Consider the following 54,097-nt stretch of genomic DNA (forward strand, 5'->3'; position numbering starts at 1 on the left):
CCTGCCGATCTCGCAGTTGGCGGCTCGGGCACGCCGTTTGAAGCGGACACATGGTTTGGACCTGCTCGTTATCGACTACCTGCAGCTGTGCCGGGGTATGGCCGAAAACCGCGTCAACGAAATTGCCGAGATTTCGATGGGCATGAAAGCCATCGCCAAGGAATTGCAAATTCCGGTGATCGCCCTGTCCCAGCTTTCGCGTCAGGTTGAAAACCGCGACGACAAACGCCCACAACTGTCCGACCTGCGGGAATCAGGCTCGATCGAACAGGACGCCGACGTGGTGATGTTCGTGTACCGCGAGGAGTACTACAAGGAACGCGAAAAGCCCGGCGATCACGAACTGGAAAAGATGGAAGAGTGGAAGCAGGCCATGGAACGTCTGCACGGCAAGGCCGAAGTCATTGTCGGCAAACAGCGCCACGGTCCCATCGGCACGGTCGACCTTTCGTTCGAAGCACAATTCACCCGTTTTGGAAATCTGGTCAAACCCTGGCAACAGGACGGGCAGATTGAGGGGTATTAACCCTTACCATAGCTCGGGTTTGTTGAATGCACTGACACAGTGGGATGGCCCCTTGAACGGCGCCATCTCAGCCCCAATCAATGATTGCCCCAACCACCCGTGCGGATGGCTTAACGGCAGAGGAGCTTGGGCGACTTTTTCTGAAATCGGAAAAAACCCGGTTTTGCCGTAGTAGTTCGGATCGCCGTAAGTCACCACAAAATCCACTTTGTCACGGCGCAGCTCGTCCAACCCAAACGCGATCAGTCGCTGCCCTATCCCCGCTTTCTGGCGATCCGTACGCACGGCAACCGGCGACATCAGGAACACCTGTCGCGGATCTTGGTCAAAGAGCAGCCGCGAAAACAGGATGCAACCCAGCACTTGGGGGCCATCATGGGCAATGGCTGCACTCAAATCGCCGTCAGGCGTTGTGGTCAACAGATCCGAAACCAACGCGCCGATCGCGGTCCCTTCTTCATCGCTTTCTGAAGCCGTGAACACCCTCCTGAACAAGCCGGGCAGCGCGGCCTCCCATTCATCTTTCCCTGTCGTGAATTCCATGGTGAACTCTCTCCAATCGTCCGTGGGTCTGTTTCTGGTTCAACGATTACACGCCGATGCACTCGGTTGAACATAGGACGGATACAATGGCGATGCAGAGGCGAGCCGAACATGTTTTTACGCCAATGCCTTGCACCGTTGGCCAATAGTTGCCCATGAACGCGGACAAGTTTGCATTAATCGCCGCCTACCCCCTTGACCTGCCGTGATCCAATGTCATGAACGGTTCCATGAGTACCGCACGTTTGACGATTAATCTTCAGGCGCTGGCCAGCAACTGGCGCGCGCTCGATGCAAAAACGGATGTCGAAACCGGCGCCGTGGTCAAAGCTGACGCCTACGGCCTGGGGGCCGAGCCTGTGTCCGCGACCCTGGCAGAGGAAGGCGTTCGCAAATTCTTTGTTGCAGTTGCCGAAGAAGGGGTTGCCGTGCGTAAGGCCATCGGCCCCGGACCGATGATCGCTGTATTCTCGGGTCATATGGAAGGTGACACCGATCTGCTGCGCGATCATGATCTGACGCCGCTGATCAATGCGCCCGAGCAATTCATGCGCCATCAACAGGCGCTTCCGGATCATCCCTTTGGTATTCAGCTGGACAGCGGCATGAACCGCCTGGGTCTGGAACCTGCTGACTGGGCTGAACTGCGCCCAAAGGCCGAGGCACTGAACCCCGTCGTAATGATGTCGCACCTGGCCTGTTCGGACGAACCCGATCATCCAATGAATCGCCAGCAACTAAAGACCTTCCGCGAGATGACTGATGGCACTGCATCACCAAGGTCGCTGGCGGCCACAGGCGGTACGTTTCTTGGACCCGAATTCCACTTTGATTTCTGCCGCCCCGGCGTCGGCCTGTACGGCGGCATGCCTTTTGCCGAAGCGAAACCGGTGGTGACGGTTGACCTGCCGGTGATCCAAGTTCGCCCGGTCGAGGTCGGTGAATCGGTCGGATACGGCAACAGCTGGATCGCGCGCCGTCCTTCTCGTATTGCCACCGTTGCCGCTGGTTACGCTGACGGTTTGCACCGTGCCATCGGCGGTGGGATCGACGCGTTTTCCGGCAGCCAGCCCTGCCCCGTTGTCGGGCGCATTTCGATGGATCTGATCACGGTCGACGTCACCGATCTGCCCGAAGATCCTGAACGCCTACGCATCCTGAACGGACATCAAACAGTCGACGACCTGGCCGAAGCCGCCGGCACCATCGGATATGAAATCCTGACGTCGCTGGGCGCGCGTTTTTCCCGGGGATACGTCGAATGAACCCTTTGGCCGTGCTGGGTGGGCTGGGCCGTGCTGTCCTGTCCATGCTTGCCAACTTTGGCAAGGTGGGAATTTTCGCGCTGGACGCGATCTCACACATCTTTCGGCCGCCCTATTATCCGCGCGAGTTTGCCGTAGCCCTGATGAATGTGGGCTGGCTGTCGCTGCCGGTTGTTGGCCTGACCGCAATCTTCACTGGTGGTGCGCTGGCCTTGCAAATCTATGCGGGCGGTGCGCGTTTCAACGCCGAGGCCGTGGTGCCCCAGATCGTCGCCATCGGCATGGTGCGCGAGCTTGGGCCGGTGCTGGTTGGCCTTATGATCGCCGCGCGCGTGACCTCATCCATTGCAGCAGAAATCGCTACGATGAAAGTGACCGAGCAGATTGACGCGCTGGTCACCCTGTCGACCCACCCGATGAAATACCTGACGGCGCCGCGGGTTCTGGCCGCACTCATCACCGTGCCGTTGCTGGTCGGTATCGGTGATATCATCGGCATCGCAGGCGGCTATGTGGTTGCGACCCAAAATCTGGGCTTCAACGCGGCGACGTACCTGCAAAACACGGTCAATTTCCTTGAAACCAAGGACATCGTGTCATCGCTGGTCAAAGGCGCAGCCTTCGGCCTGATCGCAGCCATCATGGGCTGTTATTACGGCATGAACTCGGGTCGGGGTGCGCAAGGCGTTGGCCGAGCGACCAAGTCATCGGTCGAATCCGCCGCGATCATGATCCTGGCTGCCAACTTCATTCTCACAGGGGTTTTCTTCTCGGTATGATCAGGATGGAGAACGTAGCAAAAGCCTTTGGCGACAATCAGGTTCTGCAGAGCATGAGCCTTGAGATCCCCAAGGGCACCTCGATGGTCATCATCGGTGGTTCAGGCACCGGTAAGTCCGTGGCGCTGAAGTGCATTCTGGGCCTGATCAAACCCGACAGCGGCATGATCTACGTGAACGGCAAAGACGCGACCAAGGGCGATCGTGATAAATTTCTGGCCCGCTTCGGAATGCTATTTCAGGGCGCGGCGCTGTTCGATTCCCTGCCCGTCTGGCAGAACGTTTCCTTCCGCCTGCTGCGCGGTCCGTTGAAGCGCCCCGCCGAATACGCGCGTGAGATCGCCATCGAAAAACTGCGCCGCGTGGGCCTGAAATCCGACGTGGCCGACCGCTTTCCGTCCGAACTGTCGGGTGGCATGCAGAAACGCGTGGGCCTTGCCCGCGCCATCGCGGCCGAGCCCGAAATCATTTTCTTTGATGAACCCACCACCGGCCTGGATCCGATCATGTCCGGCGTCATCAACGATCTGATCCGCGAGATCGTGACCGAGATGGGCGCCACCGCGATGACCATCACTCACGACATGAGCTCGGTCCGCGCGATTGCCGACAACGTGGCCATGCTGCACGGAGGGGTCATCCAATGGACCGGCCCGGTCAGCCAGATGGATGCCTCGGGCGATCCTTATGTCGAGCAGTTTATCAGCGGGAGTGCGGAAGGGCCGATTGAGGCGGTGCGGTGATGCCTCCCTTACAGTTGTTTTTATTGTCGCTACCCGGCGTGTATTTCAATTCTGTGCTGTTGGTTTGGTTTTTTGTACAATTCTCTAAACACGGCTTGATATTCTCAATTGCTCGGTCTTTTTCGGTTTTAAAACCGCTTTTGAGATGCATGCTGTACGGCATAGTCCCGGGGCTGATCGTTTCAAACGTCATTGTTTTTTTTGGCACAAACTCCATCTTGCTAATTAGCATCCCGGGTATGGTTGGTGTGGCCATTTCTGCTTGGCTTTTACATAAAGAAATACTTGGAAACGTCCAAAACAAGAAAACAGGTAACATTGCGATTGCCGTTGTTTTCCTTGCCATGGCAGCATTGGTGCTATGGGCAATCCTACAAACTGAACCAATACATTAGATATGCCTCTCCGCCTCGCCACCCTTTCCCTCCTGATCCTCTACCCCATCGCGTGGTTCGCCCCGCTGATGCGCGCAGGGTTCCTGCCGATCTTCGGCCTCAGCGAGATCAGCGTCATCACCGGCCTGCAGTCGCTGTGGAAATCAGACGTCTTTCTGGCACTGATCGTCACCATCTTCGCCCTGTTTGCGCCCTATATCAAAACAATCGGTACCGCCCTGATCCAATGGGACATGCTGGACCCACGCGTCCAACCCGCACTCAACATCCTCGGGAAACTGGCCATGGCCGACATTTTCCTCATCGCGCTTTACATCACGCTGGCCAAGGGAATCTCTTACGCCACCATCGAAACTGCGTGGGGTCTTTACCTGTTTACGGCGTGCATTCTGGCCTCGCTCGCATTGGGCCACATTACCGAAATGACACGCAGATCACGAAATCCTCAGACGTAATTGATTGAAAACGCTTATCTGAGTATCATCTTTATATTTCGAGCAGAAAATTTTTGTAGTTTCGGTCCTGAGCGGATCATTCTGTGTGTGTTAGATGTTTCCCGCTTTGGGCTGGTGTGTTCCGGTTTCAAAAGGAGTTCGTCTAAGATGACCGCCCTCCACAACATCACATTGCAATTTCAGAATGCCTTTTTAAGATTGACTTTTTTCCTCATTTGCACCGCAGCCTTTTTCTCGGTCGGTGCCTGTCTTTTATCTGCCTTGGGGGTTCTGCCCTGGCTGTCCATGCAGGCCGGTTTCGGCAACGATCCGGCTATGGACGCGGGCATGTATATCCAGATCGGCCTGACCGTGCTGATTCTCATGCTGGCGTTCTATCTGCCCGCTAATGCCCGGATGATGGCGCTTGAAACGTCACATCGTAAGTTCTCATTGAACATGTATGACGTGGCTCAGGCCTACCACTTGGCCCATTCAGCGGATCGCGGCGAAACGTTTCTGATGTCCTCAGAATTCGACGCAGTTAAGGAAAGGATGGCCTTCCTGCGCCACCACCCCGACCTGCAATCGCTCGAACCCGAAATCCTGGAGCTGGCCGCACAGATGAGCCATATCAGCCAAGAGCTGGCAGAAACCTACGGCGATGCCCGCGTCAGCCGCGCCCGCACGTTTCTGCAGCAACGTCAGGAAGAGATCGAAACGTTCCAGAAGCGGATCGAAGAAGCGCAGGTCATCCAGCATGAGCTGCGCCAATGGACCCACGATATCGAGATGGAAGAATCCATTGCCAAATCGCAGCTGGCGCGTTTGCGGGACGAACTGTTTGAGCTGCTGCCCGAATTGTCGGCACAGCTTCAATCGCCCGTCGACGACCGCGATCCCAAGAAATCGAGCGTCATAGCAATGTCGCCGCCCCGCGCCGCCGAATAGGCGCGACAGCGCCCGCCGGGAACGATGGCCCATCGGGCCTGAGGACGCGGCGCGCCATCGGCAGAGATGAAAGCCCTGCTAGGGCTTGAAGAACCGCCCGCGCTCGGGCACCAAGGCCGAATGGCAAAGACAACTTTCTCCTGCTCGGCCTGCGGCGCAACGCATTCCCGGTGGTCCGGTCGGTGCGACGGCTGCGGTGAATGGAACACAATCACGCAAGACGTGCCTCTTTCGGCTGGCCCTGCAAAGAAATCCCTCGGCGGCAAACGTGGCCAGTCCATTACACTCACGGACCTGTCGACCGAGGAAACACCGCCGCCGCGCACCTTGTGCGGCGTAGAAGAACTGGACCGCGTTTTGGGTGGCGGTCTGGTCCCGGCCTCGGCCCTGCTGGTTGGGGGCGATCCAGGTATCGGCAAGTCGACGTTGCTGTTACAGGCCGCAGCGCGGTTTGCACGTGCTGGCGTCAAGACGATTTACGTGTCTGGCGAAGAAGCCAGCGCTCAGGTGCGCATGCGCGCGCGCCGTCTGGGTCTAGAAGACGCACCGGTTCAACTAGCCGCCGAAACCAACCTGCGGAACATTCTGACGACGCTTAAGGCTGAGAAACCCGGTCTGGCCATCATCGACTCGATTCAGACCATGTGGGCCGACAATGTAGACAGCGCACCGGGTTCGGTGTCACAAGTCCGGGCCGCAGCACATGAATTGACCACGTTTGCGAAACGACACGGTGTTTCAATCATCATGGTCGGCCACGTCACCAAGGAAGGCCAAATTGCAGGTCCTCGCGTCGTCGAACATATGGTCGACACCGTTCTTTACTTCGAAGGCGAGCGCGGCCATCAGTTCCGCATCCTACGTGCGGTCAAGAACCGCTTTGGCCCTGCGGATGAGATTGGCGTGTTCGAAATGACAGGCAAAGGCCTGGCACAGGTGACCAACCCATCGGCCTTGTTTCTGTCCGAGCGCGGCACACCCAGCCCTGGGTCAGCCGTATTTGCCGGGATCGAAGGCACACGCCCCGTTTTGGTTGAATTACAAGCGCTTGTAGCTCCGTCCCCGCATTCACAACCGCGCCGGACCGTTGTCGGTTGGGACAGTGGCAGGTTGGCGATGATCCTCGCCGTGCTCGAAGCACGCTGTGGCATCCCTTTTGCAGGTCTCGATGTGTACCTCAACGTCGCCGGCGGATTGAAAATCGGTGAACCCGCCGCAGATCTGGCCGTTGCCGCAGCCCTGCTGAGTGCCCGAGAAGACACAGCCCTGCCCGCAGATACCGTTGTTTTCGGAGAAATCTCGTTATCTGGGGCACTTAGACCGGCCCCACAGACCGAAAACAGGTTGAAAGAAGCCCAAAAACTTGGTTTCACATCGGCAATCGCTCCGGCGGGCGGCAAAACCGGTACTGTGGCAGGTCTGACACTCACCCGACCCTCTGATTTGGTTGGGTTTGTTGGCGAAACCTTCGGAGCAGGTTAAAGTCGCCCCCTGAGGGGCAGAAAAAAACAGGCGAGGGCCATGGAAGGTTTTACAATAATTGACGGGGTCGTTGCCCTGATCGTCGTCGTTTCAGGCATTCTTGCCTATTCGCGCGGCTTCTTACGTGAGGTTCTGGCCATCGCAGGCTGGGTCGCAGCCGCAGTGCTGGCCTTTATCTTTGCACCCCAAGCGGTGCCACTGGTCAAAGAGATCCCGGTTGTTGGGGATTTCCTGCGCGACAGCTGTGAATTGTCCGTCATTACGGGCTTTGCTGCGGTGTTTGCAGTTGCACTTATTATTGTCAGCATCTTTACGCCCTTGTTTTCGTCGATCGTCCAGCGATCTGCGTTGGGCGGTCTGGATCAGGCACTTGGCTTTTTCTTCGGCATCGCCCGCGGCATCCTGTTGGTTGCCATCGCGTTCTTTGTCTATGACACGGTGATGACGGGTCAGTCCTATACGATCGTTGACGAAAGCCGCTCGGCCAAAGTGTTCGAACAGTTCAGCGACAAGATCGAAGAACAGAACCCCGAAGCGGCTCTTGGCTGGGTCACCCGCCAATATGAAGAACTGGTCGCCAGCTGTGCGGAAGGTTCCGCACCGGCCGAAGATCTGACGGCCCCCACGACTACGGAATAAATAGACTCGGAATAAAACCAAAGCCCGGCTAATGCCGGGCTTTTTTCGATGGTGCAGGATGAAGACGCTCCGCGAAGAACGTCTGGTTCGAGCCCAAACTAACCGATGCTGCATGCAGCACCAATGTCCGCTTCAATCTGAGTGGATTTAGCAGCACACCCAAAGGGTGATTGTCTTGCAAGGCAATATTACTTAGGCATGAAAACAAGTACATTTTAGTGGTTTTTTATGTTCGTAAAATATTCGGTTTCGATCTCAGTCTTAATTTGTGTCGTTGGGCTTATTCTTACGTTGGTTCTATTCTTCGATCCCATTCGTGCGAATTGGATGAGCACTGAAAATTCCAGAACTGCAACTATCGCAAATACAGTTATCGAGCTTGGAGCCCAGCCAGTTGCTGGGAAGGTTGACCCACATCTAACCGCATATGTCCGTTACCGGACGAGTCACAATGGGACTCGGGAGTTTTCATACCAGCTACGGATGCTTGAAGACTTCAGGTTTGCAGGTGAGAACCCCCAGAACCTCTGGCTCGAAACAATGCGTCCTGACTGGCCCCAGCATCCAGATGTTTCACCCGTCATAGGAAATTCGTGCTTAGAACCGCATCTTGGCGAAGCACTGACGAACGATAAAGACCTCGCGCTCGCTTACTCAAATTATGTGGTCTGCCGTGTTGTTGCCCAGAAACCTGATGGGTTTGACGGCGTCTATGACCAAGATGCGTATCCAAAAGCAGTGATTGGTTTCCTCTGGGGCGCACCTAATCATCAACCAGTTTCGTTGTCGCGAGAACGTTGTAATGCTGAAGCACGCGTTTGGGCAACAACGATTGCGCAACCAGATGACCGGTTTGTTTTATGTGTCATGGTTGTGGATGCCTCAGAAGGTGTCGTTGAGAGTTATGCCTACGAACTGTCATCCGACAACGTTTTTGCCTTGCCTCAAAATGGGTCCGAGACAACATCGCGGTGGCGGCGCAATCCGACCAAGCGGCGCACTTCGACCAACCTGCAAACGTATCTCCAGATTCAGGATTGGATCAAAAACGATGGTAGCCGAGAACATGCATTAAAGGAATCTGGTCCAAGCATCTTGACTGCGGTCTCAGAAACGCGACCGTCGCAAGATTTTAGCTTTGTCGAAGGCACCATCTCAGATCAGATAATCACACTGACGATTGAAGTTCGAAGACCAAACGAGTTTCGGACTTGGACAGGCAACATGGCGGCTCGCAAAGCAGCAAGCTGGCTTCGTAAACCATTGTGTAATTCGGAACATGGCGCGGCTCTAGTGGCGTACCAGCAGAATGTAACGAGCTTCCGCGTGACTTTTGTAAAACCGGACCAGTCTCTGCTAAGGGAAACATGGCTACCGCCAATACCCTGTATCTGAGGCTCGATGTCATTACCAGACCTTGAGGTGTTTTAAGCGGACGGCAACTTCGTCCGCATAACGGTCCTTGAATCAGGAATTTCAGTCGTTTCACCTACGGTCACACAAACCCTTCGCCTGCACAAACCGTGCATCTGATCGTCTTCAAACCGAAACAGCCGTCGCAGCGATTGAAAATCGGCTTTCCGTGAATGTCGCGACTTTTGATAACCTCTCCCGATCCGTTACAGATCTGGCAAGGTGCCCGCCCCATACCCCTGCATCGGTGACACCGGCGCTTTACCGGTTCTTCTTTTTTGTTTCCTTGTTTGTGCTGCCACATGGCGGGTATCCGATCGAACCTTTATCATTGCCGAAAACTCACTATGTCGACCATGACACCACATGCCTGCGGTCCCTGTCACCTTTTCATGTTGTTTTTGACAAAATCCGCATGCGTCAAATCGCGAATGTGATCCTTTGATGACACAGGCGCGCTTAGGCATTATGTGAGTGGCGAACTGACATGGAATCGGAGCTGCCGATCTTGCTGTATCTGTTTTCTTACGCGCTTGCCCTTGCGACGCTGGCGTGTTTGCGCCGCCAATCGGTCGGGCGACAATGCGTACAGATACCGCTGTCCAGACGGCCCGACCCGCACACCTAATCAACATAAACACGTCATGGAAATTGGAGCCCGTATATGTGTGGCATTTTAGGGATCGCAAGCAGGACACATGATGTCTTTGCGGAAATCTATGACGGGCTGCTGATGTTGCAGCACCGGGGTCAGGATGCCTCGGGGATCGTGACCTATACCGGTGAGTTCTTCCGTGAGAAGAAAGCCAACGGGTTGGTCAAAGACGTCTTTAACGCCAGTGACGCCGAGACCCTGCTGGGACAGGTCGGTATGGGACATGTGCGCTATCCTACAGCCGGATCGCTCAGCGCGGCCGAGGCGCAGCCGTTTTTCGTCAACGCGCCCTATGGCATCTATCTAGTCCATAACGGCAATATCACCAACACCGCCGAGCAGCGCGAGAAAGTCACCGCCAAATACAGCCGCCATCTGCGCACCACTTCGGATTCAGAGATTCTGCTGAATGTTCTGGCTGACAAAGTGGCCGACGCAATCAAGGTCAATGGCAATGCCGAACCCATCCGCAATATCTTTGCCGGTGTAAAGATGACAATGGAACGCGTTCAGGGTGCTTATTCAGTGATCTGTCTGGTGGCCGGCGTTGGTATGCTGGCGTTCCGCGATCCCTACGGCATTCGCCCCCTGTCGGTTGCCAAGCGCGATGTGGATGGGGACGGCGACGATTATGCCTTTGCGTCCGAGGATGTCGCCTTCGGTATCAACGGGTTTGAAAAGCTGCGCGATGTGAAACCGGGTGAGGCCATCCTGATTGACCTCGACGGCAACATGCACACGTTCCAGGCAGTCGATGGTCAGCTGACCCCTTGTATCTTTGAGTACGTCTACCTGGCCCGTCCGGATTCGCTGTTGGATGGTGTTTCGGTCTACAAAACCCAGATGCGTATGGGTCAGACGCTGGCGCGCCAGATTGAGGCTGCAGGGCTAGAGATCGACCGCATCATCCCGGTACCCGATAGCGCACGCCCAGTGGCGCTTGAGGTCGCGAAAGCCACGGGCATTCCTTACCGTGAGGGTCTGGTCAAGAACCGCTATGTAGGCCGCACATTCATCATGCCCGGTCAGGAAGAGCGGCAGAAATCCGTGCGCCGCAAGCTGAACGCCGTTCCGTTGGAGTTCAAAGGCCACAACGTATTGCTGATCGACGACTCCATCGTGCGCGGCAACACGATCAAAAAAATCGTTCAGATGTGCCGCGAAGCCGGGGCCAAGAAGGTGTTCATCGCCAGCGCCTCGCCACCGGTAAAGTTCCCCAACGTTTATGGTATCGACATGCCCACAAAGCATGAGTTGATCGCAAACGGTAAGAACATTGAGGATATCCGTCAGGAGCTGGGCGCAGACGCCCTGTTCTATCAGGATCTCGATGACCTGATTTGGTCCGCCAAGGAAGGTAACCCGGATATCGAATCCTTCGATTGCTCGTGCTTTGACGGGAATTACATTACCGGCAGCGTCAGCGAAGACTATCTGGACAGCCTCGAAAACAGCAGCCGGGTCAGCAAGAAAAAGCAGGACATGCAGGTGCCCGGCGGGTCCTGGAATGCGGCCAAACTGGCGTCCGGCTAAGAATACGCCCCCGAATCAGATTGCAGTGATGGCCCGTTTCGCAATTGCTATGCGGGCCTTTTCACGTATTGGCTGCGCCTGATCGGTTGGTTTTCGCGCACAACTTTTCGATGAAGAAACCGCAATTGCAGGAACTTCGGCGACGCAGCTATTCAGCCGCGCTATCGCGCAATCCCCGCCTCTTTAGTTCCTGTCCTTCGTTTGATAGCGCATTTGCCGAACCACTTATAAAACAAGGGGTCAGGCCAACGTGGCCAGGCCGAAAATTATGTCAAACGCCAACGTCAAAAACGCGGCCACACAGACGGGCGCGCTAAAGAAGAACTCAGTCTCTGTGCTGGGCGTCTTTGGTCCAAAAGCTGACATGCGTGCGTTGGTGCGCCTGTCGTCAGGCCGGGTCAAAGAGGTCAAGCCCGGCAGCCGGGTGTCGTCGGGCACTGTGATTGCCATTGATGACGAAGGCGTCATGCTGCGACAAAGCGGCCAGACCAAGCGGATCGTCATCCCCGGAAGTTAATCTGTCTTGACGCCCTGCGCGCATGGGTTCAAACCGCCCTTATGACCGATCAGACTAAAATTGCCCTCATCACCGGGGCTTCGCGCGGATTGGGTGCTGCCCTGGCCGAAGCTCTGGCACCCGAGTATCACATCGTCGCCGTTGCCCGCACCACTGGTGGGCTGGAAGAGTTAGACGACCGGATCAAAGCCAAAGGTGGCGCGGCCACGCTTGCGCCGATGGACATCGCGGACCCGAACGCCATGGCGACCCTGTGCCGGGGAATCCATGACCGATGGGGCAAAGTTGATCTGTGGATGCACACTGCAGTCCACACCTCGGCCCTGACGCCTGTGCATTTCGTGGACCCCAAGGAATGGACGAAGGCGGTCAACATCAACGCAACAGCCACGTCGGTTCTGATCCCGTATATTGCGCCCCTGTTGGGCGACAGCGGCCATGCGGTGTTTTTTGACGATCCCAAAGCGGGTGAGAAGTTCTATGGCATCTATGGAGCAACCAAGGCCGCGCAACTGGCGCTTGCCCGCAGCTGGGCGGTGGAGACAGAACGCACGGGTCCGCGTGTGTCGATCGTGGAACCCGCGCCGATGCCCACGGCTGTGCGCGCTCGGTTCCACCCCGGCGAAGACCGCGATGTGTTGACCAGCCCTGCGGATGAGGCAGCCCGAATTCTGACGCTATTGTAGGAATAGCCCTTAAGGCCATGCCTCCGGTGGGGATATTTTGGCCAGATGTAGCGGGCGGTCTACGCGATATGTACGCCGTTGCGCCCAGCCAGATCGACAAAGAACTGCCATGCCACGCGACCCGAGCGTCCGCCCCGGGTGGCTTGCCATTCGATGGCCTCGGCGCGCAGGATATCGGCGTCGATGGACACACCATGAGCCGCGCAATACCGGTCAATCATCGCAAGGTATTCATCCTGATCGCAGGGATGGAAACCCAGCCACAGGCCGAACCGGTCAGAGAGCGAGACTTTTTCCTCGACCGCCTCTGACGGGTTGATTGCGCTGGAGCGTTCGTTTTCGATCATGTCCCGCGGCATCAGGTGACGGCGGTTCGACGTCGCGTAGAAAACAACGTTTTCAGGACGGCCCTCGATGCCTCCGTCCAGCACCGCCTTGAGTGATTTGTAGTGCTGGTCATCGTGGCTGAACGACAAATCATCACAGAATAGGATGAACCGGTGTGGGGCTGCGCGCAGATGGTTGAGAAGACGCGCGACCGAGCCCATGTCTTCACGCTGAAGTTCGACCAGTTTGAGGTCCGGAAAATCCTCCTGCAACGTACCGTGGACGGCTTTGACGAGGCTGGATTTACCCATGCCCCGTGCACCCCACAACAGCGCGTTGTTGGCCTTGTATCCGGCCGCAAAGCGGCGCGTGTTGTCCAACAGCGTATCACGTGAACGATTAATGCCCACTAACAGGTCCAGATCGACACGGTTGACCTGTTTGACCGGCTCCAGCCGGTCCGGCTCAACTTGCCAGACAAAAGCTGGGGCAGCTTCGAAGTCGGGCGCGGCCAATGGGGCCGGTGCCATGCGTTCCAAGGCGTCAGCGATACGGTTCAGGGCTTGGTCGTTCATGGGCGCCTCCGGTCAGTTTTGCTGGTTTCAAACCATGTTCCGCCGGGCGCAACAAGAGCCGCGTACAAAAAAGGCGCGCCCTGACGGACGCGCCTGATTGTTACCGATCATCAGGATTACTTGCCTTCTTCTTCCTGAATGATCTCTTCGTCGGCTTCTTCCTCGTCGTCGTAGTAGCCGTCAGCGCGCAGTTGTTCCTCGCGCTTCTTCTCAACACGTGCGACCAGGAAGATCGAAACCTCGTACAGCCCATAGACGACCACGAACAGGATGACCTGCGTGATCACGTCAGGCGGTGTCACCAGCGCGGCCAGAACCAGAATGGCAACCACAGCGTATTTGCGCACGCCCCCCAGACCTTCGGCAGTTACCAACCCGGCTTTGCCCATCAGGGTCAATAGAACCGGCAGCTGGAAACACAGCCCAAAAGCCACGATGAATTTGATCGTCAGGTTCAGGTATTCCTGTGCCGAACCCTGGAAGACTACGCTCAGCGGCGCTGTGGCGGTGCCGTCAACCACTGCCTCGCCTTCAGCTCCAAACTGCTGGAAACCCAGGAAAAAGTCGTAAGCTAGTGGCGTGACCACGTAAAACGCAAAGCTTGCCCCCAACAGGAACATGAAAGGCGACGCCAGCATGAACGGCAGGAACGCATTCTTTTCTGTCCGGTAAAGGCCTGGTGCCACGAACCGCCACATCTGCATCCCGATATAGGGGAACGCCAGTATGAAGCCGCCCAGCAGCGAAACCTTGATAGCAACGAAGAAACCTTCCTGCGGTGAGATGAAGATCAGCCCACAATCCTGTCCGCGATCAGCTAGAACCTGACACAAGGGATTCGTCAGGAAGTTAAACAGCGGCGTAGCGACCGTGAAACAGATTATCATCCCGATCAGGAACGCCACGACGCAGTGAATCAACCGCGTGCGCAGTTCTGCCAGATGCTCGATCAATGGGGCCGAGCTGTCTTCGATCTCGTCGGTATTGCTCATGTCTTGCTTTCAGTATTCAGCGCGGCTTCGGCCTCTTCAGCCTTGGCTAGCGCATCCGCAGCTTCTTTGGCCTTACGCTCGGCAGCGGCACGCGCGGTCGAGGCCTGGATCTTCTTGGCCTGCTCGGCACGTTCAGCAGCCAGCTTGCCGGTTTCGCTGTCGGGGTCGAACTTGGTCGGGTCCATGCTCTTGGCCATTTCCTGTGCAGCTTCTTTGACGCCGTCCATGGCAGTGTTCACAGGATTGGTAGCCGCATTCAGACCCTTCTTGATCTCGTTCACGCCCGCCTGATCCGCTGCCTCGTTCATGGCGCTGCTGAACTCGCGCGCCATGCCACGGGCCTTGCCAACCCAGCGGCCGACATTGCGGAACAATACCGGCAGATCCTTTGGCCCCACAACGATCAGGGCAACAACGCCGATGACCAGAAGCTCGGTCCAGCCCAGATCAAACATCTGCGCTTAGACCTTGTCTTTGTCTGTCTCGGGCGTGACGTCTTTGGCCACCTCGGACGCGTCCTGCTCCAGCTCGTCCGCACCTTCTTTGACGCCTTTCTTGAACGAGGTGATGCCTTTGCCCACTTCGCCCATAAGCGAGCTGATTTTGCCGCGGCCAAACAGCACCAGCACCACAACGGCAATCAGCAGAAGACCGGGAAGTCCGATATTGTTAAGCATGTCTCTTCTCCTTTGAAGTCGGCGCAAGCGCGCCGGGAATATGATCTGGCACTGTGTTTACGCGCGGGCGGTCCATCGCAAAAGCGTGTCGGCCCGGTTCTGTGCCCAAAAATGAACGGATCACGCGATTTTTGAGGACTCGCAATTCTCAACTGACAGGTTTATGTCAGTTGAGAGCACGTAGAAAGGCCCTGTCTCATCAAAACAGGAGCATGACGTGACACAAATCGCAGAAACCGTAACCTTCAAACTCGCGGCCGATGTAACAAAAGAGGAATTCGTGAACATCATGAAAGGCACCGAATCCTTTGTTCGGAACGCAGATGGCTTTGTCTTTCGGCGCCTTAGCGCAGGGGATGACGGGCTTTGGACTGACACGGTCATCTGGGCCGACATGGATTGCGCTCAATCCGCCGCCGCTGCCTTCCCCAAGCAGGATTTTGCCCCTGCGGTGATGGCTGCAATCGCGCCGGACACGGTGACTATGCGCCACGATGCAATCCACTGGACCATCGGAGCGTCATGACAAGCAGGACGTCCCATGCGCCGCTCTGACCGGCTGTTCGATATCATCCAGATCCTGCGCGACGGTAAACTGCACCGTGCGCAGGACATCGCGGACCGGCTTGAGGTGTCGGTCCGTACGATCTATCGCGACATGGATACGCTGGTTGCCTCGGGCGTCCCGGTCGAAGGCGAGCGCGGCGTAGGCTACATGGTGCGCGAGCAGATCACCCTGCCCCCGCTGAACCTGACCCCTGCCGAGCTTGAGGCGTTGAACCTTGGTATGGCCATCGTGGCGGAAGCCGCAGACCCCGACCTCAAGGCCGCAGCCACGTCGCTGGCCGACAAGATCGATGCCGTGTTGCCCACGCAGGTAGTGGCCGAGGCTGACAGTTGGAAATTTGCAGTCTATCCCTTTGCCGATGCGGCGCGTGGGCTGGCGCATATGGCCCCGATCCGCGCCGCCATCAAATCCCGCCAGAAACTCCGTCTGTCTTACCGCCGGATCGACGGCGTTCTGACCGATCGGGTCATACGCCCCCTGCACATGGAATACTGGGGGCGCGTCTGGACCCTGACGGCATGGTGCGAGCTACGCCAGGGGTTCCGCGTTTTCCGCATCGACCTGATCGAAGCAATCTCGCCCCTGCCCGAGGTCTTCGCAAACGAGCCCGGCAAGCGCCTAAGCGATTACGATCCGCACGCCTAAAGGGCTTCATCTTTTCTCAAATACTCTGGCCGAAGGCATGGCCCGCTCAGGGCCATGACCATCACCGCAGATAGGGTTCCGGATCGACGGATTCGAACCCTTTACGCACCTCAAAATGCACATAGGCATTGTCGCCACCGCGCAGGGACGCGATCTTTTGGCCGCGCTTGACGCGAGCCCCTTTTTTCACGGTGATGTTTTCGACATTCGCGTAGACGGTCAGCAGGTCGCTGTTGTGTTTGACCACAATGATCGGCACCTGATCTGCGTCGGCCGTGATTGCGGCAACAGTACCCGCAGCGGCAGCGTTAACCGGGCTACCCGGCGAGGCCGCTATGTCGATTCCTTCGTTCGAGCCCTTTTTATAGGTGCGGATGATCGTTCCTGTGACCGGCAGTCCAAGCGCAGAATTGCTTTGCGTAGTCGGCGCTTCGGCGGTCACGTCAGGTGCGGGCTCGGCGGGCTTGATGACTTCATCCGGCAGAGGTTGCGCCGCGCTGGGCGGCGTCGGTGTCGGCGATCCCTGCCCAGGTTGGGTGATCGTTGTCGCAGGGACTGTTGTTACGGCGGCCGCCTCCTGACGGGGCGCAGGCTGGTTCTTGATGGGAATCAGCAGAAACTGTCCTTCGCGCACGGTAAAGTCGGACCCCAGCCCGTTCCACTCGGCCAAAGCGTCGACCGGCACGTTATACAGGCGCGCGATCGTATACGCGGTTTCGCCGCGTTTGACCTTGTGACGAATGGGCTCGGGTCCCACCGGCGCAGGGGCTGGTGCAGGCGCGGCGGTTGGTTGTGCCGGTTCCAGCGTCGATGTGCGCACCGACCCATCCGCCGGAGCTGCGTCAATCGCAGTGCCTGCAATTGTCGCGATATCGACAGAGCTGGCCGCGCTGACGGTACGGGGCAAGGCGACCACCTCGCCATCACGCAGCTGGTCCGCAGCTTGCAATCCGTTAAAACGCGCGACTTCCGCTGCCGGTAATCCGACCCGGGCGGCGACATCGCCAACCGTGTCGCCCCGGCGCGCAACGGCCACTTGATAATTGGGATAGGTGATCACGCCACGCGCATCCGGTGCCGGCCGGTTGGCAGTGGCCGCCTGCGCCGCATCGGCCGTGGAAAATCCGCCGACATTGCCACGCAGGTCATAATCTATAGGGCCTTCGCATCCCGCGAGGAACGCCAAAGACGCAACACCTGCTGCGACTGCTGATTTGGAAACTGCTCTCATTTTACTGTCCTCACCGCCTGCCCCTGTTGTCCGGGGTTCCAGCGCTTATCGCGAAATATTTCTTTACGCTCCGTCTTTGCCAAGCCCTTCTAGCAGGGGCACGAACCGAACGGGCAACAATTCATCATAGTCCAGGCCGGTCTCGGTGCGTCTGACCCGGATCAGGGTCTGAACCGCATCCGACTGTCCCACCGGCAAAACCATGATACCGCCGATTTTGAGCTGCGCCAAGAGCGGCCCAGGCGGGTCCTCGGCGGCGGCTGTCACAATGATACGATCAAACGGGGCTTGTTCCGACAAACCGAACGACCCATCCGACAGCATCGCCGTCACATTGGTCATTCCCAATTCACGAAACAGCTCGCCGGTTTCGCGCACCAGACGTTTATGACGTTCGACCGTATAGACCCGGCGCGCCAGCTTGGACAGAACCGCCGCCTGATAGCCCGAGCCTGTACCAACCTCCAGCACCGTGTCACGAGGGCGCACATCCAGCGCCTGCGTCATCAGCCCCACCACCGAAGGCTGGCTGATCGTCTGACCGCAGGCAATCGGCAGCGGTGTATCCTCATAAGCTCGCTCGGCGAACAGACCCTTGACGAAACGGCCTCGGTCGACCTGTTCCATCGCGGCCAGAACGCGCGCATCCGTTACGCCGCGGGACCGCAGAGCAAAAAGGAACTGCATGGTTGTTTCTGGATCAAGCCCGCTCATTCGACCGACTTCAGTTGTTCCAGAACGTCATGGGCCGTCAGGTCCGCACGCATCGGTGTGACCGAGATGTAGCCCCCAAGATTAACCGCCGCATCCGTGCCGGGTGCGGTCGGGTTGTGCTGATAGCCGCCCTTGATCCACAGGAACCGCCGACCCGAGGGCGAGCTGTGCGGTTCAACCGAGAAATTGGTATCACGACGAAAACCCTGCGGCGCGATGCGCGTCCCCAGAACCTCATCCGCCGGCACAGGTGGGAAATTCACGTTGTAAAACAGGCGGTAATCGCCCTGCTCTTCAGGCGTTGCTTTCAGAATTCGCCGCACGAGGTCGGCCCCGTAACGCGTTGCAGCCTCAAAAGGATCATTCAGACCCAGGTTGCGCGGCCCGAAATACTGCGACAAGGCAATTGCAGGAATACCCTGCAGGGCGGCTTCCATCGCCCCACCCACCGTGCCGGAATACAGCGTGTTCTCGGCCGAGTTGTTGCCGCGGTTCACACCGGACAACACCAGATCGGGCGGCGTGTCTTTCATGACGTCGTGCAGCCCGGCCAACACACAGTCAGCGGGTGAGCCTTCGGCGGCATAGCGGCGTTCGCCCAGCTTGGCGACCATCATCGGGTGGGTATAGCTGATGCAGTGGCCGACACCCGATTGTTCGAACGCGGGTGCCACGACCCAAACCTCGCCATCCGGGCCTGCCAGATCGGCGGCAATCGCCTCAAGTGCGATCAGCCCTGGGGCATTGATCCCGTCATCATTGGTCAGAAGTATACGCATAAGCCCCATCCACCCGGCGTTTTGCCCTTGATAGACCCGCCCCCGCGTCGCGGCAAGCAAAGCGCGCGTCCAATCTGATGCTTTCGCGCACCACTTGGCGCTAAACTGTGGCTTTCCAGCCTAAACCGGGAAAACGAAACACCTGTCACGTCGGATGGTCAGCCACATGACCCGTCCCGGACTGGGAACAAAGACATTGGGCACCGTCGCCCTCAGGATCGAGCCGTCATGGTCCATCCGAAATTCAACAAGGCTTTCGTTGCCCAAAAACCGTGCCCGCTCGACTACGCCCCGCGCGGCAACGCCGTCGGTCGGTGTCGGCAGCGGCCCCTTGCCGTTACGGTCAAAGTCCAGCCGCACGTGCTGAGGGCGGAATACGATTTCGACATCTGTATTGTCCGGAACGCCGGGTGCCAGAAATTGCCCGAATGGCGTTTCGGCCAAGGCTCCATTCACTTTGGATTGCAAAACATTGATATCACTAAAAAACGCCACCGCCGCCTTGTCCGCCGGGCGGGTAAAGACGTTGTAGGGCGCGCCTTGTTGCACGACTTTACCCCGCCGCATCAGGGCGATTTCATCCGCCATGCGCATCGCTTCTTCCGGCTCATGCGTGACTAGAACAACTGCGGCGTCCTCTTCCTTGAGGATCGCAAGCGTTTCATCGCGAATGCCGTCCCGCAACCGGTTGTCGAGGCCCGAGAAAGGTTCATCCATCAGCATGATCCGCGGACGCGGGGCCAATGCGCGGGCCAGTGCCACACGTTGCTGCTCGCCACCTGACAGATGATGCGGGTAGTCATCGACGAAACGCATCAGGTCGACTTTGCGCAGCAGCGCTTCGACGCGGGCGCGCTTTTCGTCCCTATGCCCCTTCAGGCCAAAGGCCACATTGTCGGCAACGCTGAGATGCGGAAACAGGGCAAAATCCTGAAACATCAGCCCTATTTCACGCCGTTCGGGCGGCACACGAAACACCGTGTCACAGATCAACTTGCCATCGACATAGATTTCACCGGATTCCTGCATCTCGACCCCGGCGATCATGCGCAGGGTTGTCGACTTGCCGCAGCCCGAAGGCCCCAACAGACAGGTCACCTGCCCCGCCCGCACCGTCAGCGAGACGTCATCCACAACAACCCGCCCTTCATACCGGGCGATCAGATTTCGGATTTCCAACCGAGGAGGAGTAGCGTTTTCTGTCACCGATGGGCCCCGTTGCCTTTCCCGATCAATTCCATCGGGCTTAGGCGGGGATAACAACCCCGCCCCTCAGGTGCAAGAGATCAGCAACAGCCGCCGGATGGGGCCTCGCCTATGGCTTCAAACGGGCTTTCACCACCGCAGCCTTCGAATATCCCGTGGTGGGTCGAGAAATCACCGATGAAGTCGAAATGCCGGGCAAAACGGGTGTCTTTCAACATCATCCACGTGTTGCCGCAGACAGGAAAGACCTTGCCTGCCTCGATCGCGTGGTGATCATCCAGTTCGAACAGATGCGGGGCGTTCGGGATGGTGCCCTTGTAGATCACGGCCTGGCCATAATCCTCGCAGTCTGTTTCCAACTCGGGCAGCTTGAACAGACGGTAAGTGGCGGACAGGAATTTAAGAGGCGCAACACGCTCTTCGAGCACCGCGTTTTCGATGGTCAGCGGACGATGCGTGACCCGGCGCGGATCGCCAAAGCCCGCTTTGCGCGACATCGACAGGAAATCGTTCCAATACAGGGCGCCGGACAGGCATTCACCGTACAAAACCTCATCCTCGGCCATCTCTTTAGGCACTCGGCGGTCGGCGTAGACGTCCGAGAAATACATCTCGCCCCCGTCTTTCAGCAACCGATGCGCACCACGCAAAACAGCCTCTTTATCGGTGGCCAGATTGATCACGCAGTTCGAGACGATGATGTCAAAAGAACCGGGTTCCAGGTCAAGCTCATCCAGCTTTTCGATATAGCCATGGTGGAATTCCACATTGCTGGCAGAATGCCCAAAGGCTTGCGCGTGATAGTCCTGATGCGCCCGCGCGACGTCCAGCTGTTCCGGTGTCATATCCACACCCACAACACGCCCCTTTTCACCTACCATTGCGGACAAGGCATAAACATCACGTCCCGCACCACAGCCGAGATCCAGAATGCTCATCCCCTCAAGGTCGTGCGGAGCGATCAGACCGCAGCCATAGTAGCGCGTCAGAACTTCGTCATGAATTTTCGACAGGATCTTTTTGACATGATCCGGCATGTCATCAGGCGTACAACACGCGTTTGTCTGCAAGTCCGAGCTGCCCTGCAGGACCTCGCTATAGTAATTCTGCACTGACTCATGCTTCATCGCGGTTATCCTTTTGTCTGATGGCTGCATAGCAGCTAATGCAGCGCGGGGCTTGGCGCAATCCGGGCCTTTAGAATCTGACGAAAGCGTGAGGGCGTGTAGGGGTTATGCCAACAGTTCGAAATCAACACCCGCGCGCAGTTTGCCGTTAACCTGTATCTCAAGCCGATGCGCACCGGGGATAAGTTTGAACGTGGTCGCGTCACCTTTGAGCTTGTGCTTTTTGGTCAGGGTAAGAGCACCATCTACCAAAGCGGACTGTTTCAGCTTGTGTACTTTGGCTGAGGTTTTGCCCCCAGGCCTTTGAAAATGAACAATGTAATCCACCAGAACAGGTTGGTCGCCGTTACCACTCAGCATTACATCAAATTCCAACGCGTCGCCGATCCGGGCATCACCCTTGATGGTGACATCGGCCGAAACCTTCGCATCCGGGTCAAAGCCCAGCATTTTCATCGCGCGCGGATGGCCTGCTTTCACAAGCCCGCGCAAGGTGTGCGAGGTCATCCAGTCCATCTCGGCCTGATCCTGCCGCCCGTTCCTGCCCCAACCCTGCAACCGGTCCAAAACCAGATCGGGGTCTTTTTTGGTGATGTCGTTCAGGTGGTTGGCCACCGACCGCGTGACATATCGCGTCCCATCGGCATGCAGCCGATCCAATAGAGGCAGCGGATCGGTCAGGTCCAACCCCACCGCCTGCCCCCAAGGCAAACGCGGTCTTGTGCCTTCGCTGACCAGCCGGCGCACGTGATAGCTGTCATGCGCGCACCATTCCTGCATCCGCGCCAGCACCTGTTCCTGATGGGTATTGAGAAACGGACGTATGGCCCATTCCATTGAAAATCTTTGGGTCAGTTCCTCAAGCACATCCAATGACTGCCTCGGATGATCCAGCCCCACTGCAACAACCCAGTCACCCAGCGGAGCAAAGATGAAATCACCAAAATCATCATCGGTTTTGCCGGGATCCAAAGGCGGCGGCAAGGCGCGCAGCAGCGTAGGTGCGATCTGAGGCAAGTCGCCCGGCACCGCCTGTTGCAGACATTCGGCGATCCAGGCCATCCTCTCTTTCAGCTCCAGATCCAGCAGACGCGACATGACCTGCGCCTCAAACGCCTCGGCATCAAAGGACGGGTCCGCGCCCGCGAAAAGCCCCGCCAAATAGCGGGTCTTTTCGACATTAAACAGTTGATCTTTAAGTGAGAAGTTTTGAGCCATGATCACATCGTCAGATTGGTGGCGCCACCGTCCAGCAGTATGTTCTGCCCGACAATGAAACCGGCATTCTGCGAACACAGGAACGCACAGGCTGCGCCAAACTCTTCACGCGTTCCATACCGGCGCGCCGGGATGGTTGCCGCGCGTTCAGCGCGCGCCTCGTCCATCGAAATTCCTTTTTGCGCCGCGACACCACCATCCAATGAGTCCGCCCGGTCAGTGGCGTGAATGCCCGGCAGCAAGTTGTTGATCGTCACACCTTTTGGTGCAACCTGACGCGCAGTTCCGGCAACATAACCTGTCAGTCCGGTGCGGGCTGCATTCGACAGACCCAGCGCAGGGATCGGTGCGCGCACAGATTGCGAGGTGATATTCACCACCCGGCCCCAGCCTTTGTCCATCATCCCAGGCAACAAAGCCTTCATGAACGCAATTGGCGTCAGCATGTTGGAGTCCAGCGCTTTGATAAAATCATCGCGATCCCAGTCCGACCACAAACCCGGGGGCGGGCCTCCGGCATTTGTCACAAGGATATCAACACCCTGCGCGGCTTCGACTACCTGCACCTGTCCTTCAATCGAAGTCACATCGCAGGCAATAGTCTGAACCTGTACGCCATGTTCAGCGCGAATGCGGTCAGCCGATGCCTCCAAAGCCTCGGGCCCGCGCGCGTTCATCACCAGATTAACACCCGCTGCGGCCAGTGCCTCGGCACAACCCAGACCCAGACCTTTGCTGCTGGCACAAACCAGCGCGCGCTTTCCTCTAATTCCCAGATCCATCTGATCCTCCCTGTCTTTGCCGCACATCTAGCACCAGCCTTTCAGGGAAGACCAGAAACCAAAACACGCTAGTAAAAGAACTCTTCGCGCACGATCTTGCCATCCGCGACGTGGTAAATGGCGACTTCGCGCATATCAAAGCTGTCACCGCTTTCCAGCACAGTACCCTTCACTTCGAAAATTACGGCAAAGCGGTCCTCACCATGCACAAATGGGTCACTTACCGAAGCTTCGGTTACATCATGTGCGCCTTCCCACCATTCGTGTTTGCCGCGGATCGCGTCGCGCCCGGCGACTTCGCGCCCCATACCCGAGTAATCCACAGCTTCGACAGAAACGGCATTGTCTGCATAGAGCTTATCCAAATTCGCTTTGGCCCGGCCCTCGCGGCAACCAGCGACCAGTTCGTTTGCGATTTCTTTTAAATTCATCACACCTCTCCATCATTTGTTCACTATATGTTCTTTTTGCCACTATCAGGCGATTCTGAACACCCCCTTTGTCTTGCCTCGGCAGAATTCCCCGCATATACGCGCGTTCATGCTTGATATCGCCTCGAACCAACCCGTTTTGCCGCCCGAGATCGCCCGGCGCCGGACATTCGCCATCATCTCGCACCCGGATGCGGGCAAAACGACGCTGACTGAAAAGTTCCTGTTGTACGGGGGCGCTATTCAGATGGCCGGTCAGGTGCGCGCCAAGGGCGAAGCCCGGCGGACCCGTTCGGACTTTATGCAGATGGAAAAGGATCGCGGTATCTCGGTTTCCGCATCGGCGATGTCTTTTGACTATGACACCTTCAGGTTCAATCTGGTGGATACGCCCGGCCACAGTGATTTCTCTGAAGACACCTATCGCACGCTGACCGCTGTGGACGCCGCCGTGATGGTCATCGACGGCGCGAAAGGTGTGGAAAGCCAGACGCAGAAACTGTTCGAGGTCTGTCGCCTGCGTGATCTGCCGATCCTGACCTTCTGTAACAAGATGGACCGCGAAAGCCGCGATACGTTCGAGATCATCGACGAAATTCAGGAAATGCTGGCCATTGACGTCACGCCTGCCGCGTGGCCCATCGGCGTCGGCCGCGATTTCATCGGCTGCTACGACATGCTGCGCGACCGGTTGGAGCTGATGGACCGCGCCGACCGTAACAAAGTGGCCGAAAGCATCGAGATCAACGGTCTTGATGACCCCAAGCTCGCGGAACACGTACCCGAGCACCTGCTGGAGAAGTTCCTGGAAGAGGTTGAGATGGCGCGCGAGCTGCTGCCCGCTATGGACCCGCAGGCGGTGCTTGAGGGGCATATGACCCCGATCTGGTTCGGTTCGGCGATCAACTCGTTCGGTGTCAAGGAACTGATGGAGGGCATCGGCGCTTATGGCCCGCAGCCGCAAATCCAGTCTGCCGAACCGCGTCAAATCGCACCGGATGAAAAGAAGGTCGCCGGTTTTGTCTTCAAGGTTCAGGCAAATATGGACCCAAAGCACCGCGACCGCGTCGCCTTTGTTCGCATGGCATCGGGCCATTTCAAGCGTGGTATGAAGCTGACCCACGTGCGATCGAAAAAGCCGATGGCGATTTCGAACCCTGTGCTGTTTCTGGCGTCCGACCGCGAATTGGCCGAAGAGGCCTGGGCCGGAGACATCATCGGCATCCCTAACCACGGCCAATTGCGCATCGGCGACACGCTGACCGAAGGCGAAGCGATCCGGGTTACTGGCATCCCCTCATTCGCGCCTGAACTGCTGCAGACAGTGCGCCCGGGCGATCCGATGAAGGCCAAGCATCTGGAAAAGGCGCTTATGCAATTTGCCGAAGAAGGTGCGGCCAAGGTGTTCAAACCCTCAATCGGTTCGGGCTTTATCGTGGGCGTCGTTGGTGCGTTGCAATTCGAAGTGCTCGCCAGCCGGATTGAGATGGAATACGGCCTGCCCGTGCGCTTTGAGGCGTCGCAATTCACCTCGGCCCGCTGGGTCAGCGGCGACAAGGCCGAAGTCGAAAAATTCGTCGAAGCCAACAAGCAGCACATCGCCCATGATCATGACGGCGATATCGTTTATCTGACGCGCCTGCAGTGGGACATCGACCGGGTCGTCCGCGACTACCCCGAACTGAACCTGACGGCCACGAAAGAGATGATGGCGTGATGGCACGGGCCGAAAGCACGAATGGATGATGATCTAACGTATTCGGGTGGCTTGCCCGCCCTGCAAGACAGGTTCGAAAGGCGACGAGCGCCTTTCGACTTCTCGGACGAGGTACTACCGGCAGAAGATATCGATCTGACCCATTTGACCCGTCAGATTGTTCCTCAAAGCGCGACGCAGTCGCAACCCGGTGAAGCCGACACATCCTGGACGCGCAAACGCCGACACATCGCGCAGGAATTCGTCGGAAAATCTGAACTGGCGTTTCTGAACGCGCAGCTTATTTCGAACTTGCGGAAACGATCCTGGCCGAACCACGCCCCCGCCTTGTTTTGCCGGTTGTGGGCCGAGCATTCGGATCATCTGTTCAAGGCTTTGAATCGCGATCCCGGGACAGTGTTCCGGCGCCTGGCCAAAATGCGTGAGACTCGTGCAGCGCGTAGGGAAGCGCGCCAATGACGACCTGGGGTATCGTCTCAATGGTTCGCGGATCGACCCGCGACATACTCAGGTTCGCGGCCCATCACCTCGATCTGGGTGCGGATTATCTGTACATTTACCTGGACGAACCTAACCGTGAGGCGCACCGGGCCCTCAGGAAACACCCGAAAATCAGGGCGCGAATCTGTGATGATGTCTTTTGGGATAAACGCAAACGCGACCGCCCGGACCGCCATCAGGTTCGTCAGACACTTCATGCCACATTCGCCTATCGCAACACCGATCTGGACTGGCTGGCCCATATCGACCTGGATGAGTTCCTTTGGTCTTCAAAACCCATCCGGGAGCAGTTGCAATCCGTCCCCGCGGAAATCCCTGCCGTCCGCGTCCGGCCAATGGAGGCAATGGCAGGCGGCGAGGATCTGTTCAAGGCGCATATCCCCAGCGGCCCGGACCGCTCAGCTATGGTACAGTCCATCTATCCCAACTATGGCAGCTTTGTACTCGGCGGGTTCCTCAGCCACGTTCAGGGTAAGCTGTTCGTCCGCACAGGCATGGAAAAGCTGAACTTTCGCATCCACAACCTGTTTCAAAACAAAAAACTTCTGCCCTGCAAATTCGAACTTCCGGGGTTGGAGCTGTGTCATCGCCACGCCCCTGACTGGGACCACTGGGCCGCGCACTATCAGTTCCGGATGGCGCGTGGGTCCTATCAACCCGGCATGTCCCCGAACGTTCCGCGCGAACTGGGCGGTCTGAACAAGAATGAGTTGTTCAACTGGATCGAGACAGAACAGGGCCAGGACGGTTTGCGCGCGTTCTATGACGAAATTAGCGGTGCCGATCCCGGCGTACGCGTACGTCTCGAAGAATATGGGTTGATCCGGCACAGACCGCTGGATCTGGACGCTAAGGTTGCGAAACACTTTCCCGGAAGCTGCTGAATTGTTGCGGAAAACCAGCAGTGGGCGTTAGCGACGTCAGGTTAAGGGCTCTTCATTTGACCCTGCCCCATGATTTTGTTATGTCCGCGCAAAGCCGAAATGCGCGTGACAGCGTATGGCCATCCGGGCCCGGCATTCCTTTGACGCGCGGGCTAGGTCTAGTGTCCGCATGAACCGGACATACATGACAAAATTCAACGAACTGAACCTGAACCCGAAGGTCCTCAAAGCCATTGAGGAAGCCGGATACGAAACGCCCACGCCAATTCAGGAAGGCGCGATACCCGCTGCCCTTGAAGGTCGGGATGTTCTGGGCATTGCTCAGACCGGTACCGGCAAGACGGCCAGCTTTACGCTGCCGATGATCACCTTGCTGGCCCGTGGGCGCGCCCGTGCACGGATGCCGCGCTCGCTGGTGCTGTGCCCGACCCGGGAACTGGCCGCGCAAGTGGCCGAGAATTTCGACACCTACGCCAAACACCTGAAACTGACCAAAGCGCTGCTGATCGGCGGCGTCAGCTTCAAAGAGCAGGACGCGTTGATCGACCGGGGCGTTGACGTCCTGATCGCCACGCCGGGTCGCCTGCTGGACCATTTCGAACGCGGCAAGCTTCTTTTGACCGGTGTTCAGATCATGGTTGTCGACGAAGCTGACCGGATGCTGGACATGGGGTTCATCCCCGATATCGAACGCATCTTCTCGCTGACGCCGTTCACGCGCCAGACCTTGTTCTTCTCGGCCACTATGGCGCCCGAGATTGAGCGGATCACCGACACCTTTCTGTCCGCACCCACGCGGGTCGAGGTTGCGCGTCAGGCCACTGCTTCGGAAACTATTGAACAGGGCGTTGTCATGTTCAAAGGCGGTCGTCGGGATCGTGAGGCCAGCCAGAAACGCAATGTCCTGCGGGCGCTGATCGACGCTGAAGGCGAGAAGTGCACCAACGCCATCATCTTCTGCAACCGCAAGACCGATGTGGATATCTGCGCCAAATCTCTCAAGAAATACGGCTATGACGCCGCCGCGATCCACGGCGATCTGGATCAATCCCAGCGCACGAAAACACTCGACGGCTTCCGGGATGGGTCTTTGCGCCTACTCGTGGCCTCGGACGTGGCCGCGCGCGGATTGGATGTGCCATCCGTCAGCCATGTGATCAATTTCGACGTCCCCGGCCACCCCGAGGATTACGTCCACCGCATTGGCCGCACCGGTCGCGCCGGGCGTGAGGGCAAGGCGATCACGATCTGCTCTTCCCGCGATGAAAAGGCGCTGGCGGCGGTGGAGAAGTTGATTCAGAAAGAAATTCCCCGTCTGAACAACCCGATTGAGGCGGATGACTCCAAAGCCGATACCCCAAAAACCGAGAATCAGCCCAAAGCGGCGGACACCAAAAAGTCCGATCGGCGCAAAAGCGAGCCCCGTGCGGAAAGAGAGCCTCGTAAGGATAGAGAACCGCGCAAGGATAGAGAGCCCCGTAAGGACAAAGAGTCCAAAGGCCGCGGTCGCAGAGACGACAGGGGCCCTGCAGTTGTCGGCATGGGCGATCACTTGCCCAGCTTCATCGCCCTCAGCTTTGACGAACGCCGTGCAGGCTAAATCGTAAGCACCAGTGCCAGTATCGAGGCACCAAGCAACGTCATCCCGGCGATCTCGCGCCGGGTGATTCTTTCGCGGAAAAACAATAGCGAGGCGAACAGGCTGAAGATCAGTTCGACCTGCCCGAGAGCTTTGACATAGGCCGCGTTTTGCAGCGTGAAGGCAAAAAACCAGCAGAACGATCCACATAGACTGGTGAGCCCGACAAAAACGCTCGTTCGGCGTGTGTCCCAAACCGCGCGCAGCTCGGCACGGTCGCGCCACAGCAGCCACAGCCCCATGCTGAGGAATTGGAACGAAACCACCACGGCCAAGGTGACCAGTGCCCGAAACCAGGCGTCTAAATCCCCCAGTTCCAACGAGGCACCGCGATAGCTGACGGATGAGAAAGCAAACAGCACGCCCGAACCCAGCCCAAGGCGCGATGCACGGTTGGTGAGGTGTGCCCACCAAGCCCCTTCTCCACCAGGACTTTTCGACAACAGCAAGACAGCCACCAGTCCCAGAACAATCGCAAACAACGCACCCGAGGATACCTGATCGCCCAGGACCAAAAATCCGACGATGGCGGTTTGGATAACTTCGGTCTTCTTGAATGTAATACCGACGGCAAAATTGCGTTGTTTGAACAGGGCCACCACGCAGATGGTCGCCAAAATCTGCGTTGTCCCGCCGATCACTGCAAACAACCAGAAACGCCCGGTCAGGGCCGGTAGGCTGAATCCGGTCAATTGCATTGCCACGATCAGCGCAAGGACTGCCAACGGCATGGAATAGGCGAACCGCGCAAAAGTCGCGCCGGCTGCCGAAAGTTTCACAGTGCTCAGCGACTTTTGCAGCATGAACCGCACGGTTTGAAATGCCGCGGCGGCGATGGTGATGGGGATCCACAAACTCATGGATTCCCTTGTGTCGTCAAATCATCCCTTTGGCCAGAGCGGATGCTCGACCGGGTCCTTGGTACGCCAGAAATAGGACCGGAAAATCTGCCCATAAGACCGATAGACATAAGCGTGGTTGCTGGCCAGATAGCCGTCTTTTCCGGCACGATAAAGCGCAGGCAATCGGTACCACGGAGCACCGGGATTCATGTGATGAACGACGTGCAGATTGTTGTTCAGAAACAAAAAAGCCAACAATCCACGATCTTCGACGATGACGGTTCGGGCGCTGGAGTTTTCGTGCGCTCGGTGTTCAAGAAAGGTCCGGATCTTGACCAGGCCCAAACCAATGTAAGCAGACAGAACAAAGGCCCATTCAGGCATTGGAGACCCAGCAACCACCCACAAAACCGCGGCCACCCCAACCAGGTGCAGCCCCCATGCCAACAGTACGGCTCTGTCTCCGCGTTTGGCGCCACGCAACTCATCCCGGAAGAAGATATACTGACCAATCGTCGGGCCCAACACCATGCGCCCGAGCAGTGTGTTGTTCGCCCTCAGGAGCCGCTTTTGCCAGCTTTTGAGCGTATTCCAAACCTTCGGGTCCAGATAGTTCGACTCGGGGTCGTCATAGGGGTCGGTCAGCGTCGAATCCCTGTGATGCGCCAGATGCAGATCGCGGAACCGGTTGTACGGAATGAACAAGGTCAGAGGCAGGGCCATCAGCGCCTCGTTCAGCCAACGCGTGCGGAACGGGTGCCCGTGCAGCGCCTCGTGCGTCAGTGATGAATGCAACGCTGCGACCAAGCCCATGGCCGGGATAGCCAGCCAGATGGGAAGTGTGAATATCACCGCCAGCCACGCTGCATAACACGCAATGATCAGGGCAAAGGTGCCCCACTCGGGACCCGGCCACTCAGACATTTCGGCCCCATGTGATGCCTGCCCAGACACGCTCATAGATCACGTACATCGTCAGGCCGATGCCCGTGTTCACAATCGCCAACGTCCCACCAACTGCGGCAGAACCTGTCGCGATCAGACCCACCAGCGTCATCATGACCAGGCCCATCGCATTCCACACCACAGCCTTCACGACCGATCTTCGTCGCGTTTCCATTCCGTCACCCATATTATTGTTATGCTTTAAGAATTACGGATCGTGGCCGAGTTGAAAATTCTGAATATGATTAACAAAATTCATCATCCATGATATAAATCACCATATGACGGATAAATTAGACAAACGAGACCGCGCTGCACAGTTTCGCCAACGCCTTGCCCGCGCGATGGAAGAACGTGACATCAGCCAAAGCGCGCTGGCCCGGGATATCGGTGTCGACCGATCGACCGTATCCCAACTTTTGACTGGCGAAGGTGCGCGCCTGCCGAACGCGCATGTCGTTGGCAGCTGCGCCACAGCGCTAGGTGTTTCGGCTGACTGGCTGCTGAGCTTATCGGATCGGCCAGAAAGCGCTGCAGAGCTCCTGGCGCTTTCTCTGAGTATGACCAAAGCGCCACGCGCGCTGGTCGATGAACGCATTTTCGAATGGCACAAAGAGGCGGCTGGCTACAAGGTTCGCTATGTACCCGCCACCCTGCCCGACATGCTGAAAACCCGCGCCGTGCTAGAGTGGGAATACGCCCCGCATCTGGGGCGAACGGCGGATCAGGCCATCGGCGCGTCAGAAGACCGGCTGACGTGGATGCGCAGCGCGCAATCAGATTATGAGATCGCCATGCCGCTGTATGAGATCGACAGCTTTGCCCGCGCGACCGGATACTACGAAGGCCTGTGCCCGAAAATCAGGATGGATCAGATCGACCACTTGTTAGAGCTGAGCGACCAGCTTTATCCCCGCATGCGCATCTATCTGTTTGATGCCAAACGCCTCTATTCTGCGCCGGTCACGATTTTTGGCCCGCTGCTGTGTGTGTTCTACGCGGGCAGTCACTATATGGCCTTTCGGGACCGCGACAGGATCGAAGTTTTTTCCCGTCATTTCGATACGTTGGTGCGAGAAGCGGATGTGACGGCGCGGGACTTCCCCGATCATCTCAGGCAGCTGCGATCAACGATTTCCGCCTGATAACGGCCTTATAGATGCGTAAGCGACCAAGGTGTGATATCGTCACTTGGCGCGAACTTTCGAGCGATCCGATCACAGACGGAGGACAATAAGAATGGACGCATTAAAAACTGCTCAATACGCACGGGCGCTTTATTCCGCCCACGGAGATCAGGCCGAGGCGGAAGCTGCGCAGAAGATGCGCGAATGCAAAGACGCCGGGAACATGCAGCAAGCCCGTGACTGGCAGGCGGTTCGCCAGAGCATCCGCCAGATTCGCGGACCCAATCAGGCTTAAACCTTGGGGTCGGGGTTAACGGTGTGCCCATCGACCGCAATTACCTGCCCCGACACCAACCGCGCCGCATCCGACGCAAGGAACACGGCCATATTGGCGATGTCGTGCCCTTCGACAAAGCGACCCATTGAAGTGCCCGAGGCGTAACCGTCATAGACCTGGTCCCGCGTCATGCCCTTGGCGTCGGCCTCTCGCTGCAGCACGCCTTCCATCCGTGGGCCTTCTACTGAGCCAGGGCAGATAACATTGCACCGCACGCCATGCGCGCCAAGCTCCATCGCCAGGGTCTTGGCCAGACCGATCATCCCCCACTTCGCCGCAGCATAAGGCGCGCGATTTGGGTATCCGTATTGGCCAGCCGTCGAAGACGTAATGACCACCGCGCCACTGCCCTGACGTTTCAGGATTGGAGCGGCGTGTTTGGAGCACAGAAAGGCACCCTCCAGATTTACTGCAAGGCACATGCGCCAATCGGCCAATTCAACATCTTCAACCGAAGCGGTTGGTCCCGCGATTCCTGCGTTTGCGCACAGGGTGTCCAAACCACCCCATTCCGCCTCGATGTCTTGGAACAAGGTGGCCACGGCATCCTCATCCGCGACGTTCGCCTCGGACCGCTGCCAATGGACCGGACAATCAGACAGGGCATTCGGGTCAACATCAGCCACCCAAACCTGCGCACCAGCTGCGTCAAAGGCTTCGGCCATGGCGCGGCCAACGCCCGAGGCGCCAGCCGTGATCAGAACGCGCCCACTCATGCCGGTTTGCGGATCGCAGCACCCGCACCTTCAGGATAAGGCAATCCAGCCTGAGCTTCGGCGATCCGGGCCATAGCCGCTTCGATCTCGGCCGAAGGTGCGCTCGGACGACGGGTTTCCAGACTGACATGCAGCAGGAAGCTTTCGCCCGTGGCCAATAGCTTGTCGCCTTCATACATGGAATGGAACACGTGCAGCTTCTTGCCCTGCCCCAACAGCATCTGTGTACGCACTTCGATCTTTGCGCCCGCGTGGACTTCGTCGATATAGCGGATGTGGTTTTCGGCCGTAAAGTAACTGCCGCCCGAAGCGATGTAATCGGCATCACACCCCATGATCTCCATGAACCGGTCGGTCGCCGCGGCGAAGGCCTCAAGGTAACGCGCCTCGTTCATGTGACCGTTATAGTCGGTCCAGTCCAATGGCACTGCGCGCGACAAGGTCAGAATTGGCTGGCTCAGATCGACCTGCTCCATCGTCGGCAAGGCACCCGGTTTCAGCGCCACGTCATGCTGGTTCAGAACAGCACCGGCCCCATAGTTCTGCGCCTTGAGCGCCCGCATCATCCCAACGAGGTTGTTGTCGCGAATACGCTCCAATTCCCGGATCGAATGCATGCCCGATTGTGCGTCAGACTGATCCGCGATCATGTCGACCAGCTCATCGGTGAACTCGGGTACATCCATCAGCTTGGTCCAAGGCCATTGCAACGCCGGGCCGAACTGCGCCATGAAGTGCCGCATCCCCGCCTCACCACCGGCCACGCGGTAGGTCTCGAACAGACCCATCTGTGCCCAGCGAATGCCAAAGCCCATGCGAATTGCTTCGTCGATCTCTTCAGTCGTGGCGATACCGTCCTTGACCAACCACAGCGCCTCGCGCCAGACAGCTTCGAGGAACCGGTCAGCAATATGCGCATCGATCTCTTTTTTGACATGCAGAGGGAAGAAACCCACCGATTTCAACAGGTCCTTCGCGCGGTCGACCATCTCGGGCGTGTTCTTGTTGGTCGGCACCAATTCGATCAGCGGCAGCAGGTAAACCGGGTTAAACGGATGCGTCACCACGATTTGTTCAGGGCGCAACGCGCCTTCCTGCAACTCGGACGGTTTGAACCCGCTGGTTGACGACCCGATGATCGCCTCCGGATTGCAGGCCTCTTGCAAGCTTTTGTAAACCTTCAGCTTCAGATCCAGCCGTTCAGGTACACTTTCCTGAATCCAGATGGCGCCTTGCACGGCGTCAGTCAGATCGTCATGGAAGGTAAGCGCCCCCTCAGACGGCAAAAGCACATCACTCAACCCCGGCAGAGACCGGCGCGCGTTATCGAGCACCTCGCCAATCTTGCGCTCGGCCTCCGGGTCCGGATCGAACACGCGGACATCCCAACCGTTAAGCAAGAACCGCGCGGCCCACCCGCCGCCGATTACACCACCACCGATGATAGCTGCTGTTTTTGTCATTTCTTTTCCTAGTCGATACAGATCACCAGCTCGCGTCCGGTCTCATCCAGATGAGGAATGCACCCGAACTGCGGCGTGACCGCGCTGCATTGTTTGGTCTCGGACAGGCAAAAGCCTTGACAGTCCGAACCTTTTTCACAGGTCTTGCCCGCATCTGCCAGCGGCAGAACGCACACATATTGCTGGGCTTTGCCTGCAACCTCGTAGACACCGCCTTTGGCTTCGCAGGCCTGCCTCCCATTGTTCACAGAAGCCGCCTCCGCCTTTTCATCCGCCGGAAGGCAAGCCGCCATAAGCCCCGCTCCAACGACAGCCAGACACAGCAACATCACTTTCATGAGTCTCATTCCCTCAGTTGATGCCCCGGTGTCATGGCAAGGCGAACTTCCTACAAGGAGAAAATTCAGCCCTTAGGTGCTCGTTTCACCAGCCCCAGCTTCTCACGCACTTCCTGCGCGCCGATCACCCGCGCGCCCATGTTCGAAACGATGGTGTTCGCCCGCTCAACCAGCTGCCAGTTTTCCGCAAGAACGCCTTTGTCGAGGAACAGGTTGTCCTCAAGCCCAACGCGCACATTGCCGCCCGCCAGAACCGAAGCCGACGCATATGCCATCTGGTTCCGCCCAAGCGCGAATGCGCTGAAGGTCCAGTCATCAGGCACGTTATTCACCATGGCCATAAAGGTGTTCAGATCATCCGGAGCACCCCACGGCACGCCCATGCACAGCTGAACCAGTGCCGGGCTGTCCAGAACGCCGTCCTTCACCAACTGCTTGGCGTACCACAGATGACCGGTATCAAAGGCCTCGATCTCAGGCTTCACGCCCAGATGCGTCATCATCCGGCCCATCGCCTGCAGCATGCCTGGCGTGTTGGTCATGACATAGTCGGCTTCGGCAAAATTCATGGTGCCGCAATCAAGAGTACAGATTTCAGGCAGACATTCAGCCACATGCTCCACCCGAGCAGCCGCGCCGATCATGTCGGTGCCGTCCTCGTTCAACGGCAGCGGAGATTCCGTCGGGCCAAAGATCATGTCACCGCCCATCCCGGCGGTGAGGTTCAGCACAACGTCGACCTCGGCTTCACGAATGCGATCAGTCACCTCGCGGTACAGGTCCAGACGACGGCTGGGTGCACCGGTTTCCGGATCACGCACGTGGCAGTGCACGATGGCCGCGCCTGCCTTGGCCGCGGCGATCGCACTTTCGGCAATCTGCTTGGGCGAACGCGGCACATGCGGGCTGCGATCCTGTGTTCCGCCCGAGCCGGTGACAGCGCAGGTGATGAAGACTTCGCGGTTCATTTCCAGTGGCATGGTGTTTTCCCCAACTTATACCCGGTTTTGACCTAAGTTATCCTCAGGCTTCTCCCCGGATTCCGATTTGCGTTCATCCCCGACTCTGGCGCAGCTTTATGGAAACAACTTGCCAGAATGCGAATCGAACTTGATGAAATCCGCAAAAAACATATTGCAGCCCGAACATCGCGCCCTAAAAACGGCCGTGCTGGTTCTGGATGAATGCAACACGCTCAGCTTTGCCTCGGCCGTTGATCCCATGCGCGCCGCCAACCGTCTGGCGGACCGCCCAGCCTTTGACTGGGATTATGTGACGGCCACAGCGGAACCGGCGATGCTGACCAGCGCCCTGAATGTTCCAGGCACACCGCTGGCTCGGTTGCAGGGTTGCGACCTGATGATCGTCATTGCAGGTTTCCAACTGGCCCGTCACGCCACACCCAGCTTGCTCGCCGGACTGCGCCGCATTGCCGGTACCGGAGCCACCATGGCTGGCATCGACGGCGGCCCCTGGTTGTTGGCTGAAGCCGGCCTGCTGAACGGCCACTCCGCCACAACGCACTGGGAGGATCTGGACAATTTCGCGAACCGCTTCCCCGAAGTTGATGTTCGCCCTGACCGATTTACTGTGTCCGGCAACCGGCTGACTTCAGGCGGCGCGATCCCCGCAGTCGAGATGATGCTACACATCATCGCCGCGCGCCACGGCGCAGGTTTTGCCGCCCGCGTGTCCGGCCTGTTCCTATACGAGGGCGCACCCGAACCGTCCAAGCCACAAAGCCGTACAGGCGCGCCGCATCGTCATACGGCTCTGACAGCAAAGGCGAACTCGTTGATGGAGACATCGCTCGAGGACCCGCTACCGTTAGCCGTCATTGCCGACTCTCTGGGCACCAGCCCTCGTACTCTGCAACAACAGTTCCGTCTGCGCCTGAACACAACGCCACAGGATCACTATCTGCAACTGCGCCTGGCCGAAGCGCGGCGTCTGGTAACCGATACGGATATGCCATTGATGGACGTGGCACTCGCCACAGGCTTTGCCTCACAATCCAGCTTTGCCCGTGCTTTCCGCACCGCGCACGGCCTGTCGGCCAGAGACCTCCGTCAGGACCGGATCCAGCCCACACATCACTGACCGGATCCGCTTCATCTGGCTAAAAATTTCCCGGGGGAGTCGCGCAAAGCGCAGCGGATGCAGAGCCCCCTTAGAACGGCATCGGATGCGCGCGATGCGCGGCACTGATATCCGCCAGGACATCATCCGCCAACACCACCTCCGTGCCCCCCAGAATATGGGCCAACTGCGCAACCGTGGTCGCTCCGAAAATGGCAGACATCATGAACGGGCGCGTTTGGCACCATGCCAGCGCCATATGTACCGGATCCAGGCCATGCCGCTGCGCGATCTTCAGATAGGCATCTACGGCCCCAAACACACGCTCGTACTTACGCCCACCCATGGTCGGAACAAGATCCATGCGCGAGCCCTTAGGCACCGCTCCGCCCTGATACTTGCCCGTCAGAAACCCTGCCGCCAACGGAGAAAACGCCATCAGGCCGACATCTTCGTGCACGCTTAGCTCGGCCATATCGGTGTCGAAGTGGCGGCACAGCAGAGAATACTCATTCTGGACCGAAGCGACCCGTGGCGCGCCCGTCTGTTCGGCCAGCCGCAGCCATTGCGCGGTGCCCCATGCGCTTTCATTCGACAGGCCGAACGCGCGGATATTGCCCTTATCGACTTGCTGTTGCAGAGCGACAAGGCACTCCTCCATATTCTCCAGTACGTCATTGGTGTTGTGACCAGACGGCGCATAGTCCCAGTTCTGTCGAAACATGTAACTGCCGCGATTGGGCCAGTGAAACTGATACAGATCGATGCAATCTGTCTGCAAACGACGCAGAGATCCCTCGATCGCTTCGGGGATCGTTTGCGCAGAAATCGGTGCCCCGTCGCGGGCATGGGTGAAACCCGCACCGGAATGTTTGGTCGCCAGAATATACTCCGCCCGCCGCGCGGCGTTCACCGCGTTCCAGTTGCCCAAGATTTCCTCGGTCCGCCCCACGGTCTCTTTCGAGACCGGGTTCACCGGGTACATCTCAGCCGCGTCAACGAAATTGATCCCAGCCTCCAGCGCCATGTCGATCTGGGTGTGTGCATCCGCTTCAGAGGTCTGCGTCCCAAACGTCATGGTGCCAAGGCACAGATCCGTCACTTCAATACCAGTGCGCCCCAATGGGTTCTTTTTCATCTCAAAATCCTTCTGCTCGCAACGCCGCGCACCCTAAAGCAGAGAACCGTCGGAGCAAGGGTGCAGGCGATCAATTCCGGTGCAACAAGGGGTTGGGCTTATTCAAACCTCTCTGCAAAAAGCGGAATAAAGCCAAACGCAGCACACGGCGTTTCTGCCCCCTGTGATACGGGTATCCATGCCGATTCCAGCGAATGCGCTTTCCTTTCAAAGTTTTGGTCCGCCATGCGGACCAATGCTTCCGGTCACTGCAGCTGCGCCAATACCGGCTTTAGGTTGCTCGTGAGGTTCCGCTGAAATGAGAATTCCAAACCTCTCGTCGAACCTCATCTCTGGCCTCGTATGCCGCTATTGCTTCGTCTAGATCATTTGGTTCAAGCGCGTCCTCACCTCTGGCGATCCGAGTGACTTGCATCGTGTACCATGCAGTCACACCGCCTTCCGGTGGGTTTTTGAAACGCGGGAATTGCGGCTCGTCGTGTTGATCGGAAAGCCAAAATGATGGCAATTCTGGATCAACGACAAGTGCGCGGGCCAATCCAACGAGATCAGCCTTGCCTTCTGCAATGGCGCTTTTGGCCTGTGCAAGCGTCTTGAAACCGCCCGTCACCATAAGGGGAATGTTCGTTTTCGCACGCGCACGTTCAGCAAAATCAAGAAAATAGGCGCCGGAACCCGCACGATCCGATGATGACGCAGCACCCGGAAAATATGTGCCACCGCTGACATCGATCAGATCAATTGTTGTTTTGTCTAATGCCGCAATGACCTCAAGGGATTCATCTTCAGCAAAGCCGCCTTCAAGTTGATCTGTCGCGTTCAACTTGATGCCCACAGGGAAATCCGGGCCAACGGCATCGCGCACAGCGCTGATCACTTCCAGCAGCAGTCTCATCCGGTTTTGCAAAGAACCGCCATAGGCATCTTCGCGTTTGTTGAATAGCGGAGACAGAAACTGGTTGAGTAAGAATCCATGGGCCGCATGCAACTCAACGCCACCGAACCCGAGCTGCTTGGCAAGGTTTGCTGTGCGTGCAAATTCGGCCGGCAGTGCATGGATCTCATCCAAGGACAGCGCGCCACATTTCAGACCGGGCAAATCAAGTCTACTCGGCCCCTTCGGCGAGCTGATCGGAGCATCCGCCATCGCACCTGCATGTCCAAGTTGCGGCCACAAATGAGCGTCGTTGGTTGCCCCTGCCTTTGCAAGTTTTCTTAGAAATGCGAAATCGGATTGATCGTTCAAAACCAAATTGCCGGGCTTCTCTGCGAAATGAGGTGTGCCTTGCACTTCGCCGATGATCGACAGGGCGAGGCCGCCAGTTGCCCAACGCTCATAGAGCTTGATTTGATCATCACTTGGATTGCCTTTGCCGTCACCAAGCGAGTCAGACATCGCCGATTTAGCAATTCGGTTTTTAAGAGTTACGCCGCAGGGAAGAATTAGCGGCTGGTGCAAGAGAGACTGGGTTCTATTGGACATTTGGTTCCTCAAACTTAGGCCTTAACAATTGAAAGCTGTCATTTTTGCCTTGCACCGCATCCGTCAATTTGGGCTTCAATCCGGTCATTGAGGCATTTCTGATCGCACATCTTTGCGCAATCACCACCACGCCTTCCGGAAAGTGGCTCGGGCCCTAAGCCTCAGCTTTCTTTTCCCAGCGCCCGGATTCTTCGGACCAGTATTGGGCGGAACATCCCGCACCGGTCAAAGCCTTCCACTGCCCGCGCGCGTGTTGAACGGCCTCTGCGTCATTGCCGTCGAACAGGATACATACACGGTCCAGTTTCTTGATCTCATCGGGGTCGACCGCCGCGCCATCTACCGCCATGACACAAGACGGGTCATTGGCAGCCTGCGCCTCGGTCGTCAGCAGGATCGGCTGCGCGGCATCGTGCGGACCGCCTGCGCGGCCATGTGGCAGGAACCCCTCTTCGGGCCCCTGCCACAGCTTTTCATCCAGCCAGTCCATCCGCGCGGGATCGCTGCCCCGCACGGCAATCTTCCACCCGGCCTGCCGTGCCTTGTCCAGCAACACCGGCAAGGTATGCTCCAGCGGTTGGCGGGTCAGGTGATAGAAATAGACGGCCCCCATCGGCTTACTCGAAGTTGTCCTGAACGAAACGGCTCAGCGCGCGTACGCCCCAGCCGGTTGCGCCCTTCGGGGCGTAGGATGTCTCGGACGAGACCGAAGCCACACCGGCAATATCCAGGTGAATCCACGGCATATCTTCTTTTACGAACCGCTGCAGGAACTGCGCCGCCGTGATCGAACCCGCCGGGCGCCCGCCCACGTTCTTCATATCGGCGATCCGCGACTTCAACTGCTTGTCATAGGCTTCGCCCAACGGCATCCGCCATGCGCCTTCGTCCTCGGCCCCCGCCGCCTTCAGGAAGGCATTGCAGAACGTGTCGTTGTTCGAAAATACGCCCGCGTTCTCATGCCCGAGGCCGATAATAATCGCTCCGGTCAGGGTGGCCAGATCGACCATGCCCACAGGCTTGAACCGTTCTTGCGCGTACCACATCACGTCACACAGAACCAAACGGCCCTCGGCGTCGGTGTTGATGATCTCGACCGTGTCGCCCTTCATGGATTTGACCACATCACCCGGACGGGTGGCGTTGCCCGAAGGCATGTTTTCTACCAATCCGACCAAGCCGACAACGTTGGCCTTGGCCTTGCGCTTGGCCAGCGCGCGCATGGTTCCTGCAACGACACCCGCGCCGCCCATGTCCATGGTCATGTCTTCCATACCACCCGCAGGTTTCAGCGAAATACCACCGGTGTCGAACACCACACCCTTACCGACCAAAGCCAGCGGCGCGTCATCTTTGTCGCCGCCATTCCATTGCATCACCACAACCTTCGAAGGGCTGACCGACCCCTGCCCGACGCTTAGCAGCGTACGCATGCCCAGCTCGGCCAGTTTGTCTTCTTCCAGCACTTCGACCTCAAGCCCCAGTGCCTTCATCTCGTCCAGCCGGTCGGCGAATTCGGTGGTGGTCAGGATATTCGCAGGCTCGTTGGTCAAATCGCGGGTCATACGGACACCGTCGGCGACCGCGTAGAGCGGTGCAAACGCAGCCTCGATCTCATCTGCCTTCTGGTGGGTTATGATGACCGAACCGGCCTCATCAGACTCCTTAGTCTTGTGCGCATCAAAATCATAGCTGCGCAGCGCGATGCCCATGGCCAGATCCTCGGCTTTGACCTGATTGCCCGACATCACCAGCAGGTCCTTGCTGCCCGCCAGCTTGGCCAGCGCGGCACCGGCCTTGCGGGCCTCGACGGGTTCGGGGCGGCGCGGCAGGACCAGAACGTCCAGCGCCTCGGCTGCCATGCCGGATGGCCACGCCATCGAGATCACGTCACCGGTTTTCACCTTTTCGAACCGCTCGCTTTCGACCAGCCGTGTCACAGCCCCGCGGGTCAGGCGGTTGGCGCGACGGGCGGCAGGGTTCATTTTGCCGTCGGACGGGATGATAATGGCCACGCGCCCTTCGGCCTGCGCCATCGCATCCATGTCGGGGTCCTGGAAACGGATCGGTACAAGACTGCTCATTGCGAACTCCTCAAAATCAGTTCCCCAAGACCTAGCCCGCGCCGCGCGGCTTGACCAGATAGCAGTTTTCCCCGGCCCGCATTTGGACTACAGTCCCGGAAAAAATCCGACAGGCTCGGGGGAGAAGGTTTTGGCAAGACAGAGCAGGCATAGGCCGTCGCGCACAATTGCGTGTAGCGGTGATTCTGGTCTGCACCCGACCAAAGGCTGTTTGTGCGTCTTTTCGGCAGGAGTTCCTTCGTGATCCTCGACCGCTACTTCGCCCGCCGATTCATTCAAAGTTTCCTGGTCATCGGCAGCATTTTCCTGACGCTGATGATTCTGATCGACCTGATCGAACAGGTGCGCCGCTTTGACGATGCAAATCTGTCCTTTGGTCTGCTGCTTCAGTTGACGCTGTTGAATACGCCTGCCGCGATCAGCGAAATGCTGCCGCTGCTGGTCATCCTTTCCACGATCGCGTTGTTTATCGGTCTGGCCCGCAGTTCGGAACTGGTTGTCACCCGTGCCACTGGCCGTTCAGGCATCCGCGCCCTGTTGGCCCCTGTGGTGATCGCCCTGATCATCGGCGCACTGGCGGTTGGCATGTTGAACCCCATCGCAGCCGCCACGTCGGAAGAGTACAAACAGCTTGCAGAATCCTACAAAAACAACGGCGGATCGACGCTGTCGATCAGTGCAGATGGTCTTTGGTTGCGGCAGGGATCGGCCAATGGTCAATCCGTGATCCACGCCCAGGACACATCTAACGGCGACAGGTTCACCCTTAATCAGGTGACGATCATTACTTTCGCCCCGGACGGCACACCGACCCAGCAGATCGTAGCCGACCAGGCGGATCTAGAGAACGGTACGTGGGTCCTGACCAATGCCAAGATTTGGGCGCTGGAAGGCGGTGTGAATCCAGAAACCCACGCCACTGAACACGCGCGGCTTGAGGTTCCCACATCGCTGACACGCCAACGGATTCTGGACACGCTTGGCGATCAGGATTCCGTATCGGTCTATGACCTGCCGGAACTGATCCGCGACCTGCGCGAAGCCGGGTTTTCGACCAAGCAATATGAGGTCTGGTTGCAGGTCCAACTGGCCCGCCCCTTGTTTCTGATGTCGATGGTCCTGATCGGCGCGGCCTTCACCATGCGCCACGTGCGATTTGGCGGCACCGGGATCGCGGTTTTAACCGCCGTCCTGCTGGGCTTTGGTATCTACTTCATTCGCAACTTTGCCCAAATTCTGGGGGAAAACGGTCAATTGCCTATCTTAGTCGCGGCCTGGGCCCCGCCCTTCGCAGCCATTCTTCTATCCCTCGGCCTTTTGCTGCATGCGGAGGATGGCTAATGCGGCTTATTGCCAGTTTGTTTCTGTCCGGTGCAGTCGCACTGACCATGCCCGTGGGCGCATTCGCGCAATCTCAACCCGCTGCTGGTGCCGCACAGGGTGCCACGCAAGAGGATCAGCCTGCCCTCCTGGTGGCCGACCGGATCTTTATCACACCCGAGCGTAATCTGGTGGCCGAAGGGAATGTCGAAGCCTTTCAGGGCGACGCCAAGGTCACGGCCACGCGCATCACCTATGACCGCGAAACCGGCAATCTGTCGCTGGAAGGCCCGGTCCGCATCGATCAAGGCGGCGAAACCACGTTGCTGGCTGATTCCGCCGAACTGGATGACGGGATCATGAACGGTCTGCTGATCGGAGCCCGCATGGTGTTCGATCAGCAGGTTCAGATCGCCTCGGTCCAGGCTGCGCGCGCGGGGGGGCGTTACACACAGTTCAGCAAGGTCTCGGCGACGTCCTGCCATGTCTGCGCCAATGGCAAACCTCCGCTGTGGCAAATCCGCGCCCGCAAGGTCACGCATGACCAATTGGAACGCCAACTGTATTTCGAAGGAGCACAGTTCCGAATACTGGATTTCCCGGTTTTCTACTTCCCCTATCTGCGCCTGCCCGACCCGACACTGGACCGCGCAACAGGATTCCTTGTCCCGTCGATTCGCACCACATCGCAGCTGGGAACCGGCGTGCAGGTGCCGTATTTCTTTAAGCTTGGCGACCACAAGGACCTGACGCTGACCCCCTATATCTCGGGAAAAACAAGAACACTGGGCTATCGCTATCGCCAGGCATTCAAACGCGGCCGGATTGAGCTGAACGGCGCTTTCACCCGCGACGACCTGCAGGAGAACGAGGATCGGGGCTATCTCTTTGCCAACGGTTATTTCTTCCTGAACAACGACTTTCGCCTTTTGTTTGATGTGAAGACAACTTCGGATAACGCTTATCTCGCGGATTATGGCCTGCCCGATTTTGACCGGTTGCGCAGCGAAATCGCGCTTGAGCGGATCAAACGCGATACCGCCTTCCGCACCAGTTTCATCCATTACAAATCCCTGCGAGACAGCGAAAATGAGGAAGTGATCCCATCGCGGATCTTCGACCTGTATTTTCAGAAACGCTACTTCCCAACCTCTGTCGGCGGCGAAGTACGCTTGGGCTTTGTGGCCCACAATCACACACGCACCAGCGATCAGGATATCGTTGGCCGCGATGTCGCGCGTGCCACGTTCGATGCGGACTGGATGCGCAGCTGGATCTTCGCATCGGGCCTCAGGGCTGATGCCCGGTTCGGGACATCGGTGGATATCTTTGACATCCGAGATGACAGCCAATTCCCTGACCAGGTGACCCGTGCGGCCCCCCGCGCCGCACTCACGCTGCGTTATCCTATGACCCGTCGGGAAAAGTCAGGCGCCACGCAGGTGCTTGAACCCATCGCGCAAGTCGGTTGGACGAACGTGACAGATCAGGACGTTCCCAATGACGAAAGCACCTTTCAGGAATTCGACCAGGGGAACCTGTTGTCCCTGTCACGCTTTCCGGCGCCGGATCGCCGCGAAGATGGTGCGACGGCGGTGTTCGGGGTCAACTGGGCGCGCTATGGCGTAAATGGCTGGCGCGCGCTTGCCACTGTCGGACAGGTCTTCCGCTCGACCGCTGACCCCAACTTCAACCTGACGTCGGGCCTGCAGGGTACCGCCTCCGACGTGTTGTTGGCCGGTCAGTTGCAAACCGCCAATGGCTGGTCTTTGGCGGGTCGCGGCCTGTTGAATGGTGATTTCAGCTTTGCTAAGGCCGAGGTGCGCGCAGGCTGGAACAAGCCAAATGTCGGCCTAACCGGCAGCTATGTGTGGCAGGAAAAAGATCCGGCAGAAAATGCGAATGACGAAATATCCGAAATCTGGATGAATGGCCGCTACCTTGTTGACCAGAACTGGCTGACACAGGCCTATGCGCGCTATGACCTCAGCGAATCCGAACCGATCCGATATGGGCTGGGCGTTACCTACCAGAATGAGTGTGTAAAAGTTAACATGACCGTCAGCAGGCGATTTACCTCATCATCAAGTATTGAGCCTTCGACAGAATTCGGGTTTACCGTTGCCCTGACAGGTTACTCCGTCGAGGGTGGCGGCCAACAGTACAAGAGAAGATGCAGTTGATTTCACGTTTCTCGCGAATAGTCCGTTCCGGTTGGTTAAAGCCGGTTGCACCGGCACTGGCTGCCGCTTTGCTGGCCCTGTCCACTGGTCACAGCCAGGCTCAGAGCCTGTTTTCACCTGCGATCAAGGTCAACCAGGACATTGTCACTTGGTACGAACTTCAGCAGCGCCAGCAATTCCTGACTGTTCTGGGTGCCCCTGGCGCCACCGAGGACGAAGTCCGCGACTCGCTGATCGACGAACGACTGCGCAAACAGGCCATGCGCGACGCAGGAATCGAGGTCGCACCTGAAGACATTCAGGTGGGCATTGATGAGTTTGCAGCCCGTGGCCGTCTTTCGACCGATGAGTTCCTGCAATTGCTGGGCGAATCTGGCGTTTCCCCCGAAACCGTGCGGGATTTCGTCGCTGATCAGCTGTCGTGGCGCGACTACGTCAGTTCGCGCTTTCTGTCGCAGGCCAGGCCGAGCGAAGACGAGATCAACCGGGCTTTGGGACAGGCCGGGAGTGGCGGGCTTCAAGTCCTGATGTCGGAAATCATTATTCCGGTCACGCCGCAAACCTTAGCCCAAGCCGAATTGCTGGCCGAAGAGATCGCACTGCTTGAAGGTTTCGATGCGTTTTCCTCTGCCGCCACACAGTATTCGGCAGCTGGTACACGCGATGACGGCGGACGTTTGGAATGGCTTAACCTGACCGACTTGCCCCCTGCCCTGCAACCCGTGATTCTAGGTCTCAAAACGGGCGACATCACACAGCCCTTGTCGTTGCCCAACGCGATCGCCTTGTTCCAGCTGCGCGGATTGCGCGAAGTAAGCACCAGCGCACCGCGTTACTCCAAGATCGACTACGCGATTTACAACATGGCCGGCGGCCGCAGTGCCGAAACCCTGGCCAAAGCCGCCGAGTTGCGCGAACAGATTGATAACTGCGACGACCTCTACGGTATCGCCAAGGATCAACCTGCCGGGGTACTGCAACGTATCGAAGCCAGCCCGTCCGAGATCCCCCGCGATGTGGCGCTTGAGCTGTCCAAGCTGGACCTGAACGAAGTTTCGACGACGCTGACGGGAAACAATGGTCAGACTCTGAAATTCCTGATGCTGTGTACGCGCACATTGGACCGGGGCGAAGACACGACGCGCGTGGATGTAGCCAACGCCCTGACGCAACAGCGCCTGCAGGCCTTTGCCGAAAGTCTGGTTGAACAGCTCCGCGCCGACGCGACGATCATCGAGCAATGACCGCGCCCATCGCGCTTAGCTGTGGCGATCCCGCTGGAATAGGCCCCGAAATCGCCGCCAAAGCCTGGTCAAAACTGCGCGCGAGCTGCCCGTTTTTCTATATCGGCGACGCAGCGCATCTGCCGGCAGGCACGCCTACGCAGCGGATCAGCGATCCGGCACAGGCCATTGATATCTGCGCGAATGCCCTGCCTGTTCTGCAATTGAGCTTTCCCGCCACAAACGCAGCAGGCCAACCGGACCCGTCCAATGCGCCCAGTGTGATCGACGCAATCGAAACCGGTGTTTCCCTGGTGCAATCCGGTGCCGCATCGGCGCTGTGCACTGCACCGATCCACAAAAAGGCCCTGATCGACGGGGCCGGGTTCGCCTATCCTGGCCATACCGAATTTCTCGCCGCTCTGGCCGGGCGCAAGCGCGTCGTGATGATGTTGGCCAGCGAGCAGCTTCGCGTGGTGCCCGCAACGATTCACATTCCGCTGTCGCGCGTCCCGTCCGAGCTCACCCCCGACCTGCTGCGCGAAACCATCGCCATTACCGCTGAAGGCCTGCGCAGACAGTTTGGTATCCCCCATCCCCGCATCGCCATTGCAGGCCTCAACCCGCATGCGGGCGAAGGCGGTAAAATGGGGCATGAAGAACTGGACTGGATCGCCCCTCTGATATCTGATTTGCCGGGCGATACCTGCACGGTTACCGGCCCATACCCGGCGGACACGATGTTCCACGCTGCCGCCCGCGTCCGATATGACGCCGCAATTGCCATGTATCACGATCAGGCATTGATCCCGATCAAGACGCTCGACTTCGACCGTGGCGTCAACGTGACCCTCGGCCTGCCCTTCATTCGCACCTCGCCCGATCACGGCACGGCACTGGATATCGCCGGACAGGACATGGCAAACCCCACCAGCTTGATCGAGGCGCTGAAACTAGCCCAACGGATGGCACAAAGCGCTTGATCCTTCACCTGGCTGAAAATATCCCCGCCGGAGGTAAAAAATCACTGGCGTTCCCCCCCGGACACGCGCCACGGTAATCGGATCATGAGTTCAATCGACACCCTTCCCCCTCTGCGCGAAGTTATCGCGACACATCAACTCTCGGCGCGTAAATCGCTGGGGCAGAACTTTCTGCTGGACCTCAACCTGACAGCCAAGATCGCGCGGCAGGCAGGGGATCTTACGGAATGCGACGTGCTGGAAATCGGCCCCGGCCCCGGTGGTCTGACCCGAGGTCTGTTGTCCGAAGGTGCGCGCAAGGTCGTCGCGGTCGAAAAAGACACCCGCTGTATCGCTGCCCTGAACGACATCGCTGCTGCTTATCCGGGTCGTCTTGAGGTCATCAACGGCGACGCCCTGGAAATCGAACCGCTGGCGCATCTGACCCCGCCGATCCGCATCGCCGCAAACCTGCCGTATAACGTTGGCACCGAATTGCTGGTGCGCTGGCTTACCCCGCCCGAATGGCCGCCGTTCTGGCAAAGCCTGACGCTGATGTTCCAACGCGAAGTCGCAGAACGCATCGTTGCCCAACCCGGGGGCAAAGCCTATGGCCGCCTTGCGATCCTTGCCCAATGGCGGGCCGAGGCGCGCATCGCCATGTCCCTGCCCCCCGGGGCTTTTACGCCGCCACCAAAGGTCTCAAGCGCGGTTGTGCACCTGACGGCGCTGCCCGAACCGCGCTATCCGGCGGATGCCCGGGTTCTGTCGCGTGTCGTGGCCGCAGCTTTCAACCAGCGCCGCAAGATGCTGCGCGCATCGCTAAAAGGCGTGGCGCCGGATATCGAGGACCGCCTGCTCGCGGCTGGGATTCAACCAACAGAGCGCGCCGAACAAGTCCCGCTGGAAGCTTTCTGTGCATTGGCTAGAAACATCAGAAATTCATAAGATTTCTGGTCTCAATGAATCTTCAGCTTTATCATGTTCACAGGCGGGGATATTTAAAAAAGAGTTAATCTCAAATCGCGGGAAAATCAGTTGAAGGTTTTAGTGACACTTTTGACGATTCTATTCGTCCAAGTACCGTTGTCAGGCCACGCGGCTCAGATAAAACTACGTTGTACATATGAACCAGACCGTCAGGGTTGGATTCCCAATGAAGCGTTCTACGAAATAGACACCTCATCTAGATCAGCATCGGCGTATGATGGATTGATACACCATGTCCACGGCGCGCCTCTTGGCACGAAGTATGCTGAAAGGAGGGACGGTCGATATAGGCTCAAATGGAAGTTGAAGCTGCCTACTAAAGTAACGCGAAGCCTCGACAACAGCGTGTATAGAAAATACGAGACTTACCGCACGATCACATACACAATTTTCATTGATCTAGACGCAAAGTCAGCCCAATTGAAAACAAGTTTGGGTAGGCCGGCAGAAGGCAATGGGCCTTGTCAAATTATTGAATAATCCGACCGCTGCCTGAGCGACTATCAAAGTTAGACACCAACAGAATTTGGTATCAAAACAAACAAAAGTAAGAGCCCTACATATTTTACATGTAGGGCTCTTTTCGATTAAATCATGGACCAAGTTTTACTCAGCCGCTTCCGGTGCATCGCCGTTACTTGTCGGCGCGTCCTCTGCCCCCTCTGGCGCGGGCTTTGGCTTGCGCGTACGCGGACGACGCGGTGCTTTTTCTTTTTTCGCCGGTGCTTCGGTGGCCGCCGCCGCAGCAGCATCCTTGCTCTCCGGGGTCTCAACCAAACCGGATTCTGGGGTAGCTGCCTCGGGTGTGAAATCCATCACGTCCGGTTGCGGCGCTTCGGCCGGGTCCGACTGACGGGCGGCAGCTTCGCGCTCCTGGCGCTCGGCGCGTTCGCGATCCCGCTCGGCCTGACGCTCGCGGTTCTGGCGGTCTTGCTCTTCGCGGCGCGCTTCCATTTCGCGCTGTGCCTCACTCAGCAGGCGCAGATAGTGTTCTGCGTGCTGCTGAAAGTTCTCAGCGGCCACACGGTCATTGGACAGTTGGGCGTCGCGCGCCAACTGATTATATTTGTCGATAATCTGCTGGGGCGTACCGCGCACCTTGCCTTCGGGACCCGAGCTGTCAAAAACCCGGTTTACGACATTGCCCCCAGAAGGACGGTTGCGGTTATTCTTGACCCGAGAGCGGGATTTGGAAGATCTCATTTACTTTACGTCAGCCTTGTCATTCGCTGTCGATCATCTCGCATCCTGCACTGCTCAAAAGCTTAGCTGTGACGCGATGTCGACTATTTTGGGCTTGGCGTCCGGGGCCCGCTGAACCAGCGTCAGCCCTCCGACTGGTGTTGAGTAAACACGTCCTGTGCGTACAGACAAGGGGGTTGTCCAAAAATTCGCAGCTTTTTTACATTAATCGGCGTATTTCGGCCTCAGGTTGCCGCATTAATGCGGCATTTTGGCAAAAACGACGCGATCGCGGCCGTCCAGATCGGGAACGATCCGTGTGGCTGTCAGGCCTGCCGACTCGAACAATGCTGCGACACTGCGCCCCTGTGTCGGCCCGATTTCCACCAGCAGACGGCCGCCCGGCAGTAGGAAATCCGGTGCGCCTGCGGCGATGCGACGGTAAGCGCCCAGCCCGTCCCCTTCGTCCGTCAACGCCAGTCGCGGCTCGTGCTCGCGCACTTCTGGTGAAAGGTCGTCCATTTCCGTCAAAGAAATATAGGGGGGATTCGAAACGATCAGATCAAACTGGCCGTCAATATTCTGAAACCAGTCAGATTGCAGGATTTCCACCCGACCTTGTACCTGGTGCTGCACTGCATTTGCGCTGGCCTGCAGACAGGCGGCCTCGCTCAGGTCCGCACCCACGCCCGAGGCACTGGCCCGTTCTGCCAGCAACGTGATCAAGATACAGCCTGAGCCGACACCCAGATCCAGTACATGATCGAACGGGTCGCTGAGCGCGGCTTCGATCAGCGCTTCGGTTTCCGGCCGTGGGTCCAGCACATCGCGGCTGACGCGGAAGCGTCGGCCATAAAACTCGCGCTCACCCAACAGATGAGACACCGGTACACGCACCGCACGCAACGAAATCAGCTGATCATAACGCTCTGCAATCTCTGGTGACAGCTCTTCGGGCGCGATCAGAGTGACCCGGCTGGCTTCGATCCGTGCCGCGTGGGCCAAAAGAACCCGGGCGTCTCGCGCCGGGTCGGCCACACCCGCCGCCCGCAGTCGCGCCGTGGCCGAAACCATCGCCTGTGCTGCTGTCAGCGCCGCAATCATTGCGCCATATCCGCCAATAGTCGCGCCTGATCATCAGCGGTCAGTGCATCTATCACCTCGTCCAGATCGCCCTGCATCACCTGATCCAGCTTATAAAGCGTCAGGTTGATGCGGTGGTCTGTCATGCGGCCTTGCGGGAAATTGTAGGTTCTGATCCGCTCGGACCGATCCCCCGACCCCACCTGGCTAGCCCGGTCCGCCGAACGTTCACTGTCGATCCGCTGACGCTCCTGATCATACAGCCGGGTTTTGAGCACCTGCATCGCAATCTCGCGGTTGCGGTGTTGCGATTTCTCCGAGCTTGTCACAACGATCCCCGTCGGCAGGTGGGTAATCCGAACCGCCGAGTCGGTTGTGTTCACGTGCTGCCCCCCAGCGCCTGAACTGCGCATGGTGTCGATGCGAATATCATTGGCGTCGATCTGGATATCCACATCTTCGGCCTCGGGCAAAACCGCGACCGTCGCAGCCGAGGTGTGAATGCGTCCGCCACTTTCGGTTTCCGGCACGCGCTGCACCCGGTGCACGCCGGACTCGTATTTCATCCGGGCAAACACGTTCTCGCCCTTGATGTGGGCGACGACCTCTTTGATCCCACCCAGATCCGAGGCCTGTTCTTCGATGACCTCAAACTTCCATCCCCGCGCTTCGGAATAGCGCTGGTACATGCGCAGAAGGTCCCCGGCGAACAGTGCGGCCTCATCTCCGCCAGTTCCGGGGCGGATTTCCAGCATCGCCGGACGCGCATCCGCCGCATCACGGGGCAACAGCGCAAGCTGCAAGGCGTGTTCGGATTCGGGGATGCGAGTCTTCAATGCCGGAATTTCTTCTTCCGCCAGTTCTTTCATGTCCGGGTCGGCCAGCATCGCCTCGGCCTCGGCCAGATCGGCGACCAGCTGACGCCACGCCATGATCTGATCCACAACCGGTTTGAGGTCGGAATATTCTTTGGCCAAGGCCGCAATATCTCCACCCGAGGCACCATCTGCCATGGCCGCTTCGAGGTACTGGAATCGCTGGGTTATCTGTTCAAGTCGTTCTTCGGGGATCATCACGGCGGTGTCTATCAATCCGGCCCTTTGGTCAAGGCCCCTCACTATGCTAGGCTAATGCACATGAAACGGTTGATATTTGTTTTTACACTGATCGTAACACCCGCCCTAGCCGATGTGGTCGGCCCCGGCGGCAAGGTTCAGGACTGCTATTGCACCGACAAATCGGGAACCCGCGTCGAACTGGGCGAGATGATCTGCCTGCAAGTCGATGGCCGCATGTTCATGGCCCAATGCCAGATGTCCCTGAACGTACCGATGTGGCGCGAGGTTCAGGAGGGGTGCCTGTCCTCAGGGCTGCAACAGAGCAAGCCACTCATCAACACGAGCGCGGTTTACCCCAAAATCTGACCGGCCAAACCTGAGACGAGCATAGATGCGAAGCGTGTCTCCGTCCTGTTGCACTGTCGTGTAGTCCGGAAAGCCGATCACTTTCGTACGCGTGATGTAGGTAATCATCCCTTCATCAACAGACCCGGCCAGAACTGACGTTCGGTCTGAAACGCGTGCGAACGCATCCAGCCGCAGCAGGCCATCCGGCCCCGTTTCGACCACACGGACGACACCTCCATCAAGATCACGGTCCTGATCACCTATCGGTGCCACATGCCATTTTGCCGGGTCTGATGGTGCAAAACGAATGTATGCTCCAAACAAAATTACCAGAACAACAATCAGCCACAGCGCCATTTTTTTCATCCCCGGACCAGCCCTTTCGCCGACCATATTCGGATCGCTTTGGCAGACAAGGTGCGAACTCTTTTACCGTGACGTCACGCCCGGCAATATGCACAGCAGTTCAAACAACAGGTTTGCTGCGGTTAGTGCCGTGTTGCCTGACGGATCGTATGGCGGCGACACCTCGACCAGATCGCACCCGACCACGTTCACGCCCGCTAGCGCATGGATCAGCTGCAACGCTTGCGGCGTGGTCAGCCCTCCGATTTCCGGCGTGCCGGTGCCGGGGGCATATGCAGGGTCCAGACTGTCGATGTCATAGGTGATATAGACCGGGTGGTCCCCGATCGTTTTCCGGATTTGCGAGCCGATCTCGGTCAGGTTCTGCTGCCACAGCTCCCACGCCGGGAATTGGCGAAAGCCCCAGTCCTGCGCCTCAGTAAAGTCGCTGGCCGCGTAACCCGAACCGCGAATGCCGACCTGAAAGGTCTTGACCGGGTCGATCAGCTTTTCTTCATAGGCGCGGCGAAAGACAGTACCGTGCGTTTCACGTTCGCCGAACATCTCTTCATTCACGTCGGCATGAGCATCCACATGCACCAGCGCGACCGGACCATGCTTGGCCGCAATAGCGCGCAAAATCGGCAGCGTGATCGAATGGTCGCCGCCCATCGCAACCGGGATCACCGCCTGATCCAGAATTGAATCGTAGCTTTCCTTGATGATCTTCAGGCTTTCGGCCAGCGAAAACGTATTGATCGCCAGATCGCCGATATCCGCAATCTGCAAGCTATCGAAAGGAGCTGCGGAATTGGCCATGTTATAAGGCCGGATCATCGCGCTTTCGCTGCGGATCTGTTTCGGCCCGAACCGTGTACCTGACCTCCAAGAGGTGCCGATATCCATCGGGATGCCCAGCACGGCCACATCCAAACCGGCCAGCGAGTCAGCCTGCGGCAACCGCATGAACGTGTTCGGCCCGGAAAACCGCGCCAGATCATTGCCGCTGATCGGTTGGTTAAAGTCTGTCATGCCCGTATTTCTCCCGTCCGGCTTTTGGTTAATCAGATACCGGAAAGATGGCTAACCAAAGGTTAATCCTGCACCAACTTGTTCCACCCCAGCAGGCAAATGATCTGAGTTGCCACGTGAGCACCGGCAATGGCCGTGGCACCTGACGTGTCATATGGCGGTGAGACCTCGACCACATCCCCGCCTTTGATATTTATCCCGGCGATATCGCGCAGGATGATCTGCGCCTGAATGGAACTCAGACCACCCCAAACGGGCGTGCCGGTGCCGGGGGCAAAGGCCGGGTCCAGGCCGTCGATGTCAAAGCTCAGATAGACCGGGCTGTCGCCCAAAATACCTTTGATCTTTTTCGCCACGGCGGCGGGGCCGGATTCGTAGACTTCTCGCGCGTCGATGATGTTGACGCCCAATGTGTCCTCGTTCGTGGTACGGATACCGACCTGAACCGAGCGTTTCGGGTCCACGATGCCGGATTTCACCGCCTTGTAGAACATCGTCCCGTGATCCACGCGGGACATGTCGTCATCGGCCCAAGTGTCGGTATGCGCATCGAATTGCAGCAGAGACATCGGCCCGTATTTCTCGGCATATGCCTTGAGGATCGGAAAGCTGATATAGTGGTCCCCGCCTAACGTGACCGAAGACACATCAGCGGCCAAAATAGTGCGGATGTGGTCGGTCAACGTATCGGGAAAGGCCGGGATATTGGCATAATCATAGGCCATGTCGCCATAATCCACGATCGCCAGCTCGCTGAGCGCATCGAACGGCCAGCCGTAAGGCGCATCGGGCGATTGCAAAGCGCTGGCCTCGCGGATTGCGCGGGGGCCAAGTCGGGTGCCGGGTCGGTTCGTCACGGCCTGATCAAAGGGCACACCGGTCACGGCGATATCCACGCCTTTCAAGTCCTTGGTATAGAGACGGCGCAGGAACGATGTCGCGCCGCCAAAGGTATTTTCGTAGGACAGCCCTTTGAGATCAGGGTTGGTGAAGGCCTCGTCTACCTGATTTTTTGCGTCTTCCAGTGCCATATCTTCCCCCCGATCAGCCCAGCGGCTGTGCCTTTTCGACGATCCGCGCAAAGAACGAAGCGCCGACCGGCGCGATCTCGTCGTTGAAATTGTATTTCGGATGGTGCAGCCCAGCCCCCTCGCCCTGCCCCAGGAACAGATAGGCACCGGGGCGCGATTGCAGCATGTACGAGAAATCCTCGGCCCCCATTTCGCGCCCCATGTTGCCCACCAC

At 58.0% G+C, this 54,097-nt stretch carries 60 protein-coding genes (2 of these 60 only partly in view); 28 read left to right on the forward strand and 32 right to left on the reverse strand.

Going from position 1 to position 54,097, the window contains the following annotated elements:
- Positions 1-526: the 3' end of a replicative DNA helicase gene (locus AC2FD9_RS21040; protein ID WP_058278098.1), read on the forward strand. It extends 965 nt beyond the left edge of the window; the window shows 526 of its 1,491 coding nt (coding positions 966-1,491); its start codon lies off the left edge, out of view; it ends in the stop codon at positions 524-526.
- 3 nt (positions 527-529) lie between these two features.
- Here AC2FD9_RS21040 and AC2FD9_RS21045 read toward each other — a convergent pair whose 3' ends face one another.
- Entirely contained in the window at positions 530-1,069 is a 540-nt protein-coding gene (locus AC2FD9_RS21045) for a GNAT family N-acetyltransferase (RefSeq protein ID WP_496838738.1), read from the reverse strand.
- 230 nt (positions 1,070-1,299) lie between these two features.
- Here AC2FD9_RS21045 and alr point away from each other — a divergent pair, with 230 nt between their 5' ends.
- From alr to AC2FD9_RS21060, 3 genes are read left to right on the forward strand one after another with little or no spacing between them, the layout of a single operon-like run.
- Positions 1,300-2,334 (forward strand): alanine racemase, encoded by a 1,035-nt coding sequence (gene alr, locus AC2FD9_RS21050; protein ID WP_496772039.1) that lies wholly within the window; start codon positions 1,300-1,302, stop codon positions 2,332-2,334.
- Positions 2,331-3,113 carry an MlaE family ABC transporter permease gene (locus AC2FD9_RS21055; RefSeq protein WP_472723887.1) on the forward strand — a complete coding sequence of 261 codons (783 nt, stop codon included), beginning with the start codon at positions 2,331-2,333 and terminating at the stop codon, positions 3,111-3,113. Before alr ends, AC2FD9_RS21055 begins: the two co-directional genes overlap by 4 nt.
- A complete protein-coding gene (locus AC2FD9_RS21060; RefSeq protein WP_496838739.1) occupies positions 3,110-3,856 on the forward strand; it encodes an ABC transporter ATP-binding protein in 747 nt (248 codons plus the stop codon). Before AC2FD9_RS21055 ends, AC2FD9_RS21060 begins: the two co-directional genes overlap by 4 nt.
- Here the strand turns inward: AC2FD9_RS21060 and AC2FD9_RS21065 are convergent.
- A complete protein-coding gene (locus AC2FD9_RS21065; protein ID WP_496838741.1) occupies positions 3,816-4,202 on the reverse strand; it encodes a hypothetical protein in 387 nt (128 codons plus the stop codon). The two genes, AC2FD9_RS21060 and AC2FD9_RS21065, sit on opposite strands and share 41 nt — an antisense overlap.
- Positions 4,203-4,253: 51 nt before the next feature.
- Here AC2FD9_RS21065 and AC2FD9_RS21070 point away from each other — a divergent pair, with 51 nt between their 5' ends.
- The 9 genes from AC2FD9_RS21070 (at position 4,254) to AC2FD9_RS21110 (ending at position 12,561) form a co-directional block, all read left to right on the forward strand.
- The gene (locus tag AC2FD9_RS21070; protein ID WP_282118288.1) at positions 4,254-4,706 is read left to right on the forward strand and encodes a paraquat-inducible protein A; all 453 of its coding nucleotides are present in this window, start codon (positions 4,254-4,256) and stop codon (positions 4,704-4,706) included.
- A 198-nt stretch (positions 4,707-4,904) separates the two neighbouring features.
- On the forward strand, positions 4,905-5,636 hold the full coding sequence (locus AC2FD9_RS21075; RefSeq protein ID WP_496838743.1) for a DNA repair protein: 732 nt from the start codon (positions 4,905-4,907) through the stop codon (positions 5,634-5,636).
- Positions 5,637-5,756: 120 nt separating this feature from the next.
- Complete coding sequence (gene radA, locus AC2FD9_RS21080) at positions 5,757-7,118, forward strand: DNA repair protein RadA (RefSeq protein ID WP_496838744.1); 1,362 nt, start codon at positions 5,757-5,759, stop codon at positions 7,116-7,118.
- Between the two features lie 39 nt (positions 7,119-7,157).
- Positions 7,158-7,757, forward strand: a complete 600-nt coding sequence (locus tag AC2FD9_RS21085; protein WP_058271814.1) for a CvpA family protein — start codon at positions 7,158-7,160, stop codon at positions 7,755-7,757.
- A gap of 483 nt (positions 7,758-8,240) precedes the next feature.
- Entirely contained in the window at positions 8,241-9,152 is a 912-nt protein-coding gene (locus AC2FD9_RS21090; RefSeq protein WP_496838746.1) for a hypothetical protein, read from the forward strand.
- A gap of 505 nt (positions 9,153-9,657) precedes the next feature.
- Positions 9,658-9,798 (forward strand): hypothetical protein, encoded by a 141-nt coding sequence (locus tag AC2FD9_RS21095; protein WP_472723892.1) that lies wholly within the window; start codon positions 9,658-9,660, stop codon positions 9,796-9,798.
- Between the two features lie 36 nt (positions 9,799-9,834).
- Positions 9,835-11,358, forward strand: a complete 1,524-nt coding sequence (gene purF / locus AC2FD9_RS21100) for an amidophosphoribosyltransferase (protein ID WP_058271817.1) — start codon at positions 9,835-9,837, stop codon at positions 11,356-11,358.
- 268 nt (positions 11,359-11,626) lie between these two features.
- Positions 11,627-11,875, forward strand: coding sequence for a hypothetical protein (locus tag AC2FD9_RS21105; RefSeq protein ID WP_058271935.1), 249 nt, complete (start codon positions 11,627-11,629; stop codon positions 11,873-11,875).
- Positions 11,876-11,916: 41 nt separating this feature from the next.
- Positions 11,917-12,561 carry an SDR family NAD(P)-dependent oxidoreductase gene (locus AC2FD9_RS21110; protein WP_496835564.1) on the forward strand — a complete coding sequence of 215 codons (645 nt, stop codon included), beginning with the start codon at positions 11,917-11,919 and terminating at the stop codon, positions 12,559-12,561.
- Between the two features lie 59 nt (positions 12,562-12,620).
- Here the strand turns inward: AC2FD9_RS21110 and AC2FD9_RS21115 are convergent, their stop codons facing one another.
- The 4 genes from AC2FD9_RS21115 to AC2FD9_RS21130 all read right to left on the reverse strand — a co-directional run bounded on the left by AC2FD9_RS21115 (position 12,621) and on the right by AC2FD9_RS21130 (position 15,132).
- On the reverse strand, positions 12,621-13,463 hold the full coding sequence (locus AC2FD9_RS21115; RefSeq protein ID WP_496838750.1) for an ATP-binding protein: 843 nt from the start codon (positions 13,461-13,463) through the stop codon (positions 12,621-12,623).
- 116 nt (positions 13,464-13,579) lie between these two features.
- Positions 13,580-14,455 carry a twin-arginine translocase subunit TatC gene (tatC, locus tag AC2FD9_RS21120; protein WP_282118280.1) on the reverse strand — a complete coding sequence of 292 codons (876 nt, stop codon included), beginning with the start codon at positions 14,453-14,455 and terminating at the stop codon, positions 13,580-13,582.
- Positions 14,452-14,910, reverse strand: coding sequence for a Sec-independent protein translocase protein TatB (gene tatB / locus AC2FD9_RS21125; protein ID WP_058271821.1), 459 nt, complete (start codon positions 14,908-14,910; stop codon positions 14,452-14,454). Before tatB ends, tatC begins: the two co-directional genes overlap by 4 nt.
- A gap of 6 nt (positions 14,911-14,916) precedes the next feature.
- Complete coding sequence (locus AC2FD9_RS21130) at positions 14,917-15,132, reverse strand: twin-arginine translocase TatA/TatE family subunit (RefSeq protein ID WP_058271822.1); 216 nt, start codon at positions 15,130-15,132, stop codon at positions 14,917-14,919.
- A 217-nt stretch (positions 15,133-15,349) separates the two neighbouring features.
- Between AC2FD9_RS21130 and AC2FD9_RS21135 the strand changes: the two genes are divergently transcribed.
- Together AC2FD9_RS21135 and AC2FD9_RS21140 are read left to right on the forward strand one after the other, a co-directional pair.
- Positions 15,350-15,658, forward strand: coding sequence for a hypothetical protein (locus AC2FD9_RS21135; RefSeq protein ID WP_496838752.1), 309 nt, complete (start codon positions 15,350-15,352; stop codon positions 15,656-15,658).
- A 15-nt stretch (positions 15,659-15,673) separates the two neighbouring features.
- Complete coding sequence (locus AC2FD9_RS21140; RefSeq protein ID WP_496838754.1) at positions 15,674-16,345, forward strand: helix-turn-helix transcriptional regulator; 672 nt, start codon at positions 15,674-15,676, stop codon at positions 16,343-16,345.
- Positions 16,346-16,406: 61 nt separating this feature from the next.
- Here AC2FD9_RS21140 and AC2FD9_RS21145 read toward each other — a convergent pair whose 3' ends face one another.
- From AC2FD9_RS21145 to AC2FD9_RS21180, 8 genes are all read right to left on the reverse strand, one after another.
- Positions 16,407-17,576, reverse strand: coding sequence for a peptidoglycan DD-metalloendopeptidase family protein (locus tag AC2FD9_RS21145; protein ID WP_496838756.1), 1,170 nt, complete (start codon positions 17,574-17,576; stop codon positions 16,407-16,409).
- A gap of 63 nt (positions 17,577-17,639) precedes the next feature.
- Positions 17,640-18,290: a protein-L-isoaspartate(D-aspartate) O-methyltransferase gene (locus AC2FD9_RS21150; RefSeq protein ID WP_058271826.1), complete on the reverse strand. Its 651-nt coding sequence runs from the start codon at positions 18,288-18,290 to the stop codon at positions 17,640-17,642.
- Positions 18,287-19,069, reverse strand: a complete 783-nt coding sequence (surE, locus tag AC2FD9_RS21155; RefSeq protein ID WP_496838758.1) for a 5'/3'-nucleotidase SurE — start codon at positions 19,067-19,069, stop codon at positions 18,287-18,289. The genes AC2FD9_RS21150 and surE overlap by 4 nt, the downstream gene beginning before the upstream one ends.
- Before the next feature lie 120 nt (positions 19,070-19,189).
- The gene (locus AC2FD9_RS21160) at positions 19,190-20,275 is read right to left on the reverse strand and encodes an ABC transporter ATP-binding protein (RefSeq protein WP_234998988.1); all 1,086 of its coding nucleotides are present in this window, start codon (positions 20,273-20,275) and stop codon (positions 19,190-19,192) included.
- Between the two features lie 80 nt (positions 20,276-20,355).
- Complete coding sequence (locus tag AC2FD9_RS21165; protein WP_496838759.1) at positions 20,356-21,402, reverse strand: methyltransferase domain-containing protein; 1,047 nt, start codon at positions 21,400-21,402, stop codon at positions 20,356-20,358.
- A gap of 105 nt (positions 21,403-21,507) precedes the next feature.
- Positions 21,508-22,620: a YhaZ family DNA alkylation repair protein gene (locus tag AC2FD9_RS21170; RefSeq protein ID WP_496838761.1), complete on the reverse strand. Its 1,113-nt coding sequence runs from the start codon at positions 22,618-22,620 to the stop codon at positions 21,508-21,510.
- Between the two features lie 2 nt (positions 22,621-22,622).
- Entirely contained in the window at positions 22,623-23,402 is a 780-nt protein-coding gene (locus tag AC2FD9_RS21175) for an SDR family oxidoreductase (protein ID WP_282168177.1), read from the reverse strand.
- Between the two features lie 68 nt (positions 23,403-23,470).
- Entirely contained in the window at positions 23,471-23,833 is a 363-nt protein-coding gene (locus AC2FD9_RS21180; RefSeq protein WP_113790112.1) for a nuclear transport factor 2 family protein, read from the reverse strand.
- A gap of 109 nt (positions 23,834-23,942) precedes the next feature.
- Here AC2FD9_RS21180 and AC2FD9_RS21185 point away from each other — a divergent pair, with 109 nt between their 5' ends.
- The 4 genes from AC2FD9_RS21185 (at position 23,943) to AC2FD9_RS21200 (ending at position 28,535) form a co-directional block, all read left to right on the forward strand.
- A complete protein-coding gene (locus tag AC2FD9_RS21185) occupies positions 23,943-25,550 on the forward strand; it encodes a peptide chain release factor 3 (protein WP_496838763.1) in 1,608 nt (535 codons plus the stop codon).
- 21 nt (positions 25,551-25,571) lie between these two features.
- Positions 25,572-26,009, forward strand: coding sequence for a hypothetical protein (locus tag AC2FD9_RS21190; RefSeq protein ID WP_282168175.1), 438 nt, complete (start codon positions 25,572-25,574; stop codon positions 26,007-26,009).
- Positions 26,006-26,935 carry a glycosyltransferase family 2 protein gene (locus AC2FD9_RS21195; RefSeq protein WP_496838765.1) on the forward strand — a complete coding sequence of 310 codons (930 nt, stop codon included), beginning with the start codon at positions 26,006-26,008 and terminating at the stop codon, positions 26,933-26,935. Before AC2FD9_RS21190 ends, AC2FD9_RS21195 begins: the two co-directional genes overlap by 4 nt.
- A 184-nt stretch (positions 26,936-27,119) precedes the next feature.
- A complete protein-coding gene (locus tag AC2FD9_RS21200; protein ID WP_496697084.1) occupies positions 27,120-28,535 on the forward strand; it encodes a DEAD/DEAH box helicase in 1,416 nt (471 codons plus the stop codon).
- Here the strand turns inward: AC2FD9_RS21200 and AC2FD9_RS21205 are convergent.
- The 3 genes from AC2FD9_RS21205 to AC2FD9_RS21215 are packed head-to-tail and all read right to left on the reverse strand — an operon-like array spanning position 28,532 to position 30,536.
- The gene (locus AC2FD9_RS21205; RefSeq protein ID WP_109311742.1) at positions 28,532-29,434 is read right to left on the reverse strand and encodes an EamA family transporter; all 903 of its coding nucleotides are present in this window, start codon (positions 29,432-29,434) and stop codon (positions 28,532-28,534) included. The two genes, AC2FD9_RS21200 and AC2FD9_RS21205, sit on opposite strands and share 4 nt — an antisense overlap.
- Before the next feature lie 21 nt (positions 29,435-29,455).
- Positions 29,456-30,340 carry a fatty acid desaturase gene (locus AC2FD9_RS21210; RefSeq protein ID WP_496838767.1) on the reverse strand — a complete coding sequence of 295 codons (885 nt, stop codon included), beginning with the start codon at positions 30,338-30,340 and terminating at the stop codon, positions 29,456-29,458.
- Positions 30,333-30,536 carry a DUF2061 domain-containing protein gene (locus AC2FD9_RS21215; protein WP_058278218.1) on the reverse strand — a complete coding sequence of 68 codons (204 nt, stop codon included), beginning with the start codon at positions 30,534-30,536 and terminating at the stop codon, positions 30,333-30,335. Before AC2FD9_RS21215 ends, AC2FD9_RS21210 begins: the two co-directional genes overlap by 8 nt.
- A gap of 106 nt (positions 30,537-30,642) precedes the next feature.
- Between AC2FD9_RS21215 and AC2FD9_RS21220 the strand changes: the two genes are divergently transcribed.
- Positions 30,643-31,506, forward strand: coding sequence for a helix-turn-helix domain-containing protein (locus tag AC2FD9_RS21220; RefSeq protein WP_058271837.1), 864 nt, complete (start codon positions 30,643-30,645; stop codon positions 31,504-31,506).
- Positions 31,507-31,600: 94 nt separating this feature from the next.
- Positions 31,601-31,783 carry a hypothetical protein gene (locus tag AC2FD9_RS21225; protein WP_496738430.1) on the forward strand — a complete coding sequence of 61 codons (183 nt, stop codon included), beginning with the start codon at positions 31,601-31,603 and terminating at the stop codon, positions 31,781-31,783.
- Here the strand turns inward: AC2FD9_RS21225 and AC2FD9_RS21230 are convergent.
- From AC2FD9_RS21230 to bcoG, 4 genes are read right to left on the reverse strand one after another with little or no spacing between them, the layout of a single operon-like run.
- On the reverse strand, positions 31,780-32,541 hold the full coding sequence (locus AC2FD9_RS21230; protein ID WP_496754277.1) for an SDR family oxidoreductase: 762 nt from the start codon (positions 32,539-32,541) through the stop codon (positions 31,780-31,782). The two genes, AC2FD9_RS21225 and AC2FD9_RS21230, sit on opposite strands and share 4 nt — an antisense overlap.
- Positions 32,538-34,004 (reverse strand): carnitine 3-dehydrogenase, encoded by a 1,467-nt coding sequence (locus AC2FD9_RS21235; RefSeq protein ID WP_496838769.1) that lies wholly within the window; start codon positions 34,002-34,004, stop codon positions 32,538-32,540. The genes AC2FD9_RS21230 and AC2FD9_RS21235 overlap by 4 nt, the downstream gene beginning before the upstream one ends.
- An 8-nt stretch (positions 34,005-34,012) precedes the next feature.
- The gene (locus AC2FD9_RS21240; protein ID WP_496838771.1) at positions 34,013-34,351 is read right to left on the reverse strand and encodes a hypothetical protein; all 339 of its coding nucleotides are present in this window, start codon (positions 34,349-34,351) and stop codon (positions 34,013-34,015) included.
- 56 nt (positions 34,352-34,407) lie between these two features.
- Positions 34,408-35,322 (reverse strand): 3-dehydrocarnitine:acetyl-CoA trimethylamine transferase BcoG, encoded by a 915-nt coding sequence (gene bcoG / locus AC2FD9_RS21245; RefSeq protein ID WP_282151376.1) that lies wholly within the window; start codon positions 35,320-35,322, stop codon positions 34,408-34,410.
- Positions 35,323-35,455: 133 nt separating this feature from the next.
- Here bcoG and AC2FD9_RS21250 point away from each other — a divergent pair, with 133 nt between their 5' ends.
- Positions 35,456-36,442, forward strand: a complete 987-nt coding sequence (locus tag AC2FD9_RS21250; RefSeq protein WP_496781265.1) for a GlxA family transcriptional regulator — start codon at positions 35,456-35,458, stop codon at positions 36,440-36,442.
- 70 nt (positions 36,443-36,512) lie between these two features.
- Here the strand turns inward: AC2FD9_RS21250 and AC2FD9_RS21255 are convergent, their stop codons facing one another.
- The 4 genes from AC2FD9_RS21255 to AC2FD9_RS21270 all read right to left on the reverse strand — a co-directional run bounded on the left by AC2FD9_RS21255 (position 36,513) and on the right by AC2FD9_RS21270 (position 41,126).
- Positions 36,513-37,559, reverse strand: coding sequence for an aldo/keto reductase (locus AC2FD9_RS21255; RefSeq protein WP_496838773.1), 1,047 nt, complete (start codon positions 37,557-37,559; stop codon positions 36,513-36,515).
- A 271-nt stretch (positions 37,560-37,830) separates the two neighbouring features.
- On the reverse strand, positions 37,831-39,042 hold the full coding sequence (locus AC2FD9_RS21260; protein WP_496838775.1) for an NADH:flavin oxidoreductase/NADH oxidase family protein: 1,212 nt from the start codon (positions 39,040-39,042) through the stop codon (positions 37,831-37,833).
- A gap of 154 nt (positions 39,043-39,196) precedes the next feature.
- Positions 39,197-39,655: a DNA polymerase III subunit chi gene (locus AC2FD9_RS21265; RefSeq protein WP_282118261.1), complete on the reverse strand. Its 459-nt coding sequence runs from the start codon at positions 39,653-39,655 to the stop codon at positions 39,197-39,199.
- Positions 39,656-39,659: 4 nt separating this feature from the next.
- Positions 39,660-41,126, reverse strand: coding sequence for a leucyl aminopeptidase (locus AC2FD9_RS21270; protein WP_496838777.1), 1,467 nt, complete (start codon positions 41,124-41,126; stop codon positions 39,660-39,662).
- Positions 41,127-41,366: 240 nt separating this feature from the next.
- On the opposite strand from AC2FD9_RS21270, the gene lptG reads away from it, so the two are divergent.
- The 5 genes from lptG (at position 41,367) to rsmA (ending at position 47,762) form a co-directional block, all read left to right on the forward strand.
- On the forward strand, positions 41,367-42,467 hold the full coding sequence (gene lptG, locus AC2FD9_RS21275; RefSeq protein WP_496838779.1) for an LPS export ABC transporter permease LptG: 1,101 nt from the start codon (positions 41,367-41,369) through the stop codon (positions 42,465-42,467).
- The gene (locus tag AC2FD9_RS21280; RefSeq protein ID WP_496838781.1) at positions 42,467-44,629 is read left to right on the forward strand and encodes an LPS-assembly protein LptD; all 2,163 of its coding nucleotides are present in this window, start codon (positions 42,467-42,469) and stop codon (positions 44,627-44,629) included. Before lptG ends, AC2FD9_RS21280 begins: the two co-directional genes overlap by 1 nt.
- A complete protein-coding gene (locus AC2FD9_RS21285) occupies positions 44,620-45,873 on the forward strand; it encodes a peptidylprolyl isomerase (protein ID WP_058277601.1) in 1,254 nt (417 codons plus the stop codon). Before AC2FD9_RS21280 ends, AC2FD9_RS21285 begins: the two co-directional genes overlap by 10 nt.
- The gene (gene pdxA, locus AC2FD9_RS21290) at positions 45,870-46,835 is read left to right on the forward strand and encodes a 4-hydroxythreonine-4-phosphate dehydrogenase PdxA (protein WP_496835599.1); all 966 of its coding nucleotides are present in this window, start codon (positions 45,870-45,872) and stop codon (positions 46,833-46,835) included. The genes AC2FD9_RS21285 and pdxA overlap by 4 nt, the downstream gene beginning before the upstream one ends.
- Before the next feature lie 84 nt (positions 46,836-46,919).
- The gene (gene rsmA, locus AC2FD9_RS21295; protein WP_496835600.1) at positions 46,920-47,762 is read left to right on the forward strand and encodes a 16S rRNA (adenine(1518)-N(6)/adenine(1519)-N(6))-dimethyltransferase RsmA; all 843 of its coding nucleotides are present in this window, start codon (positions 46,920-46,922) and stop codon (positions 47,760-47,762) included.
- Positions 47,763-48,410: 648 nt separating this feature from the next.
- On the opposite strand, the gene AC2FD9_RS21300 is transcribed toward rsmA, so the two are convergent.
- From AC2FD9_RS21300 to prfA, 3 genes are all read right to left on the reverse strand, one after another.
- Positions 48,411-49,007 carry a DUF4167 domain-containing protein gene (locus tag AC2FD9_RS21300; RefSeq protein WP_108858419.1) on the reverse strand — a complete coding sequence of 199 codons (597 nt, stop codon included), beginning with the start codon at positions 49,005-49,007 and terminating at the stop codon, positions 48,411-48,413.
- Positions 49,008-49,244: 237 nt separating this feature from the next.
- Positions 49,245-50,090 carry a peptide chain release factor N(5)-glutamine methyltransferase gene (gene prmC / locus AC2FD9_RS21305; RefSeq protein ID WP_496838784.1) on the reverse strand — a complete coding sequence of 282 codons (846 nt, stop codon included), beginning with the start codon at positions 50,088-50,090 and terminating at the stop codon, positions 49,245-49,247.
- A complete protein-coding gene (gene prfA, locus AC2FD9_RS21310; RefSeq protein ID WP_496696645.1) occupies positions 50,087-51,142 on the reverse strand; it encodes a peptide chain release factor 1 in 1,056 nt (351 codons plus the stop codon). The genes prmC and prfA overlap by 4 nt, the downstream gene beginning before the upstream one ends.
- A gap of 63 nt (positions 51,143-51,205) precedes the next feature.
- Between prfA and AC2FD9_RS21315 the strand changes: the two genes are divergently transcribed.
- A complete protein-coding gene (locus AC2FD9_RS21315; RefSeq protein WP_282168161.1) occupies positions 51,206-51,493 on the forward strand; it encodes a hypothetical protein in 288 nt (95 codons plus the stop codon).
- Here the strand turns inward: AC2FD9_RS21315 and AC2FD9_RS21320 are convergent.
- From AC2FD9_RS21320 to AC2FD9_RS21335, 4 genes are all read right to left on the reverse strand, one after another.
- Positions 51,434-51,841, reverse strand: coding sequence for a DUF1499 domain-containing protein (locus tag AC2FD9_RS21320; protein WP_282168160.1), 408 nt, complete (start codon positions 51,839-51,841; stop codon positions 51,434-51,436). The two genes, AC2FD9_RS21315 and AC2FD9_RS21320, sit on opposite strands and share 60 nt — an antisense overlap.
- 63 nt (positions 51,842-51,904) lie before the next feature.
- The gene (gene speB, locus AC2FD9_RS21325; protein WP_496838786.1) at positions 51,905-52,852 is read right to left on the reverse strand and encodes an agmatinase; all 948 of its coding nucleotides are present in this window, start codon (positions 52,850-52,852) and stop codon (positions 51,905-51,907) included.
- Between the two features lie 62 nt (positions 52,853-52,914).
- Positions 52,915-53,883, reverse strand: coding sequence for an agmatinase (gene speB / locus AC2FD9_RS21330; protein ID WP_058277593.1), 969 nt, complete (start codon positions 53,881-53,883; stop codon positions 52,915-52,917).
- A gap of 13 nt (positions 53,884-53,896) precedes the next feature.
- Positions 53,897-54,097: the final stretch of a M20 aminoacylase family protein gene (locus AC2FD9_RS21335; RefSeq protein WP_496838788.1), read on the reverse strand. Its footprint extends 963 nt past the window's final position; only the last 201 of its 1,164 coding nucleotides appear in the window; the start codon falls outside the window, past its right edge — the gene reads right to left on this strand; the stop codon is at positions 53,897-53,899.

It is taken from the genome of Ruegeria sp. YTSC230 (genome assembly GCF_059609665.1).

What these genes read in the sequence shown, in the direction of transcription:
- AC2FD9_RS21045 (WP_496838738.1), bottom strand. Translation starts at nt 1,069, where the DNA reads ATGGAATTCACGACAGGGAAAGATGAATGGGAGGCCGCGCTGCCCGGC.
- alr (WP_496772039.1), top strand. Translation starts at nt 1,300, where the DNA reads ATGAGTACCGCACGTTTGACGATTAATCTTCAGGCGCTGGCCAGCAAC.
- AC2FD9_RS21055 (WP_472723887.1), top strand. Translation starts at nt 2,331, where the DNA reads ATGAACCCTTTGGCCGTGCTGGGTGGGCTGGGCCGTGCTGTCCTGTCC.
- AC2FD9_RS21060 (WP_496838739.1), top strand. Translation starts at nt 3,110, where the DNA reads ATGATCAGGATGGAGAACGTAGCAAAAGCCTTTGGCGACAATCAGGTT.
- AC2FD9_RS21065 (WP_496838741.1), bottom strand. Translation starts at nt 4,202, where the DNA reads ATGGCAAGGAAAACAACGGCAATCGCAATGTTACCTGTTTTCTTGTTT.
- AC2FD9_RS21070 (WP_282118288.1), top strand. Translation starts at nt 4,254, where the DNA reads ATGCCTCTCCGCCTCGCCACCCTTTCCCTCCTGATCCTCTACCCCATC.
- radA (WP_496838744.1), top strand. Translation starts at nt 5,757, where the DNA reads ATGGCAAAGACAACTTTCTCCTGCTCGGCCTGCGGCGCAACGCATTCC.
- AC2FD9_RS21085 (WP_058271814.1), top strand. Translation starts at nt 7,158, where the DNA reads ATGGAAGGTTTTACAATAATTGACGGGGTCGTTGCCCTGATCGTCGTC.
- AC2FD9_RS21090 (WP_496838746.1), top strand. Translation starts at nt 8,241, where the DNA reads ATGCTTGAAGACTTCAGGTTTGCAGGTGAGAACCCCCAGAACCTCTGG.
- AC2FD9_RS21095 (WP_472723892.1), top strand. Translation starts at nt 9,658, where the DNA reads ATGGAATCGGAGCTGCCGATCTTGCTGTATCTGTTTTCTTACGCGCTT.
- purF (WP_058271817.1), top strand. Translation starts at nt 9,835, where the DNA reads ATGTGTGGCATTTTAGGGATCGCAAGCAGGACACATGATGTCTTTGCG.
- AC2FD9_RS21105 (WP_058271935.1), top strand. Translation starts at nt 11,627, where the DNA reads ATGTCAAACGCCAACGTCAAAAACGCGGCCACACAGACGGGCGCGCTA.
- AC2FD9_RS21110 (WP_496835564.1), top strand. Translation starts at nt 11,917, where the DNA reads ATGACCGATCAGACTAAAATTGCCCTCATCACCGGGGCTTCGCGCGGA.
- AC2FD9_RS21115 (WP_496838750.1), bottom strand. Translation starts at nt 13,463, where the DNA reads ATGAACGACCAAGCCCTGAACCGTATCGCTGACGCCTTGGAACGCATG.
- tatC (WP_282118280.1), bottom strand. Translation starts at nt 14,455, where the DNA reads ATGAGCAATACCGACGAGATCGAAGACAGCTCGGCCCCATTGATCGAG.
- tatB (WP_058271821.1), bottom strand. Translation starts at nt 14,910, where the DNA reads ATGTTTGATCTGGGCTGGACCGAGCTTCTGGTCATCGGCGTTGTTGCC.
- AC2FD9_RS21130 (WP_058271822.1), bottom strand. Translation starts at nt 15,132, where the DNA reads ATGCTTAACAATATCGGACTTCCCGGTCTTCTGCTGATTGCCGTTGTG.
- AC2FD9_RS21140 (WP_496838754.1), top strand. Translation starts at nt 15,674, where the DNA reads ATGCGCCGCTCTGACCGGCTGTTCGATATCATCCAGATCCTGCGCGAC.
- AC2FD9_RS21145 (WP_496838756.1), bottom strand. Translation starts at nt 17,576, where the DNA reads ATGAGAGCAGTTTCCAAATCAGCAGTCGCAGCAGGTGTTGCGTCTTTG.
- AC2FD9_RS21150 (WP_058271826.1), bottom strand. Translation starts at nt 18,290, where the DNA reads ATGAGCGGGCTTGATCCAGAAACAACCATGCAGTTCCTTTTTGCTCTG.
- surE (WP_496838758.1), bottom strand. Translation starts at nt 19,069, where the DNA reads ATGCGTATACTTCTGACCAATGATGACGGGATCAATGCCCCAGGGCTG.
- AC2FD9_RS21165 (WP_496838759.1), bottom strand. Translation starts at nt 21,402, where the DNA reads ATGAAGCATGAGTCAGTGCAGAATTACTATAGCGAGGTCCTGCAGGGC.
- AC2FD9_RS21170 (WP_496838761.1), bottom strand. Translation starts at nt 22,620, where the DNA reads ATGGCTCAAAACTTCTCACTTAAAGATCAACTGTTTAATGTCGAAAAG.
- AC2FD9_RS21175 (WP_282168177.1), bottom strand. Translation starts at nt 23,402, where the DNA reads ATGGATCTGGGAATTAGAGGAAAGCGCGCGCTGGTTTGTGCCAGCAGC.
- AC2FD9_RS21180 (WP_113790112.1), bottom strand. Translation starts at nt 23,833, where the DNA reads ATGAATTTAAAAGAAATCGCAAACGAACTGGTCGCTGGTTGCCGCGAG.
- AC2FD9_RS21185 (WP_496838763.1), top strand. Translation starts at nt 23,943, where the DNA reads ATGCTTGATATCGCCTCGAACCAACCCGTTTTGCCGCCCGAGATCGCC.
- AC2FD9_RS21190 (WP_282168175.1), top strand. Translation starts at nt 25,572, where the DNA reads ATGGATGATGATCTAACGTATTCGGGTGGCTTGCCCGCCCTGCAAGAC.
- AC2FD9_RS21195 (WP_496838765.1), top strand. Translation starts at nt 26,006, where the DNA reads ATGACGACCTGGGGTATCGTCTCAATGGTTCGCGGATCGACCCGCGAC.
- AC2FD9_RS21200 (WP_496697084.1), top strand. Translation starts at nt 27,120, where the DNA reads ATGACAAAATTCAACGAACTGAACCTGAACCCGAAGGTCCTCAAAGCC.
- AC2FD9_RS21205 (WP_109311742.1), bottom strand. Translation starts at nt 29,434, where the DNA reads ATGAGTTTGTGGATCCCCATCACCATCGCCGCCGCGGCATTTCAAACC.
- AC2FD9_RS21210 (WP_496838767.1), bottom strand. Translation starts at nt 30,340, where the DNA reads ATGTCTGAGTGGCCGGGTCCCGAGTGGGGCACCTTTGCCCTGATCATT.
- AC2FD9_RS21215 (WP_058278218.1), bottom strand. Translation starts at nt 30,536, where the DNA reads ATGGAAACGCGACGAAGATCGGTCGTGAAGGCTGTGGTGTGGAATGCG.
- AC2FD9_RS21220 (WP_058271837.1), top strand. Translation starts at nt 30,643, where the DNA reads ATGACGGATAAATTAGACAAACGAGACCGCGCTGCACAGTTTCGCCAA.
- AC2FD9_RS21225 (WP_496738430.1), top strand. Translation starts at nt 31,601, where the DNA reads ATGGACGCATTAAAAACTGCTCAATACGCACGGGCGCTTTATTCCGCC.
- AC2FD9_RS21230 (WP_496754277.1), bottom strand. Translation starts at nt 32,541, where the DNA reads ATGAGTGGGCGCGTTCTGATCACGGCTGGCGCCTCGGGCGTTGGCCGC.
- AC2FD9_RS21235 (WP_496838769.1), bottom strand. Translation starts at nt 34,004, where the DNA reads ATGACAAAAACAGCAGCTATCATCGGTGGTGGTGTAATCGGCGGCGGG.
- AC2FD9_RS21240 (WP_496838771.1), bottom strand. Translation starts at nt 34,351, where the DNA reads ATGAGACTCATGAAAGTGATGTTGCTGTGTCTGGCTGTCGTTGGAGCG.
- bcoG (WP_282151376.1), bottom strand. Translation starts at nt 35,322, where the DNA reads ATGCCACTGGAAATGAACCGCGAAGTCTTCATCACCTGCGCTGTCACC.
- AC2FD9_RS21250 (WP_496781265.1), top strand. Translation starts at nt 35,456, where the DNA reads ATGAAATCCGCAAAAAACATATTGCAGCCCGAACATCGCGCCCTAAAA.
- AC2FD9_RS21255 (WP_496838773.1), bottom strand. Translation starts at nt 37,559, where the DNA reads ATGAAAAAGAACCCATTGGGGCGCACTGGTATTGAAGTGACGGATCTG.
- AC2FD9_RS21260 (WP_496838775.1), bottom strand. Translation starts at nt 39,042, where the DNA reads ATGTCCAATAGAACCCAGTCTCTCTTGCACCAGCCGCTAATTCTTCCC.
- AC2FD9_RS21265 (WP_282118261.1), bottom strand. Translation starts at nt 39,655, where the DNA reads ATGGGGGCCGTCTATTTCTATCACCTGACCCGCCAACCGCTGGAGCAT.
- AC2FD9_RS21270 (WP_496838777.1), bottom strand. Translation starts at nt 41,126, where the DNA reads ATGAGCAGTCTTGTACCGATCCGTTTCCAGGACCCCGACATGGATGCG.
- AC2FD9_RS21280 (WP_496838781.1), top strand. Translation starts at nt 42,467, where the DNA reads ATGCGGCTTATTGCCAGTTTGTTTCTGTCCGGTGCAGTCGCACTGACC.
- AC2FD9_RS21285 (WP_058277601.1), top strand. Translation starts at nt 44,620, where the DNA reads ATGCAGTTGATTTCACGTTTCTCGCGAATAGTCCGTTCCGGTTGGTTA.
- pdxA (WP_496835599.1), top strand. Translation starts at nt 45,870, where the DNA reads ATGACCGCGCCCATCGCGCTTAGCTGTGGCGATCCCGCTGGAATAGGC.
- rsmA (WP_496835600.1), top strand. Translation starts at nt 46,920, where the DNA reads ATGAGTTCAATCGACACCCTTCCCCCTCTGCGCGAAGTTATCGCGACA.
- AC2FD9_RS21300 (WP_108858419.1), bottom strand. Translation starts at nt 49,007, where the DNA reads ATGAGATCTTCCAAATCCCGCTCTCGGGTCAAGAATAACCGCAACCGT.
- prmC (WP_496838784.1), bottom strand. Translation starts at nt 50,090, where the DNA reads ATGATTGCGGCGCTGACAGCAGCACAGGCGATGGTTTCGGCCACGGCG.
- prfA (WP_496696645.1), bottom strand. Translation starts at nt 51,142, where the DNA reads ATGATCCCCGAAGAACGACTTGAACAGATAACCCAGCGATTCCAGTAC.
- AC2FD9_RS21315 (WP_282168161.1), top strand. Translation starts at nt 51,206, where the DNA reads ATGAAACGGTTGATATTTGTTTTTACACTGATCGTAACACCCGCCCTA.
- AC2FD9_RS21320 (WP_282168160.1), bottom strand. Translation starts at nt 51,841, where the DNA reads ATGAAAAAAATGGCGCTGTGGCTGATTGTTGTTCTGGTAATTTTGTTT.
- speB (WP_496838786.1), bottom strand. Translation starts at nt 52,852, where the DNA reads ATGACAGACTTTAACCAACCGATCAGCGGCAATGATCTGGCGCGGTTT.
- speB (WP_058277593.1), bottom strand. Translation starts at nt 53,883, where the DNA reads ATGGCACTGGAAGACGCAAAAAATCAGGTAGACGAGGCCTTCACCAAC.